This window comes from Lysobacter antibioticus HS124, assembly GCF_000336385.2.
GTDB classification, from domain to species: Bacteria; Pseudomonadota; Gammaproteobacteria; order Xanthomonadales; family Xanthomonadaceae; genus Lysobacter; species Lysobacter firmicutimachus.
Window position 1 is genome coordinate 1 of sequence record NZ_HG424531.1, and the last position, 41,473, is coordinate 41,473.

General features: G+C 68.8%; 39 protein-coding genes. 17 read left to right on the forward strand and 22 right to left on the reverse strand.

Features of this window, described 5'->3' with window-relative positions; translation table 11 throughout:
- Positions 1 to 394: 394 nt before the first annotated feature.
- The gene (locus tag TX83_RS23695) at positions 395 to 1,021 is read right to left on the reverse strand and encodes a 2-hydroxymuconate tautomerase family protein (RefSeq protein WP_222423776.1); all 627 of its coding nucleotides are present in this window, start codon (positions 1,019 to 1,021) and stop codon (positions 395 to 397) included.
- Between the two features lie 11 nt (positions 1,022 to 1,032).
- The gene (gene gstA, locus TX83_RS15825; protein ID WP_064748935.1) at positions 1,033 to 1,638 is read right to left on the reverse strand and encodes a glutathione transferase GstA; all 606 of its coding nucleotides are present in this window, start codon (positions 1,636 to 1,638) and stop codon (positions 1,033 to 1,035) included.
- A gap of 103 nt (positions 1,639 to 1,741) precedes the next feature.
- Between gstA and TX83_RS15830 the strand changes: the two genes are divergently transcribed.
- Positions 1,742 to 2,659 carry a LysR family transcriptional regulator gene (locus TX83_RS15830; protein ID WP_064748936.1) on the forward strand — a complete coding sequence of 306 codons (918 nt, stop codon included), beginning with the start codon at positions 1,742 to 1,744 and terminating at the stop codon, positions 2,657 to 2,659.
- A gap of 7 nt (positions 2,660 to 2,666) precedes the next feature.
- On the opposite strand, the gene TX83_RS15835 is transcribed toward TX83_RS15830, so the two are convergent.
- The 4 genes from TX83_RS15835 to TX83_RS15850 all read right to left on the reverse strand — a co-directional run bounded on the left by TX83_RS15835 (position 2,667) and on the right by TX83_RS15850 (position 7,302).
- A complete protein-coding gene (locus TX83_RS15835; protein WP_141233525.1) occupies positions 2,667 to 3,869 on the reverse strand; it encodes a hypothetical protein in 1,203 nt (400 codons plus the stop codon).
- Positions 3,866 to 5,323, reverse strand: coding sequence for a serine hydrolase domain-containing protein (locus TX83_RS15840; RefSeq protein ID WP_064748938.1), 1,458 nt, complete (start codon positions 5,321 to 5,323; stop codon positions 3,866 to 3,868). The genes TX83_RS15835 and TX83_RS15840 overlap by 4 nt, the downstream gene beginning before the upstream one ends.
- Before the next feature lie 123 nt (positions 5,324 to 5,446).
- Positions 5,447 to 6,187: a LytR/AlgR family response regulator transcription factor gene (locus tag TX83_RS15845; RefSeq protein ID WP_064748939.1), complete on the reverse strand. Its 741-nt coding sequence runs from the start codon at positions 6,185 to 6,187 to the stop codon at positions 5,447 to 5,449.
- Complete coding sequence (locus TX83_RS15850; RefSeq protein ID WP_186442617.1) at positions 6,187 to 7,302, reverse strand: sensor histidine kinase; 1,116 nt, start codon at positions 7,300 to 7,302, stop codon at positions 6,187 to 6,189. Before TX83_RS15850 ends, TX83_RS15845 begins: the two co-directional genes overlap by 1 nt.
- A gap of 427 nt (positions 7,303 to 7,729) precedes the next feature.
- Between TX83_RS15850 and TX83_RS15855 the strand changes: the two genes are divergently transcribed.
- Entirely contained in the window at positions 7,730 to 8,194 is a 465-nt protein-coding gene (locus tag TX83_RS15855) for a hypothetical protein (RefSeq protein WP_075575201.1), read from the forward strand.
- A 282-nt stretch (positions 8,195 to 8,476) separates the two neighbouring features.
- On the opposite strand, the gene TX83_RS15860 is transcribed toward TX83_RS15855, so the two are convergent.
- Entirely contained in the window at positions 8,477 to 9,133 is a 657-nt protein-coding gene (locus TX83_RS15860) for a glutathione S-transferase family protein (RefSeq protein ID WP_064748942.1), read from the reverse strand.
- 373 nt (positions 9,134 to 9,506) lie between these two features.
- Here TX83_RS15860 and TX83_RS15865 point away from each other — a divergent pair, with 373 nt between their 5' ends.
- Positions 9,507 to 10,148 (forward strand): GNAT family N-acetyltransferase, encoded by a 642-nt coding sequence (locus TX83_RS15865; protein ID WP_064748943.1) that lies wholly within the window; start codon positions 9,507 to 9,509, stop codon positions 10,146 to 10,148.
- Positions 10,149 to 10,261: 113 nt separating this feature from the next.
- A complete protein-coding gene (locus TX83_RS15870) occupies positions 10,262 to 10,732 on the forward strand; it encodes a hypothetical protein (protein WP_141233526.1) in 471 nt (156 codons plus the stop codon).
- Between the two features lie 101 nt (positions 10,733 to 10,833).
- Here the strand turns inward: TX83_RS15870 and glmS are convergent, their stop codons facing one another.
- The gene (gene glmS, locus TX83_RS15875; protein ID WP_064748945.1) at positions 10,834 to 12,666 is read right to left on the reverse strand and encodes a glutamine--fructose-6-phosphate transaminase (isomerizing); all 1,833 of its coding nucleotides are present in this window, start codon (positions 12,664 to 12,666) and stop codon (positions 10,834 to 10,836) included.
- Positions 12,667 to 12,855: 189 nt separating this feature from the next.
- On the opposite strand from glmS, the gene TX83_RS15880 reads away from it, so the two are divergent.
- The 9 genes from TX83_RS15880 to TX83_RS15920 all read left to right on the forward strand — a co-directional run bounded on the left by TX83_RS15880 (position 12,856) and on the right by TX83_RS15920 (position 23,848).
- Positions 12,856 to 14,133, forward strand: coding sequence for an efflux RND transporter periplasmic adaptor subunit (locus tag TX83_RS15880; RefSeq protein ID WP_064748946.1), 1,278 nt, complete (start codon positions 12,856 to 12,858; stop codon positions 14,131 to 14,133).
- Between the two features lie 2 nt (positions 14,134 to 14,135).
- Positions 14,136 to 14,348, forward strand: a complete 213-nt coding sequence (locus TX83_RS15885) for a hypothetical protein (protein ID WP_141233527.1) — start codon at positions 14,136 to 14,138, stop codon at positions 14,346 to 14,348.
- A gap of 40 nt (positions 14,349 to 14,388) precedes the next feature.
- On the forward strand, positions 14,389 to 15,117 hold the full coding sequence (locus tag TX83_RS15890) for an ABC transporter ATP-binding protein (protein WP_064748948.1): 729 nt from the start codon (positions 14,389 to 14,391) through the stop codon (positions 15,115 to 15,117).
- Positions 15,118 to 15,127: 10 nt separating this feature from the next.
- A complete protein-coding gene (locus TX83_RS15895; RefSeq protein WP_064748949.1) occupies positions 15,128 to 16,438 on the forward strand; it encodes an ABC transporter permease in 1,311 nt (436 codons plus the stop codon).
- Between the two features lie 66 nt (positions 16,439 to 16,504).
- Entirely contained in the window at positions 16,505 to 17,728 is a 1,224-nt protein-coding gene (locus TX83_RS15900) for an ABC transporter permease (RefSeq protein ID WP_064748950.1), read from the forward strand.
- A 137-nt stretch (positions 17,729 to 17,865) separates the two neighbouring features.
- Positions 17,866 to 19,728, forward strand: a complete 1,863-nt coding sequence (locus TX83_RS15905) for a DUF885 domain-containing protein (RefSeq protein WP_079248260.1) — start codon at positions 17,866 to 17,868, stop codon at positions 19,726 to 19,728.
- A 114-nt stretch (positions 19,729 to 19,842) separates the two neighbouring features.
- Positions 19,843 to 21,201 carry a sigma-54-dependent transcriptional regulator gene (locus tag TX83_RS15910; protein ID WP_064748951.1) on the forward strand — a complete coding sequence of 453 codons (1,359 nt, stop codon included), beginning with the start codon at positions 19,843 to 19,845 and terminating at the stop codon, positions 21,199 to 21,201.
- Between the two features lie 10 nt (positions 21,202 to 21,211).
- The gene (locus tag TX83_RS15915; protein WP_064748952.1) at positions 21,212 to 22,516 is read left to right on the forward strand and encodes a sensor histidine kinase; all 1,305 of its coding nucleotides are present in this window, start codon (positions 21,212 to 21,214) and stop codon (positions 22,514 to 22,516) included.
- Between the two features lie 501 nt (positions 22,517 to 23,017).
- The gene (locus TX83_RS15920; protein WP_064748953.1) at positions 23,018 to 23,848 is read left to right on the forward strand and encodes a glycosyl hydrolase family 18 protein; all 831 of its coding nucleotides are present in this window, start codon (positions 23,018 to 23,020) and stop codon (positions 23,846 to 23,848) included.
- A 278-nt stretch (positions 23,849 to 24,126) separates the two neighbouring features.
- On the opposite strand, the gene TX83_RS15925 is transcribed toward TX83_RS15920, so the two are convergent.
- Both TX83_RS15925 and glmU read right to left on the reverse strand, forming a co-directional pair.
- A complete protein-coding gene (locus TX83_RS15925) occupies positions 24,127 to 25,104 on the reverse strand; it encodes a right-handed parallel beta-helix repeat-containing protein (RefSeq protein WP_075575198.1) in 978 nt (325 codons plus the stop codon).
- Between the two features lie 113 nt (positions 25,105 to 25,217).
- The gene (glmU, locus tag TX83_RS15930; protein WP_064748954.1) at positions 25,218 to 26,582 is read right to left on the reverse strand and encodes a bifunctional UDP-N-acetylglucosamine diphosphorylase/glucosamine-1-phosphate N-acetyltransferase GlmU; all 1,365 of its coding nucleotides are present in this window, start codon (positions 26,580 to 26,582) and stop codon (positions 25,218 to 25,220) included.
- A gap of 90 nt (positions 26,583 to 26,672) precedes the next feature.
- Here glmU and TX83_RS15935 point away from each other — a divergent pair, with 90 nt between their 5' ends.
- The gene (locus TX83_RS15935; RefSeq protein WP_141233529.1) at positions 26,673 to 28,256 is read left to right on the forward strand and encodes a glycosyltransferase 87 family protein; all 1,584 of its coding nucleotides are present in this window, start codon (positions 26,673 to 26,675) and stop codon (positions 28,254 to 28,256) included.
- On the opposite strand, the gene TX83_RS15940 is transcribed toward TX83_RS15935, so the two are convergent.
- Complete coding sequence (locus TX83_RS15940) at positions 28,222 to 29,145, reverse strand: glycosyltransferase (RefSeq protein ID WP_087960743.1); 924 nt, start codon at positions 29,143 to 29,145, stop codon at positions 28,222 to 28,224. The two genes, TX83_RS15935 and TX83_RS15940, sit on opposite strands and share 35 nt — an antisense overlap.
- A gap of 131 nt (positions 29,146 to 29,276) precedes the next feature.
- Between TX83_RS15940 and TX83_RS15945 the strand changes: the two genes are divergently transcribed.
- On the forward strand, positions 29,277 to 29,660 hold the full coding sequence (locus tag TX83_RS15945; protein ID WP_064748957.1) for a GtrA family protein: 384 nt from the start codon (positions 29,277 to 29,279) through the stop codon (positions 29,658 to 29,660).
- A 152-nt stretch (positions 29,661 to 29,812) separates the two neighbouring features.
- On the opposite strand, the gene TX83_RS15950 is transcribed toward TX83_RS15945, so the two are convergent.
- The 9 genes from TX83_RS15950 to TX83_RS15990 all read right to left on the reverse strand — a co-directional run bounded on the left by TX83_RS15950 (position 29,813) and on the right by TX83_RS15990 (position 37,188).
- On the reverse strand, positions 29,813 to 30,238 hold the full coding sequence (locus TX83_RS15950) for a F0F1 ATP synthase subunit epsilon (protein ID WP_064748958.1): 426 nt from the start codon (positions 30,236 to 30,238) through the stop codon (positions 29,813 to 29,815).
- Between the two features lie 130 nt (positions 30,239 to 30,368).
- Positions 30,369 to 31,796 (reverse strand): F0F1 ATP synthase subunit beta, encoded by a 1,428-nt coding sequence (gene atpD / locus TX83_RS15955; protein WP_064748959.1) that lies wholly within the window; start codon positions 31,794 to 31,796, stop codon positions 30,369 to 30,371.
- A 69-nt stretch (positions 31,797 to 31,865) separates the two neighbouring features.
- On the reverse strand, positions 31,866 to 32,729 hold the full coding sequence (gene atpG, locus TX83_RS15960; protein ID WP_064748960.1) for a F0F1 ATP synthase subunit gamma: 864 nt from the start codon (positions 32,727 to 32,729) through the stop codon (positions 31,866 to 31,868).
- A gap of 108 nt (positions 32,730 to 32,837) precedes the next feature.
- The gene (atpA, locus tag TX83_RS15965; RefSeq protein ID WP_064748961.1) at positions 32,838 to 34,388 is read right to left on the reverse strand and encodes a F0F1 ATP synthase subunit alpha; all 1,551 of its coding nucleotides are present in this window, start codon (positions 34,386 to 34,388) and stop codon (positions 32,838 to 32,840) included.
- A gap of 136 nt (positions 34,389 to 34,524) precedes the next feature.
- The gene (locus TX83_RS15970) at positions 34,525 to 35,052 is read right to left on the reverse strand and encodes a F0F1 ATP synthase subunit delta (RefSeq protein ID WP_064748962.1); all 528 of its coding nucleotides are present in this window, start codon (positions 35,050 to 35,052) and stop codon (positions 34,525 to 34,527) included.
- Between the two features lie 16 nt (positions 35,053 to 35,068).
- Entirely contained in the window at positions 35,069 to 35,539 is a 471-nt protein-coding gene (locus TX83_RS15975) for a F0F1 ATP synthase subunit B (RefSeq protein ID WP_064748963.1), read from the reverse strand.
- Positions 35,540 to 35,626: 87 nt separating this feature from the next.
- Positions 35,627 to 35,896 (reverse strand): F0F1 ATP synthase subunit C, encoded by a 270-nt coding sequence (gene atpE, locus TX83_RS15980; RefSeq protein WP_064748964.1) that lies wholly within the window; start codon positions 35,894 to 35,896, stop codon positions 35,627 to 35,629.
- A gap of 76 nt (positions 35,897 to 35,972) precedes the next feature.
- Positions 35,973 to 36,809 (reverse strand): F0F1 ATP synthase subunit A, encoded by an 837-nt coding sequence (gene atpB, locus TX83_RS15985; RefSeq protein WP_064748973.1) that lies wholly within the window; start codon positions 36,807 to 36,809, stop codon positions 35,973 to 35,975.
- A gap of 10 nt (positions 36,810 to 36,819) precedes the next feature.
- Positions 36,820 to 37,188: a hypothetical protein gene (locus TX83_RS15990; protein WP_075575199.1), complete on the reverse strand. Its 369-nt coding sequence runs from the start codon at positions 37,186 to 37,188 to the stop codon at positions 36,820 to 36,822.
- Between the two features lie 333 nt (positions 37,189 to 37,521).
- Between TX83_RS15990 and TX83_RS15995 the strand changes: the two genes are divergently transcribed.
- Together TX83_RS15995 and TX83_RS16000 are read left to right on the forward strand one after the other, a co-directional pair.
- A complete protein-coding gene (locus TX83_RS15995) occupies positions 37,522 to 37,728 on the forward strand; it encodes a DUF2061 domain-containing protein (protein WP_064748966.1) in 207 nt (68 codons plus the stop codon).
- 313 nt (positions 37,729 to 38,041) lie between these two features.
- Positions 38,042 to 38,848: a hypothetical protein gene (locus TX83_RS16000; RefSeq protein WP_064748967.1), complete on the forward strand. Its 807-nt coding sequence runs from the start codon at positions 38,042 to 38,044 to the stop codon at positions 38,846 to 38,848.
- 197 nt (positions 38,849 to 39,045) lie between these two features.
- On the opposite strand, the gene TX83_RS16005 is transcribed toward TX83_RS16000, so the two are convergent.
- Positions 39,046 to 39,894 (reverse strand): hypothetical protein, encoded by an 849-nt coding sequence (locus tag TX83_RS16005; protein WP_141233530.1) that lies wholly within the window; start codon positions 39,892 to 39,894, stop codon positions 39,046 to 39,048.
- Positions 39,895 to 40,060: 166 nt separating this feature from the next.
- Positions 40,061 to 41,473, reverse strand: a 1,413-nt coding sequence (gene lpdA, locus TX83_RS16010; RefSeq protein ID WP_064748969.1) for a dihydrolipoyl dehydrogenase, incomplete at its 5' end; no start/stop codon positions are given.

Here is a 41,473-nt window from a genome sequence, read left to right on the forward strand (position 1 = left end):
GGTGCGGGCGCAGGCGCGACCGGCGTGGCCGGATGCGGCGCCGGCGGCGGCGGGCGCATGCCGGCGAGGATCTGGTTGAGATTGAGCAGACGGCCTGCGGGCATGCGGATCTCCTTGAATCAGCGACAGGGCGCTGTCCGGCCCGGCGCGTACGCCTTGCCGTCGTCCTTGGGTGTGTGGAGTTCGGGCGCGTATTGCGGCACCGATCACGTTCGAATCAAACGCGCGTGCAGTTGCGCGGCGGACATTTCAGGAATGAAACGTTTTGCGCCAGGCGGGTTCGGAGGCCGGCGTTCAAGGCCGCGCAGCAGGACGCGGACGCGGCGACGGCCCCGGTTCGGGGCCGTCGCCGCGGGCGTGGGCGCAGTTCGTCGGCGCTGCGGCCGCCGCCGGTTCAGGCCGGGCGTTCGTCGTAGTGGAAGACCTTGGACACGATCCACCAGCGCCCGTCGATCTTGAGCCAGGTCAGCAGATCGACGAAGCGCCGCGGCCGCACCGTGCATTCGGCGCGCACCAGCGCGGTGACCGGCCCGATCCACTCGATCGAGACGATGCGGTCTTCGCGCGGCTCGCCCTTGCTGGCCGGCGAAGGCCGCGCATCGATCACCGGCCAGTACTCGTCCATGCCGCGGGTCAACAGTTCGCCGCCGCTGGCGGTGGCGTACAGCGCGCGCGGATGCAGCACCTGGCGCAAGCGCGCGCTATCGCTGCGGTACAGGCCGTCGAAGTAGTCCTGCATCGCCGCGGTCAACGCGGCGCGATCGGCTTCGCGTGGTTCGGGCGGCCTGCCGGGCGCCCCCAAGCTTGCGTCGGCGCTCGCCGCCCGCTCGGCGCGCCAGGCGGAAACCGGGTGCCCGCCGATGCCCCAGTTGTCGGCTTCGACTTCGTCGACGACGACGAACGTGGTGGCCGGGTCTTTGTCGAGCACGTCCGCCATCATTTGCGTCGCGCGGCGGATCAGTTCGGCTTTGCGCGGCGCGTCGAGGCCGTCGCGGGTCGCCTGGATCAGAATGTAGGGCATGGCGGTCTCCTTCAGGCGGCGAGCAGGCCTTCGGCGCGCAAGGATGCGATCACCGCCGGGCGCTGGGCGACCCGGTGCAGGTAGGCCTGCAGTCGCGGCAGATCGCCCAGCTCCAGCGCCACATGAGGCGCCCAGCGCGCGACCGCGAACAGATAGGCGTCGGCGACGGTGAACGCCGCGCCGGTCAGATAATCCCCGTCGAGCCGGCTTTCCAGCCATTCGAACCGGCGCCGCAGACCGGCGCGCAACGGCGCCTTGGCGGCTTCGTCCAGATCGTTGCGGAACAACGGCGTGAACGACTTATGCAATTCGGTGGCGACGTAGTTCTGCCATTCCAACACGCGGTAGCGCGCCAATCCGGCGCGCGGCAGCAAGACGTCTGCGGCGGCGAGCTCGCTGAGGTACTGGCCGATGATCGGTCCTTCGCTGAGGCGCTGGCCGTCGGCCAGTTCGAGCAGGGGCACCTGGCCCTTGGGATTGATCGCGTAGTAGTCGACGCCGGCCTCGGTGCGGTGCGCGCCGGTATCGACGCGCTCAAGAGCGAACGCAGCGCCGGTTTCGCGCAGCAGGATGTGGCTGGCCAGCGAGCAGGCGCCGGGCGAGTAGTAGAGCTTCATGCAGGCTTCCTTGTGGATGGGGAGCGACAGCCGGCATGCTATTGATGCGTCCGAAGCGCATAAACGCGTCCGGATTCAATTCATAAGTTACATGGCGTAATCCATGACCCGACAGTTCGACGCCCTCATGCTCGGCAGCATCGAGTTGTTCTGCCTTTCCGCCGAGGCCGAAAGCTTTACCGCCGCGGCGCTGCAGGCCGGCCTGACCCCGGCCGCGGTCAGCCGCGCGGTGGCTCGCCTGGAGGCGCGCCTGGGCGTGCAGCTGTTCGTGCGCAGCACGCGCCGGGTGCGCCTGACCGACGCCGGCCGCAGCTATCTCGCCCATTGCCGGCTGGGATTGAACCAACTCGCCGAGGCCGAGCGCGAAGTGAGCGGTCAACAGCGCGCGCCGGCCGGCAAGGTGCGGATCAGTCTGCCGACGCCGGTCGCCCACCATCTGCTGCTGCCGACGCTGGCGCGGTTCCGCCGCGCCTATCCGGACGTGACGCTGGAGATCCAGCTCAGCAACCGCAACATCGATTTCACCGCCGACGGCTTCGATCTGGCGATCCGCGGCCGCGCGCCGCCGGACTCGGGGCTGGTGGTGCGCAAACTGTTCGATGCCGAGCTGACGGTGGTCGCCGCGCCCGACTATCTGCAACGCGCCGGCATTCCACGCACGCTGGAGGATCTGGCCGAGCACGACTGTCTGCAGTTCGTCCTGCCCAGCAGCGGCCAGACCGTGCCCTGGCAGTTCCGCCGCGACGGCTGCGACCTGGAGCTCCACACCCGCGGCGGCCTGCAGTGCTCGGACGACTTTCTGGGCCCGGCGACCTTGGCGCGCGCCGGCGGCGGCCTGCTGCAGACCTACCGCTTCATCGTCGCGGCCGATCTCGAACGGGGCGCCTTGCAGGAAGTGCTGGGCGAATACGGCGGCCGGTCGCGGCCGTTCTCCCTGGTCTATCCCAGCGCGCGCCACGTCGCCTCGCGGGTGCGCGCGCTGATCGATTTCCTGGTCGCGCAACTGCCGGCGCAGGTGTGAGCGACGGTCAGCGCGCCTGTGCGCCCGGCTCGGGCACTTGGATCAATCCTTGGCAAAGACCGCCGCCGCCGATGCCGGTGCTCTGCACTTCGATGCGCACATCGGCCACCCGAGGCGAACCTTCCTGATCGGGCGCGACCACGAAGGTCACCACGCAACGGCTATGCGCGCCCTGCTCGGCCACCACCTGGCCCGAGGCCCGATTGACCAGTTGCGAGCGGTCGTCGTACTCGCGCGAGTAACTCAACAGACGCAATTCGCCGGACTGCTGCAATTCCGCTCGTCCCATCCGCTCCAGCACCTGCTGTTCCGGCTGGCCCTGCCAGACCATGATCGCCGAGGCTTCCTTGGGATCGAGCCGGCGCTGGCCGCGGATCGAGGCGGCCTTGGCGGCGAAGGCCTGATCGACGCGATGCTTGCGCAGCAACGGTTCGCCGTACTGCTGCGCTTGCGCAGCCAATCGGTCCATGGTTTGCGCGATGGCTGCGTACTCGCGTTGGTACTGCGCCTTTTCGGCGGCGCTCAGCGGCCGGTCGCCGGCGCTCTTGGGCCGCTGCGCGCCCGCCCACAAACCGCTCCAGGCCACTTCGCGCAGCACGAAGAAGTTCGGCGTGTCCGCCACCCATCGCAGCGAGCGCAGGCCCAGAGGCTCCAGCGCGGCGTCGAATCGCGCCTGATCGAACCCATCCCCGCCGCGCGCGGCGTTTTCGGCCTCGCGCACCGGCACCTCGTTGCAGGCCAGTGCCTGCGCCCGCAATGCGACCGCATCGTTGGCCGGTCGCCAGGCCGCGGCGGCGATGCCCAAGCGCTGCCCCTCGCGGCTCATGCGATAGCCGCCCTCGCCGACTTGCAGGCGCACGCTGTCGGGTCGCGGCGGCGGCTCGGCCGCTGCCGGTGCGCGCTTGCGCCGGCCCGGATACTGCGGCAGGGGCTGCGCGCATTCGAACTGCAGCGGCACCACCGACCAATCGGCCTCGGCCGCGCTTTCGAACACGGTGTAGACATCGATCTGGCGGATCGCGACCGGCGCCAGGATCTGTTCCATCGGCGTGCGGTCCTGGATCCGGCCGAGGTCGGCGAAATAAGCGCGGCGTTGGCCGACTGCGCCCTCGCTGTGCAGCAGCACCACGCCAGCCTGCGCCGAGACGGCGAACAAACCCGATGCGGCGACGCCCAGCACCCGCCGCGACAACATCGCACGCGCGCTCACAGCCGCAGCTCCAGCACCCGATCGCCGCTCAATTGCGCCCGATAGCGGCCGGCGCCTTGCGCGCGCAACTCGTACAAGCCGAACGGCGTGACCAGTGCGGCGCGGGACAGTCCGCCGCCGGCGTCGAGCGCGATCACCCGCAGGCGCTGGTCGTTCCACACCGACGCCTTGGCGAAGTGCGCGCGCAGAGCCGCATCGGCGTGCAGCTCGCCGACACAGCGGCCGCGCTCAAGACGGAAACTCGCCGCACCGTCGAGGGCCTGCTCGACCAGACGGCCGCCGTAACGGCGTTGCGCCAACGGACACCGCGCGGATTTCAGATCGACGGGCCGGGGCAGGAACGGCGCCGCCAGCAGCATCGCGGTGGATTCGATCGACGAGACCCACTCCGCATTCGAGGCCACGCTGGCGGCGATCGCGCGTTGCGGCCACAGCACCAGCGCCGCGCGTGCGCCTTCGGTGATACCGGCGTGGTGGACGATGCGGGCGCCGTCCGGGTCCAAGCCCAGGCGCCAGCCCAGGCCGAGGCGATAGTCGCGCTCCTGCACTGGCCGGCCGTCGTTCAATCGCAGCGGCTCCTGCATCGCGGCGAAGGTCTCGGGCCTGACGATCTGCCCGTTCATCAGGCGGCCGCCGAAGCGGACCAGCGACTCCGGCGTGCCGGCGAGCCCGCCGCCGCCCCAGGAGTAGCTGAAATCTCGCGGTCGCTCGACCCGGTGCGCGGTACCGCCATCGAGCTCGTACAACTGCGACTCGCCTTCGCCGCGGCCGCCGTGCTCGGCGCCGATGCGCAGCCCCGGCACGATCGCGCGTCCGATGTAGTCCAGGAACGGCTGGCCGGCCGCGTCCTCGATCGCTGCGCCGATCAGGGTGTAGCCATAGGAGGAGTAGTGGTAGCTCGTGCCCGCCGCGCTCAGCAGCGGGCGCGCAGCGAATACGCCGACCGCCTCGCGCTGGCTGGCGTAGCGACGACCGTCGCGGCCGATGTCCTCGTCGCCAGCCTGGTAGTGCGGCAGTCCCGCCACGTGCGCCGCTACCTGACGCAGGTTCATCGGGCCCCAAGCGGCGGGCAGCCAGGGCAAACGCGCCTTGAGCGGCGCATCCAGATCGAGCTTGCCGTCCTCGCTCAGCTTCGCCGCGGCGGTCGCGGCGATCGCCTTGGACACGCTGGCGAAACGGAACACCGTGTCGGCGCGTACCGGTCGCCGCGCCTCCGCATCGCGCCAGCCGGCGCAACCGGTCCAGGCCACTTCGCCGTCGCGCCACACCGCTGCGCCCATGCCGGGCACGCCGTTGCTGCGGACCAAGGCATCGAGCAGGGTCTGCGCGGTGATCGCGGCGGGACTTTCGGGCGCGTGGCCGCAGTCGGCGAGCGCCGGCGAGGCGGCGACCGGCAGCACGACGGCGAACACGCGGGCGGCGAGCGATGGACGGGAATGGCGCGGGCGGATCATGCCGGCGGGACTCCTGATGAGCGGAGCCCCACTGTAGGAACCGCTACGGCGCCGCGCACCTGGTTTGGGATGGACCGTGCACGCACTGAGACGAACCGGTCCGGCGCAACCGGCGCGACGGGCTCACCCCATGCCGGCGCCGTCCTGCAGCCGGGCGAGCAAGGCGTCGATATAGGTGCGGCTGACCCGCAGCGGCGTGCCGTCCTGCAGGCGGGCGATCGCGTCGCGATTGGGCAGGGCCTGCAACTCGGCCACGCAGTCCACGCGCACGATGGCCGAACGGTGCACGCGCACGAAGCGCAGCGGGTCCAGGCGCTCGGCCAACCGATGCAGCGGCTCGCGCAACAGGTGACTGCGGCCGCCGACGTGCAGCAGCGCATAGTCGCCGTCGGCCTGAATCCATTCGATCCGCTCGGCCTCGACGTACACCGCGCGCCGCCCGACCCGCACCGCGAATCGGCGCAGCGGCGCGATGGCCGGCACCGTGGCGCCGATGCCTTCTCGCTCGCGGCGACGCCGGCGCGCACGCTCCACCGCTTCGTCGAAACGCGCATCGTCGATCGGCTTGAGCAGATAGTCGACCGCCTCCAGGGCGAAGGCCTGCACCGCGTACTGGGCGTGCGCGGTCAGCAGGATCGCCAGCGGCCGCCGGGGCGGCGCCTGCGCAGCGAGCCAGTCCAGGCCGCTCTGGCCGGGCATCTGCACGTCGACGAAAACCAGATCGACCGGCGCCGCCGTCAAACCGGCGCGTGCCGCTTCGGCATCGGCATAGTCGCCGGCGAGCGACAGATCGGAATGGCGCGCCAAACGCTGGACCACTCCGCAGCGCGCCAAAGGTTCGTCGTCGATCACCGCCACCCGCATCAGCGCCCTTCTCCCGTATCGATCGATGCAACCGCACTGCGCGCGGAGCGCAGCGGCAAGCGCAGGCGCACCCGGTAGCGGCCGTCGCCGTCGAGCCCGGCCTGGAAAACATGCCGTTGCGGATACAACGCCTGCAAACGCTCGCGCACATTGCGCAGGCCGATCGCGCCGCCGGCGCGCACCGGCCCGGTGTCGCCAGGCGGGGCCGTGGCCGGGTCGTTGGCGATGTCGATCCGCAGCATGTCGCCGTCGGCGGCGATGTCCAGATCGATCCGTCCGGGCTGCGTGCGGCGGGCGATGCCGTGGCGGATCGCGTTCTCCACCAGCGGCTGCAGTAGCAGATACGGCACCGGCGCCGGCAACACGCCGGCGCCGATCTTCCAACCCAGTCGCAGACGCTCGCCCAGGCGCGCCTGCTCGACCTCCAGATAGGCCTCGGTCAGCGCGAGTTCCTCGGCCAGGCTGACTTCGTGCCCGCGTTCGCCATCGAGCGTGGCGCGCAGAAACTCGCTCAGGCGCACCAGCATCCGCTGGGCCTGCCCCGCCTGTCCTTCGCCGATCAGCGCCGAAACCGCATTGAGCGTATTGAAGAGGAAGTGCGGCTGCAGTTGGTAGCGCAGCGCGGTCAGCTCGGCGTCGCGCGCCAGCGCCCGCGCCTGCGCCGACCGCTCGCGCTCGCGCCGCAACTGCGCCGCGTATGCGACCACCGCATGGATCGCGCAGGCCGCCACCAGGCTCAGCCAGGCCCCCTCCAGCCCGCGCAAGGTCGACGTCCAGTCGAACGAAGGCGGCAACGAACCGCGCGCGAGCAACGGCGGCAGCAGCAACAGCCAGCGGCTGGTCCAGGCCATCAGGAACGTGGCCGGCAACAACACCGCCGCCGTCGCCGCCAGCGAGCAACGCCGCCGCAGCGCTCGCTGCAAGGCCGTCAGCGGCAGCAACCACAGCGCGAATGCCCACAGATACATGCTGCGCGACACGCTCGCCGGACCATGGCCGAGGATCGGCAGCACGCTCAGCAGCAGGCAGGCCGCCAACGGCAGCGTCGCGAGCAAGGGCAGCCAGAACGGCGGCTCGTCGTCGCGGCGGTGCAAGTCATCGTAGGGGGCGTTCATCGGATCGGCGGCACCGAACATCCAGACGGGCGATCGGCGCCCATCATGCCAGCGCCGGCGGGCGCACAGGACCGGTATACCGCAGCGCCGGCTACCCGGCGCACGCTGGCCCGACCGAAGCGGCCGGCCGTGCATCCGCCGCGGCGGGCCGGTGGATGGGGATTGCCGGGCGGTCACTGTGCGCGTCGTGCGCACGGCATCGCCCGGCTGCATCGGCCTACCGCTGCCCCGTGCTGCGCGCTTGGCCCCGCGAAACCCCACCCGCTACCATGCGCCCATGTCGAAGCATCGGATGCAAGACGACAACGACGGCCACGTCATTCACCTCGTGCCGCGACTCAGCCCCGCAGCTTCGCCGGGACCAGCCCCCCGTTCGCTGCGGTTCCCGCGCCGCATGGGCACGGCCGGGCGGATCGGATTCGCGCTCATGAACCTGATCGCCGGCGCCGGCGCGGTCTGGGCCGTGGCCCAACTCTGGACCGAGCCGACGCCGGGCTGGTGGTTCAACCTGATCTTCACCGTCATGCTCGTCGGCCTGGCTGTCGCGCTGTGGGCGGTCTTGGCCGCCTGCATCCGGCAGGCGAAGCTCGAACGCGGGCTGGAAGCGCAGTGGCGCGAAATCCGCCCTGGGGCGATCGCCGCCGCCGGCCGGGTGACCGGCCGGCACTGGGTGCTCGCCGAAGACGGCTCGCTCTCGTCCTTCGCCTTGATCGTCCGGCTCGGCGACGGCCGGGCGCTGGAAGGACGGTGGAATCCGCAAAGCTCACGCGACTATTTGCTGCAAACGCAGGTCCCCGGCGTCGGCGCAGAGGCACGGGTCTGGTACGTTCCCGACGCCGCAGCCGAGGCGCCGCTGGTGATCGAAGTCGCAGACGCCAGCGTCGTGGGTTGAGTTCCGCTGCCTGCAGCCCGCGTCCCCGCGGCGGCCCGCCGCGTCATATCCGCGGGCGAGACTTCAGCTCGGGGGCCGGCCCGGGGGACGCCTCGTTCCAACCGCGTAGTCGGCCGGCCCGGTCGGTGGCCTCGATCAGAGTGGCGAGTTCACGAAGTCGCTTGAACGTCTCCAGCGGCAGCCCCGCCTGGGCGTAGGATCGAATCCGCAGCGCTTCGTGCCGCGGATCGCGGAGTTCTACAGGCCTTTGCAACGCGTTCCGCATCGGAGCGGACTCGACGTTCAGACCGCCTGCGGCTCGATGACGGCGTTGACCGCCCATTGCGCGGCAAAAGCGCGCAGGTAGGCCGGCCGCGCTTCGCCGCGGGCGACATAGGCGGCCAGACGCGGGAACTCGTCCAGCAACCCCGACGGCCTCAGCCGCAACAGCACCGACACCATCATCAGGTCGCCGGCGCTGAATCCTCCGTCGAGCCATTCTGTCCGGCCCAGGCGGGTCGCCAGTTGCGCCAACCTCTGCCGGATGCGGTCTTCGACCAGCGGCAGGCGTTGGCCGGCCCAGGGCCGGTCGCCTTCCGCCAGTCTGGCGACCGCCAGATCGAGGATCGGCGGTTCGACCGTGTTGAGCGCGGCGAACATCCAGGCGATCGCGCGCGCCCGTGCATCGGCATCGTCGGGCAGCAAACCCGCATGGATCTGCGCCAGATGCAAGACGATCGCGCCGGTTTCGAACAAGGCCAGACCGCCTTCCTCATACGTGGGAATCTGGCCGAAGGGATGCAGGCGCAGATGGGCCGGCTCCTTCATCGCGCGCAAGGACACGAACCGGACCTCGTAGGGCCGGCCGACCTCCTCCAGCGCCCAGCGCACACGCGTATCGCGCGCCAGTCCTTTGCCGCCGTCGGGCGATCGTTCGAAGGCGGTGATGACGATGGTCATTGCGACGTGTTCCTCGGTGAATATCGGTGGCGGGGCGAGCCGATCGCCCCCTTCACCTCGGCGACGAACGACTGAGCGCAGATTCGACAACCGTCCGTTCCTCGGCCGAATCAGGGACGGCAACCTTCCGGCGTCCCGCGATTGCGCCTGTGCTCCGACGGACGGCTCCGAGGACGCCTCCCCGAAACCGATGCCGCTCGCCGCGTCCAGCCCCATCGCGGCACTCGCGTTCCGCCTGCCTGCGTCTTAGCGCCTGAGACGAAGCGATGCTGTAGTCGACGCCTACGCAGGCGGCACCGCCGAGCGCCGGTATGGCGCGGCAGACTTGGCCGCCGGAGAATGCGCCCCTTCCGGGCGCCCCAAGCGATCCACCATGAGCCTATCCCGCATCGATCCCGACCTCGTGTTCGCCTGGCAAGCCGCCCATTCCATCGCCCGCGGCTCCCCGCCCCCCGTCCGCGATCGCGGCGGCTTCCGGGTGGACACCCACTCGGAAAAGGAAACCAAGCGCTGGGTTTTTCCGCAGCTATGCGATGGGCTGCGCGCTATCGCACGCGAAATCACCGCGCCGCGGCATTATCTGAAGCTGTGCGGCTACGACGAAGAACTGCGCAGCGCGCTGCCGGAGCGTTGGGAGCTCCAACCGTCGAACTACTTCATGACCACGACCGCGGCGCCCGCCGACGCCAGGCCGCTGCCGGACGGGTACAGGATGGAGCTCGAACGCGCCGGCAGCGCCGTTCGCGCCAGCGTCGTCGCGCCCGACGGCGCGGTGGCGGCCACCGGCAGCGCGGCGGAAACCGCAGAAGCCTTCGTCTACGACCGGATCGAAACCGCGCCGGAGCATCGACGCAAAGGCTTGGGCGCCGCGGTGATGATCGCGCTGGCATCGGGCAAGTTGTCCCCAACCAGCCCGCAGTTGTTGGTCGCGACCGCCGACGGCCGCGGTCTCTACGAGAACCTGGGTTGGACGGTGCTCGGGCCGTTCGCTACGGCGACGATTCCGGAGACTTGAAGCGACTGGCAGCGCTGCCCGGAGCATACGCGCGTCGGCTTCGGACCGGATCGTCCGGGTATCGCGCATCACGTGCAATGCCGCATCGGAATGCACCGACAGCGCCGGCGTCAGTGCAGGCCATTTACGAGAACGAGCCGATTGACGGTTCCGCGAAGGAACGCCCAGAACCCGTGCAGGCCCACTTCGGCGGCCGGTCATCGACGGCTCCCGGCAGCCGCATGCGCGCCTTTGTTGTCGGCCTTTCAGCCCTGCTCGCCGGCTGCCCCAGCGGCCGCATCGAGGCTGCGGATCGTTGGCACCTGCTGGCCGCCGAAGCCGCACGCTTGACCTCTACCTTTGCCGGCATGGCCTGGGGGCGACGGATGCTTCCTGCTCACGACCGCTTCCGGTCCGAGGTCTATCGCAGCTGCGCCGCCCAGGCCGGACAGGCCGGCATCGCCCGCTTTCGCGCTGTCGCGGTGATCGACGAGGCCGGGACCGTCAAAGAATATCGGGTCAATCCCGGCACCCCGGATATGGCTTGTTTCCCGGCGGATGGTCGGCCGCAAATATCCTGCGCCGCCGAGCGCGCCGTTCTATGAGGTCTACACCGTCAGGCTGACCGCACCGTATTAGCGGATCGTGTTTTCGAAACGCCCCGAACGCGGACTGCGCGCAAGGGGCGCCTCGCCGGCTCAGCCGGTCATTCCACCGTCACCGCCTTGGCCAGGTTGCGCGGCTTGTCGACGTCGGTACCGCGCGCCAGTGCGGCGTGGTAGGCCAGCAACTGCACCGGGATCGCGTGCACCACCGGCGACAACACGCCGACGTGGCGCGGGGTGCGGATCACGTGCACCGCCTCGGATTCGCCGAAGTGGCTGTCGAGGTCGGCGAACACGAACATCTCGCCGCCGCGGGCGCGCACTTCCTGAATGTTGGACTTCACCTTCTCCAGCAGCTTGTCGTTCGGCGCGATCACCACCACCGGCATGGCGGCGTCGACCAGAGCCAGCGGGCCGTGCTTGAGCTCGCCGGCCGGGTAGGCCTCGGCGTGGATGTAGGAGATTTCCTTGAGCTTGAGCGCGCCTTCCAGGGCGATCGGGTAATGCACGCCGCGGCCGAGGAACAGCGCATGCTGCTTGGGCGCGAAGCGTTCGGCCCAGGCGGTGATCTGCGGTTCCAGGTTGAGCGCGTGCTGCACGCTGCCCGGCAGGTGACGCAGGGCGTCGACGAACTCGGCTTCCTGTTCGGCCGACAGCTTGCCCTGCAGCTTGGCCAGAGTCGCGGTGAGGGTGAACAACGCCACCAACTGGGTGGTGAAGGCCTTGGTCGAGGCCACGCCGATCTCGGCGCCGGCGCGGGTGTAGTAGACCAGCTTGCTGGCGCGCGGAATCGCGCTCTCCGGCACGTTGCAGATCGACAGGGTGCGCTCGTGGCCCAGCGACTTGGCGTACTTCAGCGCCTCCATCGTGTCCAGAGTTTCGCCCGACTGCGAGATGGTGACGATCAACTGCTTGGGATTGGCGACTGCGGCGCGGTAGCGGTATTCGCTGGCGATTTCAACCTGGCACGGCAGGCCGGCGATGGCCTCGATCCAGTAGCGCGCGGTCAGGCCGGCGTAATAGCTGGTGCCGCAAGCCAGGATCTGCACGCCTTCGATGCCGGCGAACACCGACTCGGCCTGCGCGCCGAACAGCGACGGCGAGAACGCGCCGTTGTCCATCACCGCCTCGATGGTGTCGGCGATGGCGCGCGGCTGTTCGTGGATTTCCTTCTGCATGAAGTGGCGGTACGGGCCCAACTCCAGCGACGCCAGCGACACGTCGGACACGTGCACTTCGCGTTCGATGCGCGCCCCCTGCGCGTCGAACACTTGCACGCTGTCGCGGCTGATGTCGGCGGTGTCGCCTTCTTCCAGGAAGATCACCCGGCGGGTGGCCTGGACGATCGCCGAGACGTCGCTGGCGACGAAGTTCTCGCCCTCGCCCAGGCCGACCAGCAACGGGCAGCCCATGCGCGCGGCGATCAGACGGCCAGGTTCGCGCTTGCTGACCACCGCGATGGCGTAGGCGCCGACCAGCTCGCGCACCGTGTTCTGCACCGCCGCCAGCAGGTCCCCGTCCTGCTTGAGATGGTGATGGATCAGGTGGGCGATGACTTCGGTGTCGGTCTGCGATTCGAACGCGTAGCCGGCGGCGCGCAGGCGCTCGCGCTGCTCGTCGTGGTTCTCGATGATGCCGTTGTGCACCACCGCCAGTTCGCCGAAGCTGATGTGCGGGTGGGCATTGGCCTCGGTCACGCCGCCGTGGGTGGCCCAACGGGTGTGGCCGATGCCGACCTGGGCGTTGAAGCCCTCGGCCTGGGCCGCGGCCTCCATCTCGCCGACGCGGCCGGTGCGGCGCACGCGGCGCAGCTGCGCGCCGTCGAACACGGCGATGCCGGCCGAGTCGTAGCCGCGGTATTCCAAACGTTTGAGTCCGTCGATGAGGACGGGTACCACATCGCGATCGGCGATCGCGCCAACGATTCCGCACATGCTGGGGGCAACTCCTTCGGGGGATGGCCGCGATTCTAGCCAGTGCGCTTTGCGGACACGTCCGGCGGACAGAGCGACTGTCCGGACGGACGCCCGGACAGGAACGTACGCCATTTTAAATCAACAACTTGCGATTGGCACGGGTTGTGCTTGGGTTAAGCCCAGACATCCGGATCGAGCCGCATCGAAATGAGCATCCGCGACACTTCTGCGCAGGACCACCGCGTCGCCCCGACCGCCGCCGCATGGCGCCGGCCGTGGCTGCTGGGCGCGGGCGCCGGCGTGCTGGCACTCACCACCGGCGCCTGGCTGTTGTCCGGCTGGAGCGCGGGCGGGCGCTCGATCGCGGCCGAGCGGCTGCGCTTCGCCGAAGTCGAGCGCGGCGATCTGGTCCGCGACATCGCCGCCGACGGCCGGGTCATCGCCGCCAACAGCCCGATCCTGTACGCGATCGCCGGCGGCTCGGTCGACCTCAAGGTGGTGGCCGGCGACGTGGTCCGCCGCGGCCAGGTGCTGGCCGAGATCGACAGCCCCGAATTGCGCAGCAAGCTGGCCCAGGAACAGGCCACCCTGGCCGGCCTGGAAGCCGAGGCCAGCCGCGCCGAACTGGCCGCCGAACTGGCCCGCTCGACCGCACGCAAGGAACTCGACCAGGCCCAGGTCGACCGCATCGCCGCAGCGCGCGACCTGGAACGCTACCAACGCGCCTTCGACGGCGGCGCGGTGGCCAAGGTCGACGTGGCCAAGGCCCAGGACGAACTCAAGAAGGCCGACATCGGCCTGGATCATGCCCGCGGCGACCTCGACCGCCAGGGCCGCAGCGCCGGCCTGGATGCGCGCAACAAGCGCCTGCTCGCCGATCGCCAGCGCGCGATCGTCGCCGAGGCGCAGCGTCAGGTCGACGCGCTGACCCTGCGCGCGCCGTTCGACGGCCAGGTCGGCCAGATCCAGGTCGCCCAGCGCGCCAACGTCGCCGCCAACGCGCCTGTGCTCAGCGTGGTCGACCTGGGCGTGTTCGAAGTCGAAATCAAGGTGCCGGAGAGCTTCGCCCGCGAACTGGCGATCGGTATGCCGGCGCAGATCGGCGGCGGCGGCGGCGAGAGCTTCCCGGCGCGGATCTCGGCGGTGTCGCCGGAAGTCGTCGGCGGCGAAGTGGTCAGCCGCCTGCGCTTCGTCGATCGTCAGCCGTCCGGCCTGCGCCAGAACCAGCGCCTGAGCGCGCGCATCGTGCTCGACACCCGCCGCAACGTGCTGACGGTCGAGCGCGGCCCGTTCCTGGAACAGTCCGGCGGCCGCTACGCGTATGTGGTCGCCGACGGCCTCGCCTCGCGCCGCCCGATCCGCGCCGGCGCCAGCAGCCTGAGCCACGTGGAAATCCTCGAAGGCCTGCAGCCGGGCGAGCGCATCGTCGTCTCCGGCAGCGACCAGTTCGACAACGCGGACGCGGTCCGCATCAGTGGAGAATGATCATGTACGCCCTGCACGATACCCGCGCTACCGTCCCGGCCTGGAACCCGCAGCAGCTGACCGACGCCGTGCCGCTGCGCCTGCACCAGCTGATCAACTTCGATCTGGTCCGCGACGCCGGCCCGGCGCGCAGCGCCAACGCCGAACCGCGTCGGCCGCTGCGCAATGCGCGCTACGCCGCGGCGCGGTCGCTGCCGATGTTCGCGGTCCGCTGATCCCGTTTCGCTCCAGACCTCTCCTCCAGGAATCGCCTTCATGCTCGATATGCGCCAGGTCACCAAGGTCTACCGCACCGAACTCGTGGAAACGCACGCGCTGCGTTCGCTGGATCTGCACGTCGGCGAAGGCGAGTTCGTCGCGGTGACCGGTCCGTCCGGCTCGGGCAAGACCACCTTCCTCAACATCGCCGGCTTGCTGGAAACCTTCACCGGCGGCGAGTTCCGGCTGGACGGCGAGGACGTGCGCGGCCTGTCCGACGATGCGCGGTCGCGCCTGCGCAACCAGAAGATCGGTTTCATCTTCCAGAGCTTCAACCTGATTCCCGACCTCAACCTGTTCGACAACTGCGACGTGCCGCTGCGCTACCGGCGCATGCCCGCCGCCGAACGCAAGCAGCGCATCGAGCAGGCATTGAGCCAGGTCGGCCTGGGTTCGCGCATGAAGCACTACCCGGCCGAACTGTCCGGCGGCCAGCAACAGCGCGCCGCGATCGCCCGCGCCCTGGCCGGCGCGCCGCGCCTGCTGCTCGCCGACGAACCCACCGGCAACCTCGACTCGCAAATGGCGCGCGGGGTCATGGAGCTGTTGGAGGAGATCAACGCCGCCGGCACCACGATCGTCATGGTCACCCACGACCCGGAGCTGGCCGCGCGCGCGCAACGCAACGTCCACATCGTCGACGGCATGGCCACCGACCTGAAGGCCGAGCCCAGCCTGATCCGCAGCCCGGCGCCGGCCGAAATCGCCGACGCCCTGTCCGCCTGAGGCCGCCGCCATGTCCGGCAACAGCCAGTTCGCTTACTACCTGCAACTCGCCCTGCGCAGCTTCAAGCGCAACCGCGTCCTGACCGCGCTGATGGTGCTGGCGATCGCGCTCGGCATCGGCGCGTCGATGACCACCCTGACGGTATTCCACGTGCTGTCGGGCGACCCCATTCCGGACAAGAGCGAGCGTCTGTTCTATGTTCAGCTCGACGCCGCCGACCTGCACGGCTTCAAGCCCGGCGAGGAGCCCGAATCCCAGCTGACCCGCTTCGACGCCGAAGCCCTGCTGCGCGAAGGCCGCGCCGAGCGCCAGGCGCTGATGTCCGGCGGCAACGTCGTGGTCACCCCGGCTGGCGGCCAGTCGTCGAAGATCAGCGAGGCGCGCTACACCAGCGAAGGCTTCTTCGACCTGTTCGACACGCCGTTCCAGTACGGCCGCGGCTGGACCCGCACCGAAGACGAGGGCCGCGCCCGGGTGGCGGTGATTTCGCGCGAACTCAACCAGACCCTGTTCGGCGGCGGCAACAGCGTCGGCCGCACGGTGCGGGTGGAGAACGTCGACCTGCGCATCGTCGGCGTGCTCGACGATTGGCGCCCGGTGCCGCGCTTCTACGACCTCAACCTGTCGCGCTACGGCGAGCCGGAAGAACTGTTCGTGCCGTTCTGGACCGCACGCGATATCGGCCTGGAACACAGCGGCAACCGCAACTGCTGGGCCGATTCCGGCGGCGACCAACTGTCGGCCACGGCGCCCTGCGCCTGGGTGCAGTACTGGGCGCAAATGGACCCGGCCCAGGCCGGCGCCTACCGCGACTACCTGGGCGCCTACTCCGAACAGCAGCGCAAGGCCGGCCGCTTCCAGCGCCCGCCCAACCCCCGCCTGCGCGATGTCATGCAGCACCTGGAGCACAACAAGGTGGTGCCCAACGACGTGCGCCTGCAGGTCTGGCTGGCGTTCGGCTTCCTGCTGGTGTGCCTGATCAACACCGTCGGCCTGTTGCTGGCCAAGTGCCTGCGGCGTTCGTCGGAGATCGGCGTGCGCCGCGCCCTGGGCGCCTCGCGCCGCGACATCTTCCTGCAGTTCCTGGTCGAGTCCGGCACGCTCGGCGTGGCCGGCGCGGCGCTCGGCCTGGGCCTGGCCCTGCTCGGACTGTGGGCGGTGCGGCAGAACCCGGCCCAGTACGCACAGCTCGCGCATCTGGACGGGACCATGCTGCTGACCACCTTCGCCCTGTCGATCGGCGCCAGCGTGCTGGCCGGGCTGCTGCCGGCTTGGCGCGCCTGCCAGGTGACGCCGGCGATCCAGCTCAAGTCCCAGTAACGCGCGCGCCGCGACCCAGAAACGAACCGCCGCCGGCGACGTCCGGCGGCCTCGACGGAGCACCCCATGGACATCCGCCCCATTCTTTCCACCCTGCGCCGGCACAAGACCGCCGCCGCGCTGATCGTGCTGGAGATCGCGCTGGCCTGCGCCATCGTCTGCAACGCGGTGTATCTGATTTCGCAGCGCCTGGAACGCATGGACCGCCCCACCGGGGTCGCCGAAGAGCGCCTGTTGCGCATCCAGACGGTCAGTCCCGGCAAGAACCGCAACGATTCGGCGCGCGTGCAGGAAGACGTGCAGACACTGCGCGGCGTACCCGGCGTCATCTCCGCCGCTTCGGCCTCGCAAATTCCGCTCGGCGGCTCCAGCAGCAACAGCGGCGTGCGCATGAGCCCCGACCAGAAGGACAACAGCTTCAACGCCTCGGTCTACCTGGGCAGCGAGGACCTGGTCGAGACCATGGGCCTGCGCCTGATCGCCGGGCGCGATTTCCTGCCCGGCGAATACCAGAACATGGAAACGATCGAAGCGTCCTTCGACGAGGGCCGCATTGCGGTGGCGGTGGTCAACCGCCGCTTTGCCGAACGCCTGTTTCCGGGCGCCACGCCGGCGACGGCGCTCGGCAAGCAGTTCTACAGCTGGGGCAACGCTCCGATCACCGTGATCGGCGTGGTCGAGGAACTGCTGCGCCCCAACGACTACGGCAACGGCCAGTACTCGATGATCTTTCCGGTCCGCCCGCATTGGAGCTGGTCCAACTATCTGATCGCCACCGAACCGGGCCGGCGCGCGGAAGTGCTCAAGGCCGCGGTCGCGGAGCTGCAGCGCGTCCGTCCGGGCCGGGTGGTGCTGAAGGAGAACACCTTCGCCGAGATCCGCGAAGAGTATTACCGCCAGGACCGCGCCATGGCCTGGCTGCTGTCGGGGGTGATCCTGGCCCTGCTGATCGTGACCGCGCTCGGCATCGTCGGCCTGGCCAGCTTCTGGGTCCAGCAGCGCACCAAGCAGATCGGCGTGCGCCGCGCGCTGGGCGCCACCCGCGGCCAGATCCTGCGCTACTTCCAGACCGAGAACTTCCTGCTGACCACGATCGGCATCGCCCTGGGCATGGCCCTGGCGTTCGCGATCAATCTGGGCCTGATGAAACTGTACGAGCTGCCGCGGCTGCCGGGTTGGTACCTGCCGGTCGGCGCGCTGTGCCTGTGGCTGCTCGGCCAGCTCGCGGTGTACGGACCGGCGCGGCGCGCGGCGATGGTGCCGCCGGCATTGGCGACGCGTTCGGCCTGAGCTCAGGGACAGAGGGGGCGAGCGCACTCACCCCCTCCGCCCCCGCCACACTGTTCCTTCCTTCGCCCGGCCTGGCGCCGGGCGCTCGGCAACGGCGCGCCTGCGCCGCCCCGCCTTCTTTCGCCACGGAGCCCGCCATGAGTCCGATCGCCCCGCGTCCTCGTTCTCGCCTGCGCCACAGCGCGCTGGCATTCACCGTGCTCGCCTTGCTCGCGGGCGGCGTCGCGCACGCCGCAGAAACCGCGCCGGCCGCGGCATCGCGGACCGCGGCCGTCGACGACGTCGCCGCCCGCACCCGCGCCTTCAACGCCCTGATCGACGAGCATTGGGAGGGCATGCTGCGTCTGTTGCCGGAACAGGCCAGCTTCTTCGGCGACTATCGCTACAACACCCAGTGGAGCGACTTCTCCCTGGCCGGGGCCGAACGCCGCCAGGCCTTCGGCCGCGACATGCTGCAACGGGTTCGCGCGGTCGACACTCGCGGCTTCGCCGAGGCCGATCTGCTCAACCACCGTCTGCTGGTGCGCTGGATCGAGAACGACCTGCAGTCCTACGCGATCAAGAGCCATCTGATGCCGCTGGACCAGTTCAACGGCAGCCACCTGTTCCTGACCATCATCGTCAAAGCCTTTCCCTTCAACGATACCCGCCAGTACGACGACTATCTGGTCCGGCTGCGCGCGATCCCGCGCATCCTCGACCAGGTCACCGAAGTCGCGCGCCAAGGCGCGCGCGAAGGCCTGATGCCGCCGCGCTACCTGCTGGAGAAGATCGTCGGCCAGTGCAACGGCATCGCCGACGCGGCCGGCGAGAACAGCGTTTTCGCCGCCTCGCTGAACAAGTTCCCGGCCAGCGTGCCGCAGGCCGAGCGCGAGCGCCTGCGCAAGCAGATCCTGGAGGTCGTCGACGGCGAAGTGCGCCCGGCCTATCGCCGCCTGGCCGAATTCGTCGCCAAGGAATATGCGCCGCAAGGCCGCAGCGAGTACGGCGTGTGGTCGCTGCCGAACGGCGATGCCTACTACCGCTACCAGATCGAGCAATTCACCGGCTCGTCGCTGAGCGCGGAGCAGATCCACGCCCTGGGCCTGAGCGAAGTCGAAAGGATCGAACGCGAGCAGACCCGGATCGTGCGCGAGCTGGGGTATGCCGACCTGAAAACGGCGCGCGAGCGCATGGGCCGCGACCCGGCCCGGCACGCGCAGTCGCGCGAGCAGATCCTCGAGCTGTATCGCGGCTACCTGGCCAAGATGGAACAGCGCCTGCCGGAGCTGTTCGGCACCCTGCCGCAGACCCGCGTGCAGGTGCAGGCGGTGGAGGCCTGGCGCGAGAAAGAGGCCTCGGCCGCGCAATACATGCCCGGCACGCCGGACGGCGCGCGCCCGGGCCTGATCACGGTCAACACCGGCGAACCGGAGCAGCGCCTGCTCGGCACCATCGAGGCCATCGCCTATCACGAGGGCGTGCCGGGCCATCACCTGCAATCTTCGATCACCCGCGCGCTGCCGGCGCTGCCCAAGTTCCGTACCCTGACCGGGCAGTTGGCCTTCATCGAAGGCTGGGGCCTGTACTCGGAAGACCTGGGCAAGGAGATCGGTTTCTACCAGGACCCCTACAGCGATTTCGGCCGGCTCTCGCAGGAGCTGGTGCGCGCCAACCGGCTGGTGCTCGACACCGGCATCCACCACAAGCGCTGGAACCGCGAGCAGGTGGTGCAATGGATGCGCGATCACTCCGACATGGAGGAGCCCAACATCCAGGCCGAGACCGACCGCTACATCGCCTGGCCGGGCCAGGCCCTGGCCTACAAGATGGGGCAGTTGAAGATCCGCGAGCTGCGCGCCCGTTCCGAACGCGAACTCGGCGAGCGCTTCGACATCCGCGCTTTCCACGACCAAGTGCTCGGCGGCGGCGCGCTGCCGCTGGACGAACTGGACGCTCGGATCGGGCGCTGGATCGCCGCGAACCGACCGCACGGCAACGCGCACGACGCGGCCAAGTAAGCGCCCGGTCGAGCTCCGGGCAAGACCGGCGTTCGCCCGCCATGGGCGACGCTGGCATACTCCACGCACTACGGCGGCGCGGTTTCGCGCCGTCGCACGCACAATGGAATCCCGATGCGCACGGTCTTGGTCATCGACGACAACCCCGCGGTCGCCACCGCTCTGGACCTGCTGTTCGGCCTGCGCGAGATTCGGGTGATCGCCGCGCAATCGCCTGAGGAAGGCCTGGCGTTGCTGGCGCGCGAAGACGTCGGCCTGGTGCTGCAGGACATGAACTTCAGCGCCGACACCACGTCCGGCCAGGAAGGCGTGGCCCTGTTCCGGGCGATCCGCACGCGCCATCCCGACCTGCCGATCATCCTGCTGACCGCCTGGACCCATCTGGACATCGCGGTCGACTTGGCCAAGGCCGGCGCCGCCGACTACCTGGCCAAGCCCTGGGACGACCAGAAGCTGCTCGCCAGCGTCGAAAACCTGCTCGAACTCGGCGCCAGCACCCGCGAGGTCTCGCGCCTGCACGAGCAGCGGCGCAAGCGCCACCGCGACCTGGAAGCGCGTTTCGACCTGCGCGGGCTGGTGTTCGGCTCCGAACGCCTGGCCGCGGTGATCGAGTTGGCCGGTCAGGTCGCGCGCGCCGACGTACCGGTGCTGATCACCGGCCCCAATGGCGCCGGCAAAGAGAAGATCGCCGAAATCGTGCAGGCCAATTCGGCGGTGAAGTCCGGTCCCTTCGTCACCCTCAACTGCGGCGCGATGCCTACCGAGCTGATCGAGGCCGAATTGTTCGGCGCCGACGCCGGCGCCTACACCGGCGCCAACCGGTCGCGCGAAGGAAAATTCGAGGCCGCCGACGGCGGCACCCTGTTCCTCGACGAGATCGGCAACCTGCCGCCGGCCGGACAGATGAAGCTGTTGCGCGTACTCGAAACCGGACGCTTCGAACGCCTGGGTTCCAACCGGGAGCGCCAAGTCAGCGTGCGCGTGATCAGCGCGACCAACGCCGATCTGCCGGCGATGATCCGCGATGGCCGCTTCCGCGAAGACCTGTACTACCGACTCAATACGATCCAGATCGACATTCCGCCGCTGGCCGAGCGCCGCGACGACGTACTGCCTTTAGCGCGGCATTTCCTCCAGGCCAACCCGCTCGGGTCCGGCAAGCGACTGGGCGAGGACGCCGAACAGGCCCTGCTCGCCCACGCCTGGCCGGGCAACGTGCGCGAATTGCGCAACACGTTGCAGCGTGCCGCCCTGCTGGCGCGCAGCCAGATCATCGGCGCGACCGATCTCGGCCTGCCGTTGCCGGCGTCCGGCGCGACCGGCAACGGCGCTGCCGACGAACCCGATCGCGCGGCGATCGAGGCTGCGCTGGAGCGCGCCGGCGGCGTGCTGGCGCAGGCCGCGAGCGAACTGGGCCTGTCGCGGCAAGCGCTGTATCGCCGCCTCGACCGCCTCGGCATCCGGCGCGACTGAGGCCGCCCGCATGCGCCGTCCGTCCCTGAGCCTGGTCTTCGCCGCGATCGCGCTGATCTACCTTGCCGCGGGCGCGGCCGCGACCTTGTGGCTGTCGGGCTATCTGTCCAATCGCTGGCTGGCGCTGGCCATCGTGCTCGCGATACTGGCGCCGCTGCTGATCTACCACGTGCGGCGCGCGTTCGCGCCGATGAATTCGCTGTTCCGCGCGCTCGCCGGCTCGGTGGCCAGCTACCGCGACGGCGACTATTCGATCAGCTTCCACTGGACCGGCGGCGGCGACCTGGGCGAACTGGTCGCCAGCCACAACCGCCTCGGCGATGCGCTGCGCGAGCAGCGCCTGAGCCTGGTCCAGCGCGAGCTGCTGCTCGACACCATGGTCCAGAACACGCCGGTGGCGATGCTGCTGGTCGATCCGAGCCGGCGCATCGTTCACGGCAATCTCGCCGCGCGCAAGATGCTCGGCGAAGGCCGGCGCCTGGAGGGCCAGGATTTCGCCGAACTGCTGGCGCGCGCGCCGTGGCCGATGCAGGAGGCCTTCGAGCGCGGCGGCGACGGCATGTTCAGCGTCGGCGACATCGAGAACGAAGAGATCTATCACCTGTCGCGGCGCATCTTCCGTCTCAACGGCCGCGCCCACGAATTGGTGTTGCTGCGTCAGCTCACCGCCGAGCTGCGCCGGCAGGAAGTGCAGACCTGGAAGAAAGTGATCCGGGTGATCAGCCACGAGCTCAACAATTCGCTGGCGCCGATCGCCTCGCTGGCCCATTCCGGCGCCGAACTGCTGCGGCGCGGCCAGCACGAACGCCTGCCGACCGCGCTGCAGACCATCGAAGAGCGCGCGCGCCACCTGGAAGGCTTCATCCGCGACTACGCCCGCTTCGCCAAGCTGCCGGCGCCGCGGCTGCAACCGATCGAGTGGTCGCGGTTCATCGAACAACTGCGCAGTCAGGTCGCCTTCGTCTACGACGGTGTGCCCGGCGAAGCGGTGGCCCGAGTCGACGCGGCCCAGCTCGAACAGAGCCTGATCAATCTGCTCAAGAACGCGCACGAATCGGGCTCGGCGCCGGACGAAGTGCGGCTGCAGCTGCGTCGGGTCCAGGACGCCTGGCGCATCGACGTGCTCGACCGCGGCAGCGGCATGAACGATGCCGTGCTCGCCAACGCCCTGCTGCCGTTCTATTCGACCAAGCGCAACGGCACCGGCCTGGGACTGGCGCTGGCGCGCGAGATCGCCGAAGCCCATGGCGGCCGCATCGCCCTGCTCAACCGCCAGGGCGGCGGGCTATGCGTGTCGATGGTGCTGCCGGACTGAAACGCTCGCCCGCGCCGCGCGTGCGCGCATTGCCTGGCCGAGCCGATCGCAGCCGCAGCCGCGATGGCTCCGCCGCCGCTGCTACGGTGCGCAGCGAGCCGGCGCGAACCAATCGTCTGCGCCACGCCGTGGCCGATCCGGCTCCGATGCGCGCGCATCGGTTGCCATCGTGCCGACGCCTGGCGGGCCGGCTCGACTTTCCGCTCCCGGTTCGCGTCTACCGCGATTGCCGAGCGCGGACTCGCCGATTCGCGAACGAGCGCATGGTCTTGGCGCGGCGCTTGACCCACGCTTGCGCGGCGATACGCATCGCAACCAACTCCCGCACGAATTCCGCCGCGCGAACCGTAGGGTGAAACGCCCTGCGCTTCGTTTCTGGCGTGGACGTGCGCGTTCGACGATCGTTTCGCGTCCGCCAATCGAGCTGTTTTTCCAAACAATGGAAGAGGAGATTCGCCAATGCTTCGCAAATCTACGCTTTTGGCTCTCGGTCTAATGGCAATGCTCGCCAGTTTCGGCGCGTGCGCAGCGCGCAACGTCGTTTTCCTCAACAATCCTTCGCCGCAGGACGTCAAGGACATCGCCCACTATCGCGTGAAGAGCACGGGCAAACCGTTCTTTTCCGATCTGGTGCTGTTCGCCGCCAACATCAACGGCAGCACGCCCAATACGCCCGTGCTCTACTACAACACGGAGATGAGCACGATCCTGAATCAGAACATCGACGCCGTCCGCCAGTTGCAGAACAACGGGATCAAGGTGCAGATCTCGTACCTGGGCAATCATCAGAACGCCGGCTGGTCGTGCAACATGACCTCCAGGACCGCGACCAGGCTCGCCAACGCGATGGTCGCCGACGTGATCAAGTACGGGCTCGACGGCATCAGCGTCGACGACGAATACTCGACATGCTCGGGCAGCGCGAGTTCGTTCTATGCCGTACTCAAGGCGATCCGCGCCCACCCCTACTTCGGCGGCAAGACCCTGAGCAAGGCGCTGTGGTCGGACTCGCAGTACTTCCGCTCGCCCTACAACGCCGCCAATCAGCTGACCGAAGGCTACGAGATGACCTACGCCGGCAGCGTCGGTTACTTGGCCCCGTACGTCGGCTACGGCATGGCCAAGAGCAGCTTGTTCCTCGGCATCTCGCCGGAATTCAGCTCGGCCTCGCAGGCGCGGTCGATCGCCCAGAGCGTCGCCAACGGCGGCTACCAGGGCGTGATGATCTGGGCGCCGAACGCCTTCCTCGACCGGACCGCGGCGGCGCAGTACTACACCGAGATCGTCAAAGCCCAGGCCGGCGCCACCGAGTCGGTCGAATACATGCCTTGAGGCAGCACACTGAAACCCCCGGAGGTCCGCTTGCGCGGGCATGACGGGCGAAGCGGCGCGGGCGAAGCGGTTGCCTGCCTCGCGCGCAGCCCTTTCGCCGTCATCCCGCGCGAGCGGGGGCCCAGGGCGCCCGGACAGGTTTTACAGGTCTCTGCCCGACGCGCGCGCAAAGCGGCTGGAAGCGGAAAAGCGGAGCGCGCCTGCACCGCACGAAGTTCGCCCTGCGTCTTCCACGCGCGGATTAGGCCCCCCGCTCCGTCGCGACCGCCCCGACTGGCCTAGTCGCGCACCGTCCCGGATTCGATCAGCCGCGGCTCGGCCAAGGCACCACAGGCATCGTCGGCGCCGAACAGCAGCGTCGACGGGACCGCGCCGTAGTAGCCATCGCCCACCCGGTTGTCGCGGAACACGTTGCCGGCCGAGGGGCATTCCGGCCGCGGCAGGGTGCAGCGCTCGATGCAGTACCAATCCGAGTAAGCCGCGCGCTTTCCGGCCCGGTCGAAGACGTTGTCGGCCATCCGGTTGGCGTCGGCGCCGTCGCGGGTGCGGATCGCGTCGCCGTTGACCGCGACGAAACGGTTGCGTTCGATCCGGTTGGCGCTGGCGCCGTGGGCGAGGTAGATCGCGTGCAGATAGCCCGAGTACTCGCTGGGATTCTCGATCGACTCGAAGTGATTGTCGTACAAGCCGTTGTAGCGCGAATTGATCAGCCGCACCGCCGCGTACGAGTACGGCGCCGGACCCGCGCCGTAGCGGCCGCCGATGCGGACGAAGCGCAGGTTGCGCACTTCGTTGTAGCCGTTCCAGCCGCCGGCCGGGTCGTTGCGGTCGCCGACCAGATCGATGCCGAGCCAGTAGTTGGTCACGGTCAGATAGCGGAACTGCAGTTTCGACGCGCCGGCGGCGCTGCGCAGCTCGAACCAGGTGCCGGCGCTGCCGCCGCCATCGAACACCGGCCGCGCGCCCGCGCCGGGTGTCGGCAGGAAGCTGATGCGGTGACCGTTCAAGTACGTCCATAGGACCTGTTGGCCGCGGTAGGTCCCCGGCGCGATCCTTATCTCGATGTCCTCGCGCGGCGCATGGGCTTGCAGCAGCCGGTCGGCGCGGGCCAGCGTGCGGATCGCGGTCGCGGCGCTGCGTCCGTCGCGGGCGTCGTCGCCGTCGGCCGCCAGGTACAGGCGGAACACCGCCTGCGCCGGCGGCGCGCACAGCAAGGCGACTGCGGCCAGCGTCGCGCCGGCGAGCCTGGTGATCATCGGTCGGCCCCCGCGCGTCCCCCGCGCCAGGGCAGGCTAGCGCGCGCGTCGCGCGCGCTGCGGTGCCGCGCATCACGGAACGCGCCGCTCCGGCGCGTTCCGTGGCGTCGCGCTTACTTCTTCTTGACCGGGCGCTTCCAGCCTTCGACCGTGGCCTGGCGCGCGCGCGCCACGGTCAGTTCGCCGGCCGGCGCCGTGCGGGTGATGACCGAACCGGCGGCGATGGTCGCGTCCTTGCCGATCGTCACCGGCGCCACCAGCGAAGCGTTGGAACCGATGAAGGCGCCGTCCTCGATCGTGGTCACCGACTTGTTGACCCCATCGTAGTTGCAGGTGATGGTGCCGGCGCCGACGTTGACCCCGGCGCCGATCACCGCGTCGCCGAGGTAGGTCAGATGGTTGGCCTTGCTGCCGACGCCGACCCGAGCGTTCTTGGTCTCGACGAAGTTGCCGACGTGGGCGCCGTCGGCCAGCACCGTGCCCGGACGCAGGCGCGAATACGGGCCGATCTGCGCGGCGCCCTCGACCACCACGCCGTCGAGATCGCAATGCGCGCGCACTTCGGTGCCGGCGCCCAGGCGCACGTCCTTGAGCCGGCTGAACGGACCGATGCGCACGCCGTCGCCGAGTTCGACCGTGCCTTCGAGGACCACGTCGACATCGATCTCGACATCGCGCCCGACCGTCACCGTGCCGCGCTGGTCGTAGCGCGCGGGATCGGCCAGGCGCGCGCCCTGCACGCACAACGCACGCGCGGCGCGGCGCTGGAACGCGCGCTCGAGCTGGGCCAGCTGCCAGGGATCGTTGGCGCCTTCGACCTCGATCGGGTCGTCGACGTGGACCATCTCGGCCGCGGTGTACTCGGCCGCGGCCGAGCCGAACACGTCGGTCAGGTAGTACTCGCCCTGGGCGTTGTCGTTGCCCAGGCGCTCCAGCCAGCGCCGCAGCGGTTCGCCGTCGGCGACCAGGATGCCGGTGTTGACGGTGCGGATCGCGCGCTGCTCCTCATCGGCGTCCTTGTGCTCGACGATGCGGCCGACCCGGCCTTCCGGATCGCGCACGATGCGGCCGTAACCGGTCGGGTCGTCGAGATCGGCGACCAGCACCGCGATCCGCCCCGGTGCCGCGAGCAGGCGTTGCAGGGTGTTCGGCGCGATCAGCGGCACATCGCCGTACAGGATCAGCACGCGCGCGTCCTGCGGCACGTCCGGCATCGCCTGCTGCACCGCATGGCCGGTGCCCAGGCGTTCGCTCTGTTCGGCCCAGGACAGGTCGTCCTGGCCGGCGAACGCGGCCCGCACCTGCTCGCCGCCGTGGCCGTAGACCACATGAATGCCGGCCGGGTTCAGCGCGCGCGCGGTGTCGATCACGTGCGCCAGCATCGGCCGCCCGGCGATCTTCTGCAGCACCTTGGCGGTGGCCGACTTCATCCGCTTGCCCTCGCCCGCGGCGAGGATGACGATATGCAACTGGTTCATCGAATCACGAGCCATCGAGAATGTCCGATTCCTTGACGCGCATGCCGCGCCCGGGCCGAATCTTAGCAACTGTCGATTGCGGGACCCTGCATGTCCGCTGAGCGAGTTTCCTGGCGCCCCGCCGCCGCCGTGGCCCTGTTCTTCACCCTGCTCGCAGCCCTGGTGCAGCGCCAGGACGCGAACTGGGACCTGCGTAACTATCATTTGTATACGCCGTTGGCATGGCTGGACGGTCGGCTGCAGACCGACATCGCCGCGGCGCAGATGCAGACCTGGCACAACCCCATCGCCGATCTGCCGTTCGCGTTGCTGGTGCGCGCCGGCGCGGGCGGTTGGCTGGTGTCGCTATGGCTGGCGCTGCCGACCTTCCTCGCCCTGTCGTTCGGCTTGCGCCTGCTCGACCGCCTGTGGCCGGCGCAGCGCAGCCCGCTGCGCACTTGGATGGCCGGCTTGGTCGCGATCACCGGCGCGGCGGTCTATCCGGGCGCGGCGGCGACCTTCAACGACCACATCGTCGCCGCTTTCGTACTCGGCGGCCTGTGGTGGATGGCCGATTCGCAGTCGCGCCGCGGCGCCTGGAAGACCTGGCTGCCGATCGGCCTGCTCGGCGGACTCGCCGCCGGGCTGAAGCTGACGGCGGCGATGTACTGCCTGGGCTTCGTCGCCGCCGCGGCGCTGGCCGGGCCCTGGCGGCAGGCGCCGGCGCGGCTGTGCGCGCTGGCCGTGGGCGGACTCATCGGCGCCGCGCTGAGTTGGGGGCCATGGGGCTGGTATCTATGGCAGCACCACGGCAATCCGCTGTTTCCCTATTTCAATCACTGGTTCCATTCGCCCGACGCGCTGTTCGAAGATCGGCGCGACCTGCGCTTCCTGCCGCAGACCGCCTGGGACGCGTTGAACGTGCCGTTGCGCCTGCTGCGCAAGAGCAACGATTTCTCCGAGGCCTCGCTGGCCGACGCGCGCCTGCTGCTCGGCTTCGCCGCGCTCGCCGGCTGGCTGTGGGCGGGGCGCCGCCGCGATGGCGCGGCGGAATCCGCGGACAGCGCGCAAAGCGCGGCGCGGGCGCTGCGTTGGCCGCTGCTGGGCTTCGTCCTGACCAGCTACGCGTTCTGGCTCGGCGTCTACAGCATCTACCGCTATCTGCTGCCGCTGGAGCTGCTGTGCTCGCTGCTGATCGTCGGCCTGCTGTCGCAGGCGTTCGCGCGGCGCTGGACCCGTACCGCCCTCGTGCTCGGCGCGTTGCTCGCGATCGCGCCGACCAAGCATCCCGGCTGGGGCCGCGATCCGTTCCGCACGCCGATGATTTCGGTCGCCTTCCCCGCGCTGCCGCCCGGCAGCCTGATCGTGTCCAGCACCGAGGAACCGATCGGCCACGCCGCCGCGTTCCTGCCGCGCGAGGTGCCGCTGTACGCGATCCGCAACAACTTCATGGACCCGCAGCGCTGCACGCGCCTGCAACGACAGGTCGAGCACGGCATCGCGACGCATCCGGGGCCGCTGTGGCTGCTGCGTCCAGTGGCGGTCGATGCGATCGCCGCGCAGCGCATGAGCCTGTATGGGCTGCACCTGGACGGCGCTTGCCGTCCGATCGAAGACAGCCTGGCGCGATTGGAGCTGTGCCCGCTGCGGCGCGAGCCGTTCACTCCGATTTGTAACGCACCACCTGGTCGGTGATCAGGCGCAGGATCTCGTTCGAACGCCGGTTGACCGTGTCCAGGATCAGGCCGGTGGCCAGCAGGATGAACGCGGTCAGCGCCAAGGCCGCGGCGAGCACCGCGGTCGAAGGATGAGTGACCGCGCCGGTGAGGCTGTACTCGTGGACCACGAAAGCGCCGAAGCCGACGCTGGCCAGCGCCGCCAGCAGCGCGGCGGTGCCGAAGAACAGCAGCGGGCGCAGGTCCTTGAACAGAAAGCCGATGGTGCGCAGTACCCGGAAGCCGTCGCGAAAGGTGTTGAGCTTGGACTCGCTGCCTTCCGGGCGCACGCCGTAGGGCACGGTGCGCTCGCTGAGCACGAAGGCGTTGGCCATCGCGAACACGGTCATTTCGGTTTCGATCTCGAAACCGCGCGACAGCACCGGCATCGACTTGACGAAACGGCGCGAGAACGCGCGATAGCCCGACAGCACGTCGCGCACCGGTTGGCCGAACAGGCGGCCGATGCTCCAACGCACCAGCTTGTTACCGAAGCCGTGGAAGCGCCGGAACGAATCCGAATCGTGCTGTTCCAGGCGGGTGCCGACGACCATGTCGGCGCGGCCTTCGATCACATCCTCGAGCAGGGCCAAGGCGTGTTCGGCCGGATAGGTGTCGTCGCCGTCCACCATCAGGTACACGTCGGCCTCGACCTCTCGGAACATGGTCCGCACCACGTTGCCCTTGCCCTTGGCCGGCACCCGCCGCACCCGCGCGCCGGCGCCAAGCGCCAGCGCGGCGGTGTCGTCGCTACTGGCGTTGTCGAACACCCAGATCTCGGCATCGGGCAGCGCGCGGCGAAAATCGGCGACCACCTTGGCCACCGTTTTGGCTTCGTTGTAGCAAGGGATCAGGACCGCGCTGCGCAAACCGCCGCTCCGGGAGGCCATGGGATTGGGCGCGATGGTACAGGGTCGTGTGGCTAGAATGCGCGAATGCCCGGTTCCCAGTCCGCTGCCGTACGCTCCGCCCCCTTCGCCTCGCGCGAGGGCCGTCGCGCATGAGCCTGACCCGCCAGGGCCGCAACTACCTCATCTTCGGCGCCCTGCAGTACGTCCTCGACTGGGGCGTCATGGTCGGGCTCAGCCACCTGGGCATGCCGGTGGAGGCCGCCAACTTGGCCGGACGCATCAGCGGCGCCATGCTCGGGTTCTGGCTCAACGGCCGCTTCACCTTCGCCGGCGACGACACCACGGTGGGACGGCGCCAGTTCGGCCGCTTCGTGACCATGTGGATCGGCACCACCCTGGTCAGCACCTGGGCGGTAGGCACGGTCGACGACTACGCCGGGCTCCGATGGACCTGGCTGGCCAAGCCCTTGATCGAAATCGTCCTCGGCGGCGTCGGTTTCCTGATCTCGCGCCATTGGGTGTATCGGCGCTGAGGTTCGCGGACGTAGCGGCTGACCGCCGGCACCGCGATCGCACCGGATTGCGCTCGCGGCTGACCCGCTCCTACAGGGCGCGGACGCGCCACGCAGAAACGAAAACGCCGGCGCGGGGCCGGCGTTTTCGCATCGGGCCGCAGCGCGACCGATCAGTGCTTGACGTTCTTGCGCAGGCGCTCGAGCGCCTGCAACTGCGCCATCGCCTCGGCCAGCTTGGCCTGGGCTTCGGCGACGTCCATCTGCGGGCCGCGGTTGGCCAGCGCGCGCTCGGCTTCTTCCTTGGCCGCGCGCACGGCGGCCTCGTCGATGTCCTGGGCGCGGATCGCGGTGTCGGCCAGCACGGTCACGACCTGCGGCTGCACTTCGAGGATGCCGCCGGACACGGCGAAATCCAGCTGCTCGCCGCTGGGCAGGGTCACCACGACCTTGCCGGGCTTGAGGCGGGTGATCAGCGGCGCGTGCCGCGGGGCGATACCGAGCTCGCCGATCTCGCCGGTGGCGACCAGCAGCGTCGCTTCGCCGTGGAAGATTTCTTCCTCGGCGCTGACGATGTCGCAACGGAAGGTGGATGCCATGTCTCTCTCGCTTCGCTCGTTCGACGGGATTGGTGATTAGGGATTGGGGATTCGTAGATGCGACGTACGGAGATCGGCCTTCGCCGATCCCGAACCACGAGTCACGAATCCCGAGACGCCGTCAGGCGTCTCAGCCCACGCCCATCTTCTTGGCCTTCTCGACCGCTTCTTCGATGCCGCCGACCATGTAGAACGCCTGCTCCGGCAGGTGGTCGTACTCGCCTTCGACGATGCCCTTGAAGCCGCGGATGGTGTCCTTCAGCGACACGTACTTGCCCGGGGCGCCGGTGAACACTTCGGCGACGTGGAACGGCTGCGAGAAGAAGCGCTCGATCTTGCGCGCGCGGGCCACGGCGGTCTTGTCTTCTTCCGACAGCTCGTCCATGCCCAGGATCGCGATGATGTCCTTGAGCTCCTTGTACTTCTGCAAGGTGGCCTGGACGCGGCGCGCGGTCTCGTAGTGCTCCACGCCGACCACGTTCGGGTCGAGCTGGCGCGAGGTCGAGTCCAGCGGGTCGACCGCCGGGTAGATGCCCAGCGCGGCGATGTTGCGGCTCAACACGACGGTGGCGTCGAGGTGGGCGAAGGTGGTCGCCGGCGACGGGTCGGTCAGGTCGTCCGCGGGCACGTACACGGCCTGGATCGAGGTGATCGAACCGGTCTTGGTCGAGGTGATGCGCTCCTGCAGCACGCCCATTTCCTCGGCCAGGGTCGGCTGGTAGCCCACCGCCGACGGCATGCGGCCCAGCAGCGCCGAGACTTCGGTGCCGGCCAGGGTGTAGCGGTAGATGTTGTCGACGAAGAACAGCACGTCGCGGCCCTTGCCGTTGGCGTCCTTCTCGTCGCGGAAGTACTCGGCCATGGTCAGGCCGGTCAGGGCGACGCGCAGACGGTTGCCCGGCGGCTCGTTCATCTGGCCGTACACCATCGCCACCTTCGACTTCGACAGGTCGTCCTGCACGATGACGTTGGCGTCGGACATTTCGTGGTAGAAGTCGTTGCCCTCGCGGGTACGCTCGCCCACGCCGGCGAACACCGACAGACCCGAGTGCTCGGTCGCGATGTTGTTGATCAGCTCGAGCATGTTGACGGTCTTGCCCACGCCGGCGCCGCCGAACAGGCCGACCTTACCGCCCTTGGCGAACGGGCACATCAGGTCGATGACCTTGATGCCGGTTTCCAGCAGCTCGTTGCCCGAGGACTGGTCGGCGTAATCCGGGGCGGCGCGGTGGATTTCCCAATGCACGTCGCTTTCGACCGGACCGCGCTCGTCGATCGGCTCGCCGAGCACGTTCATGATCCGGCCCAGGGTGGCCGCGCCGACCGGCACCGACACCGCGCGACCGGTGTTGGTCGCGATCAGGTTGCGCTTGAGGCCGTCGGTGGAGCCCAGCGCGATGGCGCGCACGACGCCGTCGCCGAGCTGCTGCTGCACCTCGAGCGTGATGGCGGTGTTCTCGACCTTCAGCGCGTCGTACACCTTCGGCACCGCATCGCGCGGGAATTCCACGTCGACGACCGCACCGATGATCTGAACGATCTTGCCCTGGCTGCTCATCTTTGATTCCTCAGTAACTTTCAATGCTGCTCGTGGTCGCAGGCCGGCCGGCCGCGCCCACCGGATGGGTTAGACCGCCGCGGCGCCGCCGACGATTTCGGAGATTTCCTGGGTGATCGCTGCCTGACGGGCCTTGTTGTAGACCAGGTTCAAGGTGCCGATCAGCTTGGTGGCGTTGTCGCTCGCCGCCTTCATCGCGACCATGCGCGCGGCATGCTCGGAGGCCACGTTCTCCAACACCGCCTGGTACACCAGCGACTCGATGTAACGGGTCAGCACGTGGTCGAGCACGGTCTGCGCATCGGGTTCGTAGATGTAGTCCCAGTCGTGCTTGGCGACCTGCGTCTCCGGTTCCGGCAGCGGCAGCAGCTGATCGAACGCCGCGCGCTGGGTCATCGTATTGACGAAGTCGTTGTAGCAGACGAACACCCGATCGATGTTGCCGGCGCTGTAGGCGTCCAGCATCACCTTGATCACGCCGACCAGCTGCTCCAGGTGCGGCTGGTCGCCCAGATGGGTGACCGACGCCAGCATGTTGACCTTGATCCGGCGGAAGAACACCGAGGCCTTCTGGCCGATGGTGACCACGTCGACCTCGACGCCCTGCTCCTGCCACTTGCGGAACTCGCCGAGCAGCTTGCGGAACAGGTTGTTGTTGAGGCCGCCGGCCAGGCCGCGGTCGGACGACACGATCACGTAGCCGACGCGCTTCACGTCCTTGCGCTCGACCATGTACGGATGCCGGTAATCGGAATTGGCCTGGGCCAGGTGACCGATCACCTGCTTGATCACGCGCGCGTACGGGCGCGAGGTCTTCATCCGATCCTGCGCCTTGCGGATCTTGGAAGCCGAGACCATTTCCAGCGCGCGGGTCACCTTGCGGGTGTTCTGCACGCTCTTGATCTTGGTTTTGATTTCTCTGCCGCCGGCCATTGCTCGCTCCGCTCACGGGATTGGCGATTCGGGATTCGGGATTCGTTCGAACCGATCCCGCGTCTCTCTTCAGCCAATCCCCAATCCCGAATCCCTAATCCCGCCGGCTCAGTAAGAGCCGGTCGCCTTGAACTCTTCGATGCCCTTCTTGAAGGCGCCTTCGATTTCGTCGTTCCAGTCGCCGGTGCCGTTGATCTTCTCGATCAGCGCGCCGTTGGTGTTGACGAAGTGCGAGTGCAGCGCTTCTTCGAACGCGCCGATCTTGTTCACCGGCACGTCGTCCATGAAGCCCTTGTCGACCGCGTAGATCGACAGCGACTGCAGGGCGATCGGCATCGGAGCGTACTGCTTCTGCTTCATCAGCTCGGTCACGCGCTGGCCGCGCTCGAGCTGCTTGCGGGTGGCTTCGTCCAGGTCCGAGGCGAACTGGGCGAACGCCGCCAGCTCGCGGTACTGGGCCAGGGCGATACGGATGCCGCCCGACAGTTTCTTGACGATCTTGGTCTGGGCCGCGCCGCCGACGCGCGACACCGAGATGCCGGCGTTGACCGCCGGGCGGATGCCGGCGTTGAACAGGTCGGTTTCCAGGAAGATCTGGCCGTCGGTGATCGAGATCACGTTGGTCGGAACGAACGCCGAGACGTCGCCGGCCTGGGTTTCGATGATCGGCAGCGCGGTCAGCGAACCGGTCTTGCCCTTCACTTCGCCGTTGGTGAACTTCTCGACGTAGTCCTCGTTCACGCGCGCGGCGCGCTCGAGCAGGCGGCTGTGCAGGTAGAACACGTCGCCCGGGTAGGCTTCGCGGCCCGGCGGACGGCGCAGCAGCAGCGAGATCTGACGGTAGGCCACGGCCTGCTTGGACAGATCGTCGTACACGATCAGCGCGTCTTCGCCGCGGTCGAGGAAGAACTCGCCCATGGTGCAGCCCGAGTAGGCGCTGATGTACTGCATCGCGGCCGATTCCGACGCGGTCGCGGCGACCACGATGGTGTGGGCCAGGGCGCCGTTCTCTTCCAGCTTGCGCACCACGTTGGCGATCGAGCTGGCCTTCTGGCCGATCGCGACGTAGATGCACTTAATGCCGGTGCCCTTCTGATTGATGATCGCGTCGATCGCCATCGCGGTCTTGCCGGTCTGGCGGTCGCCGATGATCAGCTCGCGCTGGCCGCGGCCGATCGGAATCATGGCGTCGACCGACTTGTAGCCGGTCTGCACCGGCTGGTCGACCGACTTGCGCCACAGCACGCCCGGCGCCACGCGCTCGACCGGCGCGGTCAGGGTCGCGGCGATCGGGCCCTTGCCGTCGATCGGCTCGCCCAGCGCGTTGACGACGCGGCCCAGCAGCTCGCGGCCGACCGGCACTTCGAGGATGCGGCCGGTGGTCTTGGCGGTGTCGCCTTCGCTGAGGTGCTCGTAATCGCCCAGCACCACGGCGCCGACCGAGTCGCGCTCCAGGTTCAGCGCCAGGGCGAAGGTGTTGTTCGGCAGTTCGATCATTTCGCCCTGCATCACGTCGGCCAGGCCGTGGATGCGCACGATGCCGTCGGACACCGAGGTGACGGTGCCTTCGTTGCGCGCTTCGGCGGCCAGCTTGACCTTCTCGATGCGGGTCTTGATCAGTTCACTGATTTCGGACGGGTTGAGCTGGGTGCTTGCCATTGTCGTTTCCTTGGTCCTGCATCGCGATGGGCGACGCGCGGGTGCTTTCTTTTGTTTGGGATTGGGGATTGGCGATTCGGGATTCGTTCAAGCCTTGGCTTCTCGAATCCCGAATCCCGAAACCCGAATCCCGGCTTCAGCCGGCCAGCGCCGTCTGCAGGCGCGCGAGCTTGCCCTTCAGCGAGCCGTCGATGACGACGTCGCCGGCGTCGATCACCGCGCCGCCGATCAGCGAAGCGTCGACCGCGGTCTCGACTTCGACCTGGCGGCCGAAGCGCTTGACCAGCGCGGCCTTGATCGAGTCCAGCTCGGCCGCCGGCAGGTCGCTGGCGGAGGTGACCTTGGCCTTGACCACGCGGTCGGCGTCGGCGCGCAGCTCTTCGAACAGACCGGCGATTTCCGGCAGCAGGCCGAGGCGACGGTTGTCGGAGAGCAGCGCCAGGAAGCGCTGCACCGATTCGTCCGCGCCGTCGATCGCGACCAGGCCGACGGCGTCGGCCGCGCTCAGCTGCGGGTGGCCGAGGACCGCCTGCACCTGCGGGTCGGCGGCGACGCGCGCCGAAAAGGCGAGCGCCTGCGACCATTCGGCGGAGCGGCCGGCATCGCGCGCGAGCGCGAAGGCGGCGCGGGCGTACGGACGGGCGAGGGTGAGGTTCTGGCTCATCGCGTGGGCGTTCCGATCAGATTTCTGCGGCCAGCTCGTCGAGCAGCGCCTTGTGGGCGTTGGCGTCGATTTCGCGCTTGAGCAGCTTCTCGGCGCCGGTCACGGCCAGCGCGGACACCTGCTTGCGCAGGTCTTCGCGGGCGCGGTCGGCGGCCGCTGCGATCTCGGCGTCGGCCAGCGCCTTCAGGCGGGTGGCTTCGACCATCGCATCGGTCTTGGCCTGGTCGACGATCTGATTGGCGCGCTGATGCGCCTGCTCGATGATCTCGTTGGCCTTGGTGCGGGCTTCGCGCAGCGCGGCGTCGACGCTTTCCTGCGCCTGGGCAAGGTCCTTCTGGCTGCGCTCGGCAGCGGCCAGGCCTTCGGCGATTTTCTTCTGGCGCTCTTCGATCGCTGCATTCAGCGGCGGCCAAATGAACTTCATCGTGAACCAAACGAGGATCGCGAAGGAGAGCATCTGGCCGAAGAAAGTCATGTTGGGATTCATGACGGGTCCTCGACGTTGCTTACGTTGGGCCGGCGCTTGCCGGCCCGGATTGCCCGGTCCGCGCCCGCGGGCGCGGACCGACACGGATCAGCCGGCCTGCAGGACGCTGATCAGCGGGTTGGCGAACGCGAAGAACAGGGCGACGGCGAGGCCGATGATGAACGCCGCGTCGATCAGGCCGGCGAGCAGGAACATGCGGCCCTGCAGCATCGGCACCAGTTCCGGCTGACGGGCGGCGGATTCGAGGAACTTCGAGCCCATCAGCGCGATGCCGAGGCAGGCGCCGAGCGCGCCGAGACCGATGATGATGCCGATCGCGATGGCGGTCAGACCCTGAACGTTGGCGATGAACTCCATGGTGCTTCTCCTGGTAGAGGTAGTGCTAAACGGTGAAAGGGAAAACGAATGGGGGTGACGCGATTTGGAACCGGAATCAGTGACTCTCGCGGGCGCCGGCGATGTAGACGACCGTGAGGATCATGAAGATGAAGGCCTGCAGCAGGATGATCAGGATGTGGAAGATCGCCCAGGCGGCGTTGGCGAGCACGCCCGGCACGAAGGTAGCCACGCTGCCCATCAGGCCGGCGATGAGCATGAACACCAGCTCGCCGCCGTACATGTTGCCGAACAGTCGCATCGCGAGCGAAACCGGCTTGACCAGCCACTCGATAATGTTCATGACCAGGTTGACCGGGACCAGCGCGAGCTTCATCGGGCCGTGGGCGTGGAACGGCGCGGTGACCAGTTCCTTGCCGAAGCCCAGACCGCCCTTGGCCGAGATGGCGTGGCCGATCAGGATGAAGAACACCGAGGTCGAAATCGCGAACGTGGTGTTGAGGTCGGCGGTCGGAACCGCGCGGAAATAGGTGTGGTGCGCGGCTTCGGCGCCGGCGAAGGTGTGGACCAGCCAGCCGAACAGGTCGAGCGGCAGCAGGTCCATCGTGTTCATGAACGCGACCCACATGAAGATGGTCAGCGCCAGCGGCGTCACCGAACGGCGGTCGCCGTGGAAGGTGTCTTTGACCTGGCCGTCGATGAACTCGAGGATGATCTCGACGAAGGCCTGGCCCTTGCTCGGCACCCCCGCGGTCGCCTTGCGCGCCGCCAGACCGAACCAAAGGATGAATAGCAGGCCGAGCACCAAGGCGACGATCCACGAGTCGAAATTGAACTTCGACAACGCTTCGCTGCCAAAGACCTCACTGGTGTTGTGGGTCAAATGGTGCTTGATGTATTCGTTCAGGCCGCCCGAACCGGTCTGTTCACTCACGAAAGACACCTTATCGTTTCAAAAGATTGGCCAGCACGAAGCCCAGCGTCGCCGCGAGCAGTCCCACCAGCATTGGGAGTGGAGGCAAACGCCACCAGGCCATTCCAAGCCCCAGCACCGCCAGCACCGCCACCCACTTGAATATGACTCCGACCAGCAACCGCCCGACAGCCATCCCGGCCGGTTGCACGCCGCCCCCCAAGGCCATCCTGGCGGCTACGAGGCTGCCCACGGTCGCCGCCGCGCCGCCGACCGCCGCCGCCAGCGCATGCGTCGCGCCGAGGGGGAGGAAGGCCAGCGCCGCCAGCGCCATCGCGCCGGCTTGCCAGGCAATCGCGCGCGACGCCAGCCGGCGGCCTGCGGACAATGGATCGTGCACGCGGGTCTCGTCGGTCTGGGGAGTGGCGCAAAGCGCCCGTTAGAGCCGCAAAAGTATAGAACGCGGCCGACTTTGCGGCAACCGGCGACGTCACAGGGCGGTCAACGATTGTCCGGTCTATGGCTTCTATCGCGGCAGGCGGGTGACGGAGGCGGTCTTTCATGCCGACACTGTCGCCGGAACCCCGCCGTCGTTGAATTACCCGTGAGGTAAGCAGGCGACACGGCCCCCGCAACCGATAGGTGAAAGCTATCACAACGCGCTGTTTTTTCGATTTGCCTTTCCCCGGGACCGGCGTATTGTTGAGAACAATTCTCAACAAGGCCTCGCGCCATGACCAAGACCCTGAGCTTCGCCTGCGTGCATTTCTCGGTCGCCTTCCTGGTCGGCTACCTGATGACGGGCAGCGTCTGGGTCGGCGGCGCCCTGGCCCTGGTCGAGCCGGCCTGCAACACGGTCGCCTTCCACCTGCACGAGAAGGTCTGGAAGCGGATCGAGCGCCGCCGCGCCGCGGCCGCCTCCCCGGCGCTGGCGTCCTGAAGCGAATTCTTTGACGAACGGCGGAACCTTTCGCCGAGGCGCCGGTCAGTATTCGGGAACGCCCGCCGCCACTCTCTCCTCGTCAATGGCAAAGCAGCGGCGGGCACCCCGAAGCCCCGGCCTGATCCGCCGGGGCTTCGCCTTTAGGTCCGTTTTTTGCGTCTACGGGTTCGCTGTTTGAGACATCGCGCTTTGCCGCAACGGGCGAGCGACGCTTTTTTCACGGATGCGCTACTCCGCCGCGGGCATTGATGGACGCGACGGCACATGAATACGCCGTCATTCCCCCGCAGATCGCAGATGGAGTGCCTCCGTGACTTCCAGATTCCTGCCCTTGACGCTCGCGCTCGCCGCCGCGGGCGCCTGCGCCGCCCTGCCCGCGCGCGCGGAAGACGACCGCTTCACCGTGCGCCTCGGCGCGATGTCGGTCGACGCCAGCGGCGAACTCAGCGCCGGCACCACGTTCCGCGGCGATCCTTACCGCTTCAGCCAGGACTTCGATTTCGGCAGCGAGGAAACCGTGCCGCGGATCGAAGGGCTGTTCCGTTTCAGCGAACGCAATCGCCTGCTGTTCAACTACTTCGGCTACGACAAGAAGCGCCGCGCCACGCTCAGCGAGAACGTGTCCTTCGGCGACACCACCCTTCCCGCCGGCAGCTTCGCCGAGGCCAAGGCCAAGTTCGAACTCGCCAGCCTGGTCTACGACTACGCCGTGGTCGAAACCCAGACCGTCAGCTGGGGCCTGCAGATCGGCGTGGAGTACGCCAAACTCGAAGGCAAGCTGCGCGCCGCTTCCGGCCCCGACAGCTACCGCACCAGTTCCAGCGAAGACGGCTACGCGCCGGTCGTCGGCACGCGCCTGACCGTGGCGCCGAACGATCGCTGGCGCTTCGTCGTGCAGGGCCAGTACCTCGACGCCGACTGGGGCGACTTCGGCGATTACGAAGGCGACCTGAGCCGCGCCAATGCCCTGGTCGAATACCGCTTCACCCCGGCGATCGGCGCCTTCGTCGGCTACGACTGGTTCAAGATCGACGCGCGCCGCAGCGGCCGCGACGGCGTGCTCGGCCTGGACCAGCGCTTCAAGGGGCCGATGGCGGGGGTGACGTTCTCGTTCTGAATCCCCCGGCGCCGCCTCCCGTCGGGCGGGAGCGGCGCAGGCGGCCGTCCGAAGCGGCGGCCTGCCGCGCAGGGCCGAAGCCGTCCACGCCCAACGTTTGCCCACGAAGCTCGAAGACTCGCGGCTTCAGCGGCCGCGTTCGCACGCACCGCTTCGATCGACCGCGGCTCGCGCCGTTCCGGACCTGGCGAGAAGCGCTATAGGTCCGGCAGCCAGCCGTAAGGATTGTCCAAACGCTGGCGCAGGCAGGTTTCCAGCGCGGCGGGCATCAGGCCTAGGCGCGCGCGCCGCGCTTCCATCGCGGCCTCGTCGTCGCTCGGCGTGCGCACTACCCGCTTGCCGTCCCGATACTCGTGCGCGGTGCCGTAGCGCTGCGGTTGCCCGTCGTCGATCAAGGCCCGATCGATGCGCTCGGCGACGCCGTGCAGGTAATACGCCGGCGCCCCGGGCGAGGCGAGCTCGGCGCGAAGGAAGCGCTCGCCCGCCTCGCGCTGGAACGCCGCATCGTCGCGGACCGCGGTGATGCCGTACCACAGCACTTCCAGGCCGTCCTCGCCGACCTCGGCCAGCCCCGGCAGCGGATCGCGCCGGAGGAACTCGCGCATCTGCATGGCCTTGGCCTGCGCCTGGGCGCGCTCGGCGCGCACCTCGTCGGTGTCCGGATGCCCGAAAGCCTTGCGCAGCGACTGGTTGTAGTCGGCCATCGAAGCCTGCGACATCAGTTCGGTCGCGCTCGCACCGCCGGACCATTGCAGCAGGGCCGTCCGCAGTTCCGGGTCGCGCGGTTCGGCGCGCGCTTCGCGCCGGGCCTGCGCCCGCTGCGCGCGCGCGGCGGCCGCGTCGGACCAAGCCCGGCCGCCGGGGCAGTCCGCATAGTCTTGATCGGAGGGAAACTCCGGCAAGACCACGGTCGCCGCAGCGGGCGCGCAGATCGCCACGGCCACGGCCAGGCAAATCGCCCGCCATGCCGGCCGGAGCCAGTCCGCGGTGCCCAGGCGGCAACGAGAAGGGCCATGCGCGAATCGGATCGAACGAATCCAGGCCATCGACGTTCTCCTTGGCTTGCCTCGCTGGGACGCCTGGCTTGCCGCCAGGCGTCGCGTTGCCGCAGTTCCGTAGCGGCCGGCCCCTACCTCTCCAGAAGCCCGGCCCGGACAGCCGCTCCCGATGCGTGGCGCGGCCCGAGCCGCGCCGCCGCCGGGACGGCGCCGATCAGCCCTTCTTCTTCGGGATGTACAGATCGGTGATGGTGCCGTCGAACACTTCGGCCGCCATGCCGACCGACTCGCTCAGGGTCGGGTGCGGGTGGATGGTGTGGCCGATGTCGGCGACTTCGCAGCCCATCTCGATGGCGAGGGCGACCTCGGCGATCAGGTCGCCGGCGTGCACGCCGACGATGCCGCCGCCGACGATGCGGTGGGTGGCTTCGTCGAAGACCAGCTTGGTGAAGCCCTCGGTGCGGCCCAGGCCGATGGCGCGGCCGCTGGCCGCCCACGGGAACTTGCCCACCCCGACGCGCAGGCCCTTGGCCTTGGCTTCGGCCTCGGTGACGCCGACCCAGGCGATTTCCGGATCGGTGTAGGCCACCGACGGAATCACCCGCGCCACCCACTCCTTCTTCTCGCCGGCGGCGACTTCGGCCGCGAGCTTGCCCTCGTGGGTGGCCTTGTGCGCCAGCATCGGATTGCCGACCAGATCGCCGATGGCGAAGATGTGCGGCACGTTGGTGCGCATCTGCCGGTCGACCGGAATGAAGCCGCGCTCGGTGACCTGGACCCCGGCCTTGTCGGCGCCGATCTTGGCGCCGTTGGGCGCGCGGCCGACCGCGACCAGGACGCGGTCGTAGACGCCCGATTCCAGCGCCGGGGCCTTGCCGGCTTCGGCGCTTTCGAACGAGACCTTGATGCCGTCCTTCAAGGCTTCGGTGGCGGCGGCCTTGGTCTTCAGATGCACCGCCACGCCCTGCTTCTTGAGCCGGTCGGCGAGCGGCTTGACCAGGTCCGGATCGGCGCCCGGCATCAGCTGGTCCATGAACTCGACCACGGTGACCTCGCTGCCGAGCGCGCGGTACACGGTCGCCATTTCCAGGCCGATGATGCCGCCACCGACCACCAGCAGCCTGGCCGGCACTTCGGCCAGTTCCAGCGCGTCGGTGGAGTCCATCACCCGCGGGTCGTCCCAGAGGAAATTGCCCAGCTTCACCGCCTGCGAACCGGCGGCGATGATGCATTGCTCGAAACGGATCAGCTGAGTGCCGGCCTCGCCCTGCACTTCCAGCTCGTGGGCCGAGACGAAGGTGCCGACGCCGGTCACGGTGCGGACCTTGCGCTGCTTGGCCATGCCGGCCAGGCCCTTGGTCAGCTGGCCGACCACTTTCTCCTTGTACTTGCGCAGCGCGGCCAGGTCGATCGTCGGCTTGCCGAAGCTGACGCCGTAGTCGCCGGCGTGTTCGGCCTCGTCGATCACCGCGGCGGCATGCAGCAGCGCCTTGGAGGGGATGCAGCCGACGTTGAGGCAGACGCCGCCGAGGCTGGCGTAGCGCTCGACCAGGACCGTGTCCAGGCCGAGGTCGGCAGCGCGGAACGCGGCGGTGTAGCCGCCGGGGCCGGAACCGAGCACCAGCAT

What these genes read in the sequence shown, in the direction of transcription:
- TX83_RS15935 (WP_141233529.1), top strand. Translation starts at nt 26,673, where the DNA reads ATGTCCGCTGAGCGAGTTTCCTGGCGCCCCGCCGCCGCCGTGGCCCTG.
- TX83_RS23695 (WP_222423776.1), bottom strand. Translation starts at nt 1,021, where the DNA reads ATGCCCTACATTCTGATCCAGGCGACCCGCGACGGCCTCGACGCGCCG.
- glmS (WP_064748945.1), bottom strand. Translation starts at nt 12,666, where the DNA reads ATGTGCGGAATCGTTGGCGCGATCGCCGATCGCGATGTGGTACCCGTC.
- TX83_RS15920 (WP_064748953.1), top strand. Translation starts at nt 23,018, where the DNA reads ATGCTCGCCAGTTTCGGCGCGTGCGCAGCGCGCAACGTCGTTTTCCTC.
- TX83_RS15975 (WP_064748963.1), bottom strand. Translation starts at nt 35,539, where the DNA reads ATGAATCCCAACATGACTTTCTTCGGCCAGATGCTCTCCTTCGCGATC.
- TX83_RS15995 (WP_064748966.1), top strand. Translation starts at nt 37,522, where the DNA reads ATGACCAAGACCCTGAGCTTCGCCTGCGTGCATTTCTCGGTCGCCTTC.
- atpA (WP_064748961.1), bottom strand. Translation starts at nt 34,388, where the DNA reads ATGGCAAGCACCCAGCTCAACCCGTCCGAAATCAGTGAACTGATCAAG.
- glmU (WP_064748954.1), bottom strand. Translation starts at nt 26,582, where the DNA reads ATGAACCAGTTGCATATCGTCATCCTCGCCGCGGGCGAGGGCAAGCGG.
- TX83_RS15950 (WP_064748958.1), bottom strand. Translation starts at nt 30,238, where the DNA reads ATGGCATCCACCTTCCGTTGCGACATCGTCAGCGCCGAGGAAGAAATC.
- TX83_RS16005 (WP_141233530.1), bottom strand. Translation starts at nt 39,894, where the DNA reads ATGGCCTGGATTCGTTCGATCCGATTCGCGCATGGCCCTTCTCGTTGC.
- atpE (WP_064748964.1), bottom strand. Translation starts at nt 35,896, where the DNA reads ATGGAGTTCATCGCCAACGTTCAGGGTCTGACCGCCATCGCGATCGGC.
- TX83_RS15865 (WP_064748943.1), top strand. Translation starts at nt 9,507, where the DNA reads ATGAGCCTATCCCGCATCGATCCCGACCTCGTGTTCGCCTGGCAAGCC.
- TX83_RS15915 (WP_064748952.1), top strand. Translation starts at nt 21,212, where the DNA reads ATGCGCCGTCCGTCCCTGAGCCTGGTCTTCGCCGCGATCGCGCTGATC.
- TX83_RS15905 (WP_079248260.1), top strand. Translation starts at nt 17,866, where the DNA reads ATGAGTCCGATCGCCCCGCGTCCTCGTTCTCGCCTGCGCCACAGCGCG.
- TX83_RS15970 (WP_064748962.1), bottom strand. Translation starts at nt 35,052, where the DNA reads ATGAGCCAGAACCTCACCCTCGCCCGTCCGTACGCCCGCGCCGCCTTC.
- gstA (WP_064748935.1), bottom strand. Translation starts at nt 1,638, where the DNA reads ATGAAGCTCTACTACTCGCCCGGCGCCTGCTCGCTGGCCAGCCACATC.
- TX83_RS15925 (WP_075575198.1), bottom strand. Translation starts at nt 25,104, where the DNA reads ATGATCACCAGGCTCGCCGGCGCGACGCTGGCCGCAGTCGCCTTGCTG.
- TX83_RS15880 (WP_064748946.1), top strand. Translation starts at nt 12,856, where the DNA reads ATGAGCATCCGCGACACTTCTGCGCAGGACCACCGCGTCGCCCCGACC.
- atpD (WP_064748959.1), bottom strand. Translation starts at nt 31,796, where the DNA reads ATGAGCAGCCAGGGCAAGATCGTTCAGATCATCGGTGCGGTCGTCGAC.
- TX83_RS15860 (WP_064748942.1), bottom strand. Translation starts at nt 9,133, where the DNA reads ATGACCATCGTCATCACCGCCTTCGAACGATCGCCCGACGGCGGCAAA.
- TX83_RS15855 (WP_075575201.1), top strand. Translation starts at nt 7,730, where the DNA reads ATGAACCTGATCGCCGGCGCCGGCGCGGTCTGGGCCGTGGCCCAACTC.
- TX83_RS15895 (WP_064748949.1), top strand. Translation starts at nt 15,128, where the DNA reads ATGTCCGGCAACAGCCAGTTCGCTTACTACCTGCAACTCGCCCTGCGC.
- TX83_RS15840 (WP_064748938.1), bottom strand. Translation starts at nt 5,323, where the DNA reads ATGATCCGCCCGCGCCATTCCCGTCCATCGCTCGCCGCCCGCGTGTTC.
- TX83_RS15910 (WP_064748951.1), top strand. Translation starts at nt 19,843, where the DNA reads ATGCGCACGGTCTTGGTCATCGACGACAACCCCGCGGTCGCCACCGCT.
- TX83_RS15885 (WP_141233527.1), top strand. Translation starts at nt 14,136, where the DNA reads ATGTACGCCCTGCACGATACCCGCGCTACCGTCCCGGCCTGGAACCCG.
- atpG (WP_064748960.1), bottom strand. Translation starts at nt 32,729, where the DNA reads ATGGCCGGCGGCAGAGAAATCAAAACCAAGATCAAGAGCGTGCAGAAC.
- TX83_RS15845 (WP_064748939.1), bottom strand. Translation starts at nt 6,187, where the DNA reads ATGCGGGTGGCGGTGATCGACGACGAACCTTTGGCGCGCTGCGGAGTG.
- TX83_RS15830 (WP_064748936.1), top strand. Translation starts at nt 1,742, where the DNA reads ATGACCCGACAGTTCGACGCCCTCATGCTCGGCAGCATCGAGTTGTTC.
- TX83_RS15945 (WP_064748957.1), top strand. Translation starts at nt 29,277, where the DNA reads ATGAGCCTGACCCGCCAGGGCCGCAACTACCTCATCTTCGGCGCCCTG.
- TX83_RS15850 (WP_186442617.1), bottom strand. Translation starts at nt 7,302, where the DNA reads ATGAACGCCCCCTACGATGACTTGCACCGCCGCGACGACGAGCCGCCG.
- TX83_RS15890 (WP_064748948.1), top strand. Translation starts at nt 14,389, where the DNA reads ATGCTCGATATGCGCCAGGTCACCAAGGTCTACCGCACCGAACTCGTG.
- TX83_RS15900 (WP_064748950.1), top strand. Translation starts at nt 16,505, where the DNA reads ATGGACATCCGCCCCATTCTTTCCACCCTGCGCCGGCACAAGACCGCC.